This window comes from Lacimicrobium sp. SS2-24, from assembly GCF_002201535.1.
In the GTDB taxonomy this organism is placed as follows: Bacteria; Pseudomonadota; Gammaproteobacteria; order Enterobacterales; family Alteromonadaceae; genus Lacimicrobium.
On the sequence record NZ_NIWW01000004.1, the window covers coordinates 230,686 to 288,356 of the forward strand.

A 57,671-nucleotide genomic window follows, 5' to 3' on the forward strand; every position below is an offset into this window, starting at 1 on the left:
CAATAGAGAAGCTCGGTGCCCGATAACCAATAATTTCTTCACCTAACAAGTCCTGGAGATGATCTTTGGAGCGACGCACATCGGCAATAAATTCCTGCTCATTTTGCTCGCTGGCGCGACGATGAGCATAGCCATGGCTTGCCACTTCATGTCCCTGCCGGTGTATTTCTTTAATCAACTCCGGGTAACGCTCCGCCACCCAACCCAGTACAAAAAAGGTCGACTTCACATTGTGTTTGGCAAAAATATCCAGTAATCGCCGTGTGTTGTTGTCGACTCTCGGCTGATATTGATCCCAGTCTTCGGGCTTAATAATACTGTCGAAGGCGGACACATGAAAAAAGTCTTCCACATCCACGGTCATCGCATTCAGACATGTTTTGATATCTTGCATCTCAGCGCCCTTTACCAAACAAAATCACCTCTACTGTGCGTATCAGGATCAGAATGTCTAATAACAGGCTCTGATGCTTAACGTAATACAGATCAAATTTAAGCTTTTCCATTGAATCTTCAACGCTGGCGCCATAGGGATAATTCAGCTGAGCCCAGCCTGCCAGTCCCGGCTTTACATTGTGCCGCTGGTTATAATACGGAATTTGCTGAATTAGCTGCTCGACAAATTCCGGGCGCTCAGGGCGCGGTCCGATAAAGCTCATCTCACCACGAAACACGTTGAGCAATTGTGGCAGTTCATCTATCCGGTATTTGCGGATAAAGCCGCCCATTTTTGTCACCCGGCTATCACCTTTGGTGGCCCACTGTGCACCACCGGATTCGGCATCAGGACGCATACTGCGAAATTTAATGATATTAAACAGCTGCCCGTTCAGGCCGACCCGCTCTTGCTTATAAAAGACTGAGGCCCCGGTTTTACGGCCATCTTCAAGATAAATCAAAATGGCAGTCATCAGCATAAAGGGCCAGGTAATCAGCAACACCAGCAATGCCAAAAAGGCATTAATGCCATAATCCACCAGATCGCGCAGATAGTTTTGGCTGGAGAAACCGTTTGAATAAATGACCCAGCTTGGATAAATCAGGTTAACCACAATCTGTCCCGTTTCCCGCTCCATAAAATCGAGAATGTCCACCACTTCAATACCACGGATGCGACAATCAAATAAGATTTCTATGGGCAGGGTGCCACGGCGCTGATCACAGGCGATCACCACTTCTTCGATTTCATTCTCTATCAGAAAGTCGCGAAATCCCTCATCAACCTTCACATGCACCAATTTCTCTGCTTGGATACCGCTTTCCCGGTCATCGCCCGGGATAGGGATAAAGCCCACCAAATCAAAGCCAATACGATCCACTTCTCTGCGCATTCTTTTTTCAATAATGGATGCGCGCTGGCCGGCCCCTAACACCACCAGCCTTACCTTACCCAGGCCAAGCAGGCCGAGGCGATTAGAGAAATAACGGAACAACACCAGCACAATAATAATCAGCGCGGAGGCCGTGGGCAGGTAATAAGGATGCATTTCCAGACTCTGGAACACCGTATTGGTGAGCAACTCCATCACGAAATAGGCTAATGCGACGCTGACAAATATACGCCGGATAATGCCCCGAAACGTCTCACGGAGTTTTAGTTCATATAAGCCAACAGACAACGCAGATATCAGCACCAGCATTGTTAACAATGCCATATTGATAAACAGCTTATCTTCCAGTGGGGCACTTTGTTCTGTCAGTTGCATGACCAGGGGATGGGCCACATATGCCAGATAGGCTATGAGCGTGCCTTCCAGCAATACCAAGATGTTCGAACGCTTGGATTGTCGTCTATTGGCTGAATTCACAAATACATCCTATATTTCGACCAATTTTCAGGGCGAGTTAAAAACAAAAATAAGTAATTGAGATAGACTAACTTTTTTTGACGTTGCATTATAGTGCTAAATATACCCAAATGACCTTAAAAACAAAGATCTCAGCGGAGACGAAAAGCACTCTGGGCGCGGCTGATAATAGAATGACAAAAAGGTTCACTCATCACTTATCACGATACCTGATGTACTTTGCGCTCCTGTCGAAAGGCGACTCTAACGCATCGACTGCTATGTTACACCGGCTGAAGAAGTTGACAACATTCTCTCGCACCGGTGCATTACCAGTAAAAACGTGAAGTCATAAGGGTACTCGCATTTTGAGGTTACTTGGGTATAGTAAGGCGATAACAGATGGTTTTGCCAAACTAGGTTCTTGGATTAAGCAAAGGAAGTTACTGACATGAAAATACTGAGAAAAACACACTTACTGATGATGTGCCTGTTTGCGGCACTGGTGGCTGGCTGCAGCAGCTCCGGAAGTTTACCTCCCGCTACCACTCACGCTTCTTTGACTTCATCTATTGATAACTACAACTATCTTATTGGTCCCGGTGACAACCTCAACATTTTTGTCTGGCGCAACCCGGAGATTTCAGGTTCCTTTATCGTGCGACCTGACGGCAAAATCACGACTTCGCTGGTTGAGGATGTCGCGGTTTCAGGCAAAACCCCCACCCAGCTTGCCCGGGATCTGGAGCAGGAACTGTCCAAGTATATCCGTGACCCCATTGTCACGGTCAGTGTTACCGGATTTTCTGGTCCTTTCAGTGAGCAGGTTCGGGTCATTGGTGAAGCCACTAATCCCCGGGCGGTTAATTATCAGGAAAACATGACCTTGCTAGATCTGATGATCGCTGTCGGTGGTCTCACCGAGTTCGCGGCAGGTGACAAGGCGAAACTAATCCGTGTTGTGGATGGAACGCAACGTGAGTACGCTGTACGCGTAGATGCTTTGGTCAGGGATGGGGAGATCAGTAACAACGTCGATATACTGCCCGGAGATATTCTGATCATTCCAGAAACCTGGTTCTAAGCCTGAAGAGCAGCAGTAAACCTATGATCGGATTCCAGCAAGTTTTAGAGCAAATCCAGACCTACATAAAAGGGGTCTGGATTAAGAAACGCTACATTTTAATTTCATCCTGGTTAATTTGTCCTATTGGATGGCTGTATGTGGTGTCATTACCCGACACCTATGAGTCCTCTGCCAGGGTGTATGTAGATACCACCAGCCTTTTGCGCCCTCTCTTAAGGGGTCTGGCGGTATACAACAACCCCGAGCAGCAAGTCAGCTTAGTGGCAAGAACACTGCTCAGCCGGCCTAATCTTGAAAAGATTGCCCGCGAAGCGGATTTGGATATTACCGCCAGGACCAGTGCCGAGTTCGATGCTGTTATTGATGGACTGAGAAAAAACATCAAGCTGACCAGCACCCGCGATGCCAACATCTATACCATTGCTTACACGGCTAATAACCCGGCAATGGCGCAACGCATTGTGCAAATAACCCTCAATGAATTCATTGAGTCTAATCTGGGTAACAGCAGGCAGAGTAGCGACTCCGCAGAGGAGTTTCTGGATCAGCAAATTGCTGAATATGAAGAACGGCTGGAAAAAGCTGAGCAACGTCTGGCCGATTTCAAACGCAACAGACAAAATGTGCTGCCCGGTGGAAGTGGAGACTATTACAGCGAACTGCAAAGTCAGCGCAATAGCCTTGAACAGGCAAAACTGCGCTTACGGGAGCTGGAATCTCAACTGGCTTCTGCCAGAGCCCAGCTCAGCGGTGAGGAGCCGGTCTTCGGTCTTGCCAACCCTGAGCTAAGCGGCAATCAGGGTGTCAGTACACAGTATGACAGTCGCATTGCCAGCCTCGAGTCCCGATTAGATGAGTTGCTGATTCGCTACACGAATCAGCACCCTGATGTGGTGAAGACCCAGAGCCTGTTAAATCAGTTGAAGGAAGAACGTCGGCAACAGCTGGCCAGCATGAGTCAGGCCGCAGAATCTTCTGGCTCCTATAGCCGCTTTGGAAACCTGGGGCAAAACCCGGTTTACCAGCAGATGAAAATTACGGTGGCGAACCTTGAGAGTGAAATCGCCTCGGTAAAAGTACGCGTGAACAATTACCAGAACAATGTTCAGGAGTTGGAGCAGAAAATTAATCTGATACCAGAGCTTGAAGCAGAGCTCACTGGGCTGAACCGGGACTATGGCATTACCAAGTCAAAATACGAAGAATTGCTACAACGCAGGGAGTCAGCCCAATTGTCGAGAAAGGCTGAGGCCACCTCTGACGATGTCCAATTCAGAGTCATTGATCCACCTATCCTGCCAAACAGGCCGTCCGGTCCAATGCGAGTGGTGCTATATACTGCCGTTCTCATTCTCGGCTTTGGTTCAGGCTTAGGCATTGCCTTTTTGGTGAGCCAGATCAATCCTGTTGTAGTCAGTTATCAGCAGTTAGTGGAGAACTTTAATATCCCGGTCTTAGGCTCTGTTTCCCATAAAGAAGCCGATCAGATGACCAGGATGAACCGCAGGCGCATCTGGATCTTTGCCACATCGTCAATGATGCTGGTGTGTGGTTACGCCTTGTTAACCGGCGTTGAGTTAGTCTATGGCGGTGTGCCCAGGCATTTGCTGGGAGGATGGTTATGAGTACGATAGAAAAAGCCTTACAGCGAAAAAAAGAAGCGGCTGAAAAAGCGCGTCTTGAAGCCGAAGCCCACGCCAAGGAACAAGCTGAAAAGCAGGCGACGAGCGAAAACGATGACATGTCCACGCCTGAAGCCGCTATGGCTAAGGCCAAATCAGCCCGTCAATCGCCAAAAGAGTCCGCCAGCACTGAGTCTTCAGCACCTGCGCCAAAGCGTGCTAAGAAAGAAATGGCTGAGCGTGAAAAAAGCGTACCTGCTAAAGCGCCGTCAGCACAACCTGTGGATGACGATCGCGGCCTGGTGCTGGAATTGCATCTGAATGAGGAAGATTTTGTTACGCCATCCTCTAATCGTTCCAGAGTCAGTGAAGAGTTCAGGGCCATTAAACGTAAGGTGCTTAATAACGCCTTCGGCCCCCTATCCAAGACATTGAATAACCCCAATATCATTATGGTCACCAGCTCCAACCCTGGAGAGGGGAAAACCTATACGGCGGTTAACCTGGCACTGAGTATTGCGCTGGAGCAGGATAAGACCGTGTTATTGGTAGATGCCGACGTTCTGCGCCCCAATGTCATGCGAACCTTGGGTATCGACGCTGCCCCGAACGGCCTGATGGAATATCTGCTGGGTGAAACCGAGGATGTCTCCGAGGTCATGTACCACACCAACGTGGAAAAGCTGCGCGTGATACCAGCCGGGAAGTCTCACCATTTATCCACGGAGCTCCTGGCCAGTGAAAAAATGGAGGAAACGGTACAGGAATTTGCCAGCCGTTACCCCGACCGGGTGGTGATTGTCGACACCCCCCCACTGCTGGGCATCAACGAAACCACCGTTTTGGCAAATCTTGCTGGTCAAGCGTTAATCGTTGTTGAAGAAAGTAAAACCAAACTGGCAGATCTTAGTTCTGCCGTTGAGACCCTCGACCCGGATATGGCAAAAGGATTTGTAGTGAATAAATCCCTGCGCCTTCGTAGTGATGAACATGGGTACGGTTATTATTATGCAGGGAGGCGCTAGTGGCTTGGAAAACAGGTAAGCCCGCACTGCACAAAGCAATGTTGCTTTGCGGTGGAAGTATGTTTGTGGCAACGACAGCAAACGCTGCAGAGGTCACGTTTAAACCGGTCATTGAAGCGACGGCTACCTACTACGATACGCAGTCTGACAGTGAGGGTGACTTAGAAAATCAGGCCCTGCTGCTAAATCCAAGTTTGTTAACCCAATACAACAGCCGGCTGTTAAATGTGGCGCTCAATGTCTCTCACACCAAAGTTATGCAAGATAAACAAAGTGATGAACTGGACAAAAGTTTCACTGATTATCAGCTTAACTCAAGGTTGGCCCTGTTAGACCAACGTCTGCAACTACAGCTCAACACGGCACAGCGGCACCGCGCATTGACTATCGGCAATGTACTTATCAGCGATCCGATACTGAATGCCGACGAACTGGTCAGTACCCGCACAGATACCGCAAATGTCGCCTTTTCCAGTCGCAACCCTGCTTATTTGGGGGTTGATGTGGTGGCCTCAGGGAGTCAGACCCGCGCCGATCAGGACGCACTGAATCAAAGTCGCAGCTTTAACAATGACAACATTAACCTGACAGGCCGCCTGTATCAGGGGCGAGAATTCGATCGGGTTTTCTGGGATATTACCAGCCAATATTCAGAAACTACCCGCAGAGCAGCTGGAGATTTTAAATCTAATGCAGTGAGCGGCAGGGTCGGTGTCGGATTGTATGATGATCTTCACTTTATTGTCCGCGGTAGTGATGAGTCTAATCGCATCGAAGGTGCCGATTTCCTGACCGATGATTTGAGTTCTACCAGCTATGGCGCAGGCCTGGAGTGGCGTGAGTCGGCAGATCGTTTTATCGCGGTGACGTACAACCGCTTCGAGCGACGTGATCAGGAAGAAGAGTATGTGGGCTTCGAGCTGGATTGGGCTTTCAGCAGACTAACTTCAGTCCAGGCAAGCTATGATAAGAGCTATTTTGGCGACAACTACCGCTTTGCGCTCACCCACAACAATCGGGCCTGGAGAAGCCGTATAGGTTACTCAGAAGGCCTCACTACCTATGACCGATTGCAACTCAACACCGAGTCATTGGGCGTGTTTGTGTGTCCATTGGGCAGCCCTTCGCTGGAAGATTGCTTTCAACCTGACAGTCCAAATTATGAACCCGGTGTCGACGAACAGTTTTTCAACCTCTTTGACCAAACGGCTGAGATCACTGACGAGGTTGTTCTACGCAAATCGGGCTTTGTTAATCTGGGCTACCAGTTGCGCAAACTCACCCTGTCTGCAAACTACACCTATGGTTACCTGGATTATCTTGAGACCTCACGGGAGCAGCGCAATCGGGCTGTGCGTCTGTCGGCAGGCTATCGCCTCGGTCCACGCACACAGCTAAGTCTGCAGGCAAGTCGTTCTCAATTGGATGGCATCACAGGGGGCGTGAATCAGGAAGTAGAGAGGTACAGCCTGACACTGAACCGGGAAATGAGTCCGGATCTGGAGTTAAGCTGTGGTGTGAGGTATTTGGACAGCGAGTCTGAAAATGCTGCGAGAACCATTGAAGATACCCGCTTTTCAGTGACCCTTAAATACCGCCTCTGATCAGTTAATTAACGTCACCAAAGCCAGGGCAATAATGCCCACCATCAAGATTTCTCGATGGTATTTACCATGGTAATACGCCTGGCGGCGGTGTCGTATTCTTACCTCATTGGTCGAGGTATTCAGACTCATTTTACTCATCAAGTTTCCCCAAAAAGTTGATGAAAAGCGCGACGCTCTGTAATGCTCTACGGCTTATCTGAGCAAGCAGATCTTTTTGTTATTTTATTTATCTCACCTTCACGTGGTGATTATTTGCTCACCATAGCAGTTTGAGCAGGTTCTTGCCTAGTAGTTCACTTATATTTTTATCGACAAGCAACTGAAATTCCTGAATATTCCTCAATTTCTCTGTTGCGATGGTAATTTGTGGCCGAAATGGCTATATAAATTGATAATTCAGCTTTTCCTGCCTATGTTCAATAAGAGCCTAAATTCAAAGGTTTATATTAATAACCGTTTCCTGTGAACAACTAAGTAGGTACAACCATGAAGAAACTCGCTTATATTCTTGCTTCCGCATCTTTGCTAAGCATTTCCGCTAATGCCGCAACCGTAAGTATACGGGCCGATGAGTGGTTCCCCATGAACGGCGAACCTGGCGCAGCAAAGCCTGGTTTTATGATTGAGCTGGCAGAGCGCGTATTCGGAGATGCAGGTCACACGGTAGATTACAAGCTGATGCCATGGGAGCGAGCGCTGGACTCAGTAAGAAAAGGCGACTTTGACTGCGTTGTGGGTGCTTATAAAGAGGATGCGCCTGACTTTGTCTTTCCTGATGAACACTGGGGCCTCGACAGTACCGCCTTTTATGTGAAAGAAGGCAGTGACTGGACATTCAATGGTTATGACTCGCTGCTGACTCAGAAAGTGGCTGTAATAAACGGCTATGCCTATGGTGAAGAGTTCGATAAGTTGGTAGCTGAAAACCCACAGGTTTTTCAGGGTATTGGCGGTAATGATGCGCTGGAAAAGAACATTAAAAAGCTCGAGGCGGGACGCGTTGATGTACTGGTAGAGTCGCCCAGTGTTTTGGCGGCCAAAATGAAAGACATGGGTGTCAGTGGCTTTAAACGTGCCGGCGATATGGGCGAACCCTCTAAAATGTACATTGCCTGCAGTCCGGCCAAAGACAGCTCAAAAGATTATGTGAAATTAGTCGATGAGGGCACCGCTAAACTCAGAGCCTCGGGTGAACTGGATAAAATCATGTCCAATTATGGTATGAGCGACTGGAAGTAACCCAGCATTGATGAAAAAGCGCGCCCCGACGCGATAGAGGTGTCGGGGCGTTTTTTATTTAGTGGGAGTGATCGCAACCCTGATCGCCATGCACATGGCCATGAGCCAGTTCTTCTTCCGTGGCATCACGCACATCCAACACTTCCACATCAAAGCTCAGTGTGACACCGGACAAAGGATGGTTACCATCTATCACCACACCGTCGTCATTGACATCCACCACCACGACCGATTGCTCACCGTCATCCGTGGTTGCACGAAATTGCATACCAACGTCCACGTCCATCCCCTCGAACATCGACTTGGGCACCACCTGGATCAGCTCCTCATGGCGTTCACCGTAAGCCAGTTCCGGCGCCACCTGTACTTCAAAGGCATCCCCAGCAACTTTGTCCTCAAGTGCATCTTCCAGTCCCTGTATCAAAAAATTATGACCGTGGATAAAACGCATGGGCTCGCCATCTCGTGATGAATCGATTTGCACGCCATCAGAGGAGCTGACGGTGTAATGCATGGTTACCACAGCATTAGGGGCTATTTTCATGGGGGATTTCTCCAATTGATAAATGTCTGACCCAGTTGTAGCGTTTACCTGCCCTAACACTTCTGAACTTTACTGTGTAAGGAAAGTACGTTGAGTGGCGGCAAATAACGCATCTCATACTGAGTCCTGAAAGGGTTATTTTGACAGTTTTTGGCCACAGATGAAATGCCACTGCCGCAAGGGGGACCAGTCACTGGTGTATTCAACCCCCTGCGGGTCTGTTCATTTCCCTCTGAGCCGGTGAGTCCGGCACTGAAAGCACCTTATGATTCCGACGCCTGACATGGAAATGCCGGTAACGTTAATCTACCTGCAACCAACAATTTTTTTTGCTTGCGCGACAAAGACTTAACCCAATACTCCGCACGACTCGCCTGACTGCGACTCCCCACCGGAACCTGAAAAATCAGTGATAACGGTCCCTTGCCCTTCAGCGCTTTGGCTGCTTTAGGACCACCAGACTGATGTTCGGCAAAGCGTCTTGTCGGATCCGTACTGATTCCCGTATACCAATGCCCCAAGCGGGTTTCAACAATGTATAAAGACCAATCAGACAAGCTATTCTACCTGCATAAAAAAGAACAATGCTTTTTGAGTGTACAGATGTACGCTGAAAACTTATACTACGGCGATAATCTAACCTGTAATTATCCCGGACGCTACCGTATCGAACAACGAGAATGTGTCCGGTAGCATCTGCAAATAATAACCCCATGGAGGTGAACAGTGTCCAGTCCGTCCCGCCCATACAGCGTTGCTGAAGAGTGGTTAAATGCCCTCAGCCATGGATTGGGTTTTGTGATTGCCATTGCTGGTCTGGTCTTTTTGCTCTTGCGCAGTGAGGACAGTCTGAGCATTACTGCCTCCGCCATTTATGGCAGTTCGTTGCTGCTCATGTTCCTTAGCTCAACCCTTTACCACAGTGTCACCGGTCATCCGCTCAAAGGTTGGCTGAAACTCTTCGATCATAGTGCCATTTATTTACTTATAGCTGGTACTTACACGCCATTTATGTTGGTCAGCGTTGGGGGTTGGGTTGGCACCCTGGGGACCGTATTAATTTGGAGCATTGCGCTGGCTGGGGTTATTTTTAAATGGTTTGCACGACACCGTTTCCCACGCCTGTCTGTCTCTTTGTATCTGATCATGGGGTGGCTCGCCATTGCCTTTATCTACCCCTTGTACCAGGCGCTGCCCAGCAGTGGGTTGTGGCTTTTGCTGGCAGGAGGATTGTGCTTTACCCTGGGGGTGGTGTTTTATATGGCGAAAAAAATCCAGTACACCCATGCCATCTGGCACCTGTTTGTCGTGGGTGGCTGTACTTGCCACTACCTGGCTATCTATTACTACGTCCTCTGACGAGTATTAATTTAACGGTAAACAGCGTTAATATTTCGCGTCTATCTGTTTTAGTTTCTTTTCAAACTGTTCCAGATGCTCTGCTTTTTCATATTCAAAGTGATACTGATTGTGAAAGCCAAAACGCAGCTGTACCTGGGCATCTTCAATAAAAACCGTGTAACCATCAAAGTCAGTCCAGGCTTTTACCCCATCAAGACGATAAGATTCATCCTGTTGCTTTCCATGCTCGCGTATCTTTTCAAAAACGGATAGAACAAAGCGGCTGTCCAGTTCATTTTTCATCGTACTCTCCCAGTCTGTGTTTTGACCAACATAGTTGATCCCCTTACCCACTACAACCGAATAAAGCTGTAACGGCACCTATATACCTCATTTATGTCAAAACTATTATTACTGCTGGGCGATCAGCTGGATCAACACCAGCAGGCAATTCGCGAGCTGGACAAGCAACAAGACCATATCCTGATGGCCGAGCTCACCGATGAAGCCGGATATGTACCGCATAACAGGCGCAAAATCGCCCTGATTTTCTCGGCCATGCGCCATATGGCAAAAGGCCTCAGAGACAGTGGCTACCGGGTCACCTATTTCACTTACCAACAATCGGTTGAAGCTGGCCTGAACAGCATCAGCGAGCTGGTATGCCACCAGCTAAAACAACATGCCTATCAGGCCTTTGCTTATGTCGAAGCGGGTGAATACCGACTCGATCAGGAGTTAGATACCTTAACAAAGCGGCTGGACGTGCCGACCGAGAAGTTCGATTGCAGTAATTTTATTTTCAGCCGCAAGACGATGCTGGGGTGGTTTGAGGGTAAGAAATCGCCTCGTATGGAGCACTACTATCGCTGGGCACGTCAGCAAACGGGCTGGTTGATGGACAACAATAAGCCGCTGGGCGGGCAATATAACTACGACAAACAAAATCGTCAGCCTTGGGATCCCTCTGTTGTGCCCCCTCCTGCGCTGCAATTTGAGCCAGATACCATCACACAGGACGTGATTGCTCTGGTCAACGAGACGTTTGCCCACCACCCCGGAACACTACATGACTTCGCCATGGCGGTCACCACGCAACAAGCTGAACAGGCTCTGGATGACTTTATTCAGCTACGTCTGCCGAGCTTTGGCGACTATCAGGATGCGCTGGCTGACAATCAAAGCACAGTGTTTCACAGCCTATTATCAGCATACATCAACATTGGTCTGCTGAGCCCGGTAAAGGTATGTGAAGCCGTTGTAAAGGCGTATGAGGATGGTCGGGCACCGCTTAATGCGGTAGAGGGCTTCATACGGCAAATTCTGGGATGGAGGGAGTATGTGCGAGGACTTTACTGGCACTGCGGGCCCGATTATCAGCATCGCAATGCACTCAATTCCACCACTCCTTTGCCGGATTGGTTCTGGACCGGCGATACACGCATGCGTTGTGTCAGTCAGGCAATCAGCAGCTCATTAAACCAGGCCTATGCCCATCATATTCAGCGGCTGATGGTAATCGGTAATTTTGCCTTACTGACCGGTCTGGACGTAAAAGCGGTGTGTCGCTGGTATCTGGCGGTCTACATTGACGCCTTCGAGTGGGTCGAATTGCCTAACACGCTGGGGATGGCCCTGTATGCCGACGATGGCTTTGTGGCCAGTAAGCCCTATGCAGCAAGCGGCCGCTATATCAATAAAATGGGCAATCACTGCAAAAACTGCGCTTACAACATTAATCAGACGACCGGCAATAAAGCCTGCCCGTTCAATGCCCTGTACTGGCAGTTCATTCATCGCCACCAAAGTAAATTCAAAGATAATCCCAGAATGGCACTGATGCTCAGTCAGTGGCAAAAAAAGTCACATGACGACCAACAAGCGCTGCTGGACTGGAGTGAACACTTACTTGAGCGCCTCGATTCACTATGATTAACCTGGTGTGGCTGAAACGAGACCTGCGGCTGGTGGACCATGCCCCTCTGTATCAGGCGACCCAGGGTACACGTCCTGTCATCCTGCTCTATGTCCATGAGCCCCAGTACTGGCAACTAAAAGATACCAGTGCCAGACACTGGCAATTTATCCGTGAAAGCCTGTGCGACCTGAATCAGGATCTCGCTCAGCAAAAGACCGGACTGTGGATAGCCGAAGGTGAAGTGCAGGCCTGTCTGCAACAGCTGCACCAGCAATTTGGTATTCACACCCTGTTTAGCCATGAGGAAACGGGTAATCAGTGGACCTATATCCGTGACCAGCAGGTACAACGCTGGTGCGCAACGAATCATGTACGATGGCAACAATCACGCCAGTTTGCCGTCAAACGAGGCCCTGTAAACCGGGACCACTGGGATCACATCTGGCAGCAACAGATGCGCGCGGCCGTGGTGGCTGATGCGAACTTGTCCAAACTCATACCACCACCTGCAGCCTACCAGGATTTGCCCTCTTCCTATCCCGGTAACGACCGCCTGTTTTGTCTGTCCGGGCAAATCGGCGGGTGCAAAGCAGGTAAAAAACTACTGACGAGTTTCCTCTGTCATCGTCAGCAGCGCTATTTGCACAGTGTCTCCAGCCCGGTCAGTGGGCCACAGTTCAGCTCCCGTCTCAGCCCCTATCTGGCCTATGGCTGTCTGAGCATGAAAGAAGTTGTTCAAAATACTGTGGCGACGCTGGAAAAATCGCAGCACTCACGGGCGCTGCGAGCCTTTAAATCGCGCCTGCACTGGCACTGCCACTTCATTCAGAAACTGGAAACAGAGCCCGAATATGAGTTGCATGCCGTTCATAGGGATCTCAGACCTCTGCGTTCTGAAAGCTTTGATCCCTCGCTATTTGAGGCGTGGTGTGAAGCCCGAACAGGCATTCCGTTTGTGGATGCCTGCATGATGATGTTGCGACACACAGGCTGGCTGCCTTTTCGCATGCGAGCCATGCTGATGGCTTTTTCCAGTTACCATTTGTGGCTTCCGTGGCAGAAACCTGCGGCGTTTCTCGCGCAACTCTTTACAGATTACGAGCCCGGGATTCATTACCCGCAGGTGCAGATGCAGTCCGGCACCACCGGTATCAATCCCTTTCGCATCTACAATCCCATCAAACAGGGCATGCGTTTTGACCCAGACGGTCAGTTTATCCGGCGCTGGTTAACACCACTGCGTCCACTGCACAGTGCTTATATTCATCAGCCCTGGCGAAGCCCTGATTTTGCCTCCCTGGATTACCCCGAGCCGGTAATTGACCCGGAGCTTAGCGCAAGACAAGCCAGAGAGACCCTGTTTGCCTTTTATCGGGAGCATGTCAATCAATCGGAAACCCGCAGGGTGGTCAGTCAACACGCCAGTCGTCGGTACCACAAGAAACCATCAAGGCGTTCACAAAAATCCACACCAGCCACCCAACAACTGAGTTTGTTCTGATGCCCTCTGATATTGCGGTAATGCTCTTTAGCGACGATTTACGTGTTGATGATAATCCGGCTCTGCTGGCCGCCAGTCAACATTCACAACTGCTGTGTGTATACGTATTCGACGAAGTACAAGGTCGTCATGAAGGACACTGGCCTGCCACCGGTCCCTTACGCGCCCGGTTTATCTGGCAATCATTGATGGAACTTGAGCTGCGCCTGAACAGCCTGGGGCAGCGCTTGTTGATCACTCAGGGCCCGCTTCATCAGGTAATGGCCAGACTCACCGCCGAGCTTGGATCGCTCTGTATCTATTGCCAACAGCCTGACAGCTGGTATGAGACACAGCAGATGGCGCACCTGGCAGAGCAATATCATGTCAGGTTCAGAGGTGCTCCTACCTTACTGAGTCAGAATCAGCTTCCTTTTGTGCTTAACCAGATGCCTGAAAGCTTTACGCCTTTTCGCAAGAAAGTGGAGGCCAACTGGCCCCGTATTCAACCCCTGTCGCCCCCTACCCGCCTGCCCTCTGCGCCAGACATCACAATGAACACGCTGGGCTCAAGTCCTATTTTGACTGAATGTAACGTATCCGATAAAGCCGTGCTCAATTTTCATGGGGGTGAGCAATCGGCATGGAAAAGACTGAAGGATTACATTTGGGAGCAACGTGCAGTGGGTCATTACAAACAAAGCCGCAATGGGCTTTTAGGGGCTGATTATTCCAGTAAGTTTTCTCCCTGGCTTGCACAAGGTTGTCTGTCACCGCGGCGCATATACCAGCAAGTTAAATGCTATGAGTCACGCTTTGGGGCCAGCGATTCAACATACTGGATGATATTCGAACTGTTATGGCGGGACTTTTTTCATCTGCAAGCGCGCAGGATGGAAGCCGACTTCTTTTATTCTCCCCCCGCGGCTCAGAGGTCCTTTAGAGACGACCCACAGGCGTTAAAAAGATGGTGTGAAGGACGTACCGGCCAGGAGTTTGTGGATGCCAATATGCGTGAATTATTGCAAACTGGTTTTATGAGTAACCGGGGCAGGCAGAATGTGGCATCCTACTTCATCTATGAGCTGCAACTGGATTGGCGCATCGGCGCAGCATGGTTTGAACACCAGTTAATCGACTATGATGCGCCGAGTAATTATGGCAACTGGAGTTACATAGCAGGACAGGCCCATGACCCTCGTCACGGGCGTCAGTTTGATATTGATGCCCAGGCCCAACGATATGATCCTGAGCATCAATACAGAGCCTATTGGTTGAGCTAGAAGTTATACCTTACGCCGAGTTGTACCAGGTTGACCTGTAAATCGTCTTCGCCGCGAATATGCTGAGCCTCGAGGCGCACATCCACAGTTTGAGTCAGCACAAAATCGAAGCCCAGTCCAACAACGCCAGCAATAGCAGTATCGTCCACGGCGCAGCGGGTCGCATTCAGGCTATCACTAACAACCACGGTGCTGGCTGTCCCGGCAGCACAGTCTCTGCCCTCAGCCAGGTAGCTATCAGCCTGCCATTTAATGCTCATCACACCTAAGCGATAAAACAACGTCCCGGCCTGTGACCTCGCTTTACCAAGAACCGCAGCATAGATGGCATCGCCGGTGGCGCTATTGCTATCTTCAGTACCAAGGTTATCAGCAGTCAGCCTATCGGCGTCTTCATCGATCAATTGCTGATAGCCAAGTTCTACAAACCACTGACGATGAAATTCGTAGCCCATAGCAAAACTGTAACCCGGCCCCTTCGCACTGATTTGCTCCTGATCTGCCTCGGCATAGTTCAGTCCGAGCAAGCCGTACATATTACTCTGTGCATACGCCGTGCTTGTGCACAGTGCGCTGATCCCAATTAGTGTGCTAAGTAGTGATTTTTTCATATTTTTCTCGGTTCTCATCGTCCAGAGTTGTAGTCTAGCCCTGATCAGCCCATTGCGACCAGTGATTTGCCCGCAGATGGCTATTTTTTAACGTTTTTCTCGCCCTGAACACCCTTTTGTTGCTCTGGTGAGGCGGCGTCATCCGCCAAACGACGCCACATTGACACAAAAGTGTCACAGGTTACAATCGGGGCCCCTGTAGCCACGAAATCCCGTATGCCCGATAAGAGCAAAAAAAAGCATAAGAAAGACAGTCAACTGCTGATTCGTATCGACAAGCAAACTAGGGATGAGTTTGTTCACCTTTGTGAACAACAAAACACCAAAGCCGCCAAAGAAATACGCCGTTTTATTCTCAGCTACATCAAACGCCATCAACCTCGCGATTGATCGCAGTCAAGTATCTCATACTGGCTGTATTGTTCTAACAGCTTATCTCCTAATACCCTCTTTAACGGCTGCAGATAGGGCTCAAAATGTCGCCACTGTTGGGCAGCCCGGGTGTTCAGTGGTTGTCGCACCTGCTCTGAGCTGGGCGTCTTGATACTGCGTTCGGTTCGATAGAATTCCAGGCACTGGGGTTCAAAAGGTAAGCCGCAGAAATCCAGCATTCGACGTATTTGCGTTTCACTGTCCAGTAACAGTTCTTCATGCTGCACTAAGAGTACCTGCCCGGGTAAAACCTGCTGCCAGTGATCCATCAATCGCACATAATCCCGGTAATAACGTGCCATGGTGTCGAGGCTATAGCTAAAATCCTGCCCCTCGCCGAAGAGTTGCTTATAACCACTGAAACAACAGGCCATAGGGTGGCGACGTGCATCGATGATTTTGGCATTGGGCAAGATCAACTTGATCAAGCCAATGTGCAGGAAGTTATTCGGCATCTTGTCGATAAAAAATGGCGCATTACCACGGTAGGCTCGGGTATTTTCAATAAACTGCTGTCCAAATGCCGCGAAATACTCATCTTTTATCTCATGGAGATTCTTAGGATAGGCCGGTTCCTGATTAACATTCCTGCCGCGAAGACGCATCGCCAGTCCCAGAATATTGTGCAGCTCCATGGTGCCGTCAACCTGGGAATGAGAGGCAAGAATCTGCTCAAGTAATGTCGAGCCCGCCCGGGGCAACCCCACAATAAAGATAGGATCGACATCCGCTGCCCCAAGATGCCCTCGCTCAGCAAATAAGGCTTTGGAACAGTGCTCAATCTGCGCATCCACCATTTGTGTGGTTTTATCCGGGTTATAACCGGATTGCCGATGTTTAAGCTGATTACCGCTAGCGTAAAAGTCAAACGCCGCGGCGAAATCCTGCTGATCCTCAAAGGCCTTACCCAGCGCAAAATACAGGTGAATTTTGTCCTCTTCTGACGTGTCATCAGAGATGGCCAGAGCTTTCATTTCTGCCACTTCCGATTTACTGAAACTATAGGTTTTGGTGTTCGCCAAACTCCAATAGGCGTCACCAAAATCAGCGCGGATCTGGTATGCCTTGCGATATGAAGCAACCGCGTCGTGAAACTGACCAATGGCCTTTTGCGCATGTCCGAGCTGCAAGTAGACATCGGCAGGCTGATTCACCTTGTTCACCACCTGCTGATACAGTGCAATGCCCTTTTCGTTCTCCCCTAAACCGGTCAGCGCACTCGCCAGACTGACCGTATAAGCAGGATGCTGTGGTGCTTGTTCCAGCAAATACTCGGCCTGCTCTCGCGCTTTGGTGTACTTGCCGGTTCTGAGCAACAATCCAAGATACTGCGCACGCGCAGTCTGATTATCCGGTTCCAGCTCAACACAACTTTCCAGTAAAAACTCGGCATCATCATATATTTTCAGTCGCTGGCCAATTTCGGCAAGCAAACACATGGCCTCGACATGGTGTTTATGCTGTTGCAGAAACTGACGACAAACCTGCTCGGCCTGCGCCAGCTTACCCTCGTACATTAAATCGTAAGCGCCGAGCAAAGGCCTGGGCAGCTTTTCCAGCTGAGCTATCTGCTTTTCTGCCACAGCCTGCGCCTGTTGCTGGTCCGCCTGTTGATAGATGGGTAACAACATCTTCCAGCTACTGAGCAGGGCCGGGTTCAGTTGTGTTGCCTGATAAAAACCTTTCGCTGCTGCCAATCCATTGCCCTGGGCCTGATAAACATAGCCTCGTTCCTGAAAGGCCCTGGCATGAGAAGGGTTGAGTTTTAGCAAGGTGTTAAGGGTCACAGCGGCAGCATCCAGCGCACCACGAAAACGCTGACTGACCGCGAGTAAATAATATAGTTCTTGCGTGATTGCTGGCGGCTGTTCGCTTACCAACAATTCATTGATCTGCGTTTCAGCCTCATCAAAGCTGCCCTGTTGAATCCGCTGCTGAATCTGGCGCAGTGTATCACCGGTTGATAACGTCAATGGCTACTCCGTAATCTTCTTTGTGGGCTCAGCGTTTTTCGCTACAGAAGCATGCAAGCCACAACGAAAAAAGGCAAGCGCAGTGCGCTTGCCTTAGGGTTTACAACACTCTTACTTGTCAGAACGCATCATAGGAGAAGCGCACACCGATAGTACGTGGACGATTGGTGACGACTTTAGGTGTAAACTGCTGCGTATCGATATACTGTGTGGCCAGTTCATCAGTGATATTGTCGATATACAGCTCCGCGGTCCAATCGTTGGCTCTGACACCAAAGGCGATATTAGCCACGGCATAGCTACCCTGAACATAACGACCACCGGCAAAGGTATTTCCGGATTCGTCAGTGTAGGTTACGCCTTCATACACGGCGGCTTCACGCTCGATTTCCAGACCACTTCCGGTGCCGTAAATAAGCTGCGTCGCATCTTCCATCACATAGGCGTCCATGGTCATACCCACCAGACTGTCTCCGGTGTAATTGATAGCACCGTTGATGTAACCTTCCCAGCCATTGTCGAGCATGTAGAAATAGTTGGCTTGCAGGTTACCGGAAAACTCAGAAGAGAAGGGTAAACGGCTACCTTTAGGTGGCGCGATGCCCTGAAGTTCACGGTTAATTTCTGTCAGCTCCGTGTCCAGCCAGCTCATGGCGCCGGTCAGCACCAGATTATCCGTGGCGTACCACTGGAAATCGGCATCCAGGCCGGTGATCTCCGCCGTACCCACGTTATCGGTAAAGACCAGGAAGCTGATATTGGTAGGATCGAATCGTGATGTCTGCAGATCCGTAATTTCTGAATAGTACCCCGTGGCGTTAACACGCAGGGTCTGTTCGAAGAAATCGGCCTTCATACCCAACTCGTAGTTTTTCAGGGTATCTGTGGTGGAATACACCGGAATCCGGAAATCGGCAAACACACCACTGCTATTGGTTGCTGCGCCACCACCGACACGGTTAGTCACCGGCGGACGGAAACCTTCAGAGTAGGTTGTAAACAACAACACATCATCGCTCACTTTCCAGTCCAGTGACGCCTTGTAAATCACATCATCCACGGTCACCGCACCATTGTCATCAACCAGGCTGATATCCAGCTGGCCGCTGTCAATGGCATCGATATAGCCTTGTGCATCGTCACCGAAGAAATCAATCAGTGCCTGGTCGCTGCCATCACCAAAGGCACGCAGACGCCCGCTCACATCCACCGTGGAGGTTGAGCCTTTGTAGGTATCTTTGATTTCGTACCAGCGCGCGCCCAACGTCAGGGTCAGCGTATCGGTCAGGTCGTACTCACCCTGACCGAAGACCGCAATTTGTTCGATGGTATGGGTAATATCGTTTACGAAACTGATCTCGGAGGGGAAAGGACCGCCGTCACTGTTGATACCCTCGTTGCCAGGCAGGGTTCTGGCCAGATTAGGGAATTTTTCGGTGCTGGCAATCTTGAAGGAGCCAATGGTGGACAGGTCCTGATCATCATAGAACACACCCGCTGTGAGCCTCCAGCGATTCTCAACCGGTGTGTTAAAGCGTAGTTCGTGCGTCACACGGCCCACATCGGTTTCTTCGGTATAAAACTTGGTGGGATCCAGGCAAGCTTCGTCTTCCGCAGGAACACTCCCGCCATAGTTACAGACATAATACGCCGAGAACAGACCGCCATTCGTGTAGCCGGTGTAGTCAATCAGCGAGTTGATCTCACGGTCCAGATAACCACCGGTATACACCACCTCCAGTTGCTTCAGACGCCCTTCCAGGGTCCAGGTCGTCAGACCAAAGTCATCGTCATTGCTCTCTGGCTGGAAGCGGTTAGTGGAGGTTTCACCTTCCAGGTTGGGATCATAAGAAAACACGCCTTCCGTATTCAGTGATTGCTGGGTATGTTGCAGCAACAGCTTCCAATCGGCGTTGATATGGTATGAGGCACTGAAACGGGCCCCGGAATAAAGTGCGTCATTAAAGTCGTCTTCGACCAAAGCATCATTCTGAGGCGCTACAATGGGTGTATTAGCGGGGTCCGACAGTACCCCACCGGAGATACGACTGATCACCTCAGCGCTGCCACGATATCCACCATTACCAGGATCGTTGAGAATATTGTCAATCCAGCCACCCTGGCGATCATTGTAAGCGGCAACACGTAACGCGAGATCATCAGTGGGAGTGATATTCAGATAGGCTTCTACCGAGTTACTCATCTCACCGCCTTTGGTGGAGCTGATACTGGTTTTAAACCCTGCCGCAAAGCCAGCATGATCCGGCTTATTGGTAATCATACGAATCGTACCGGCCTGCGAGCTGGCACCAAACAGGGTCCCTTGGGGCCCTGGTAACACCTCTACCCGTTGCATATCCGTGGCATAGATATCCAGGTTCCGGCCCTGCATGGATACCGGCTGCTCATCCAGATAAAAGGCCACTGCTGGCTGCAATGCCTGTACGGTTGATACTGAGATGTTGGTCTGGGTTGTGGCTGCGCCCCGAATGTACACTTCATTCTGGCCGGGTCCCGTCCCCTGAAACACCACATTCGGCAGGAACTCGACATATTCATTGAAGTTATCGAGACCCAGCCGCTCCAGCTGCTTACCATTCAGGGCGCTCATCGCAACCGGCACATCCTGAATAGACTCAGTACGTTTAGTAGCAGTGACCTGAATGGTTTCGATTTTCTTCTTTTCACTTTGCTCCTGCGCATATGTCATAGGGCTGACAGCAAGAGCGGAAACAACGGCAATACTCAGTTTTTTACGATTAAACATAATTAACTTTGTGTCCCTGAATGGTTGTGGTGAGTTGTTTTGCGTTTTTAATTGTACACATATTATTTCTACACTAATTAATAGTGTTAAGCGATATAGGTTGAAAATCAAGTAAAGCGACGTGATCATCAACGAAACTCTGTAAACAACACCGTTTTTCGCTGATATTCGGCTTAATTTCCATCGCCAGAATATGAATTAACGATTTCAAACCCACTTTTCTACGGAAAAGTACGCAAATGGTTCACCAATTTTAATTCGCCATCTAACTATTACTGCCGTATGGCCACAGAAAAAACGCGCTTTTATGACAGAAATTGGGATAATCGGGACTCTTTTAAGGGAGCGGTAATGCAAAAACACGATGAGTTATTGGTCGCGCTGCGCAAAGTGATCCGGGCCATTGGCCTGCATTCGAAACAACTGGAAAAGCATGTTGATCTGACGGTTCCACAGCTACTGATTATGGCGGCTATCGCAGATGACAGTGGCCCTATGGTAAAGGAGCTGGCCCAGGCCACCAACCTGAGTCCGGCCACAGTGACCAGTATCCTCGACAGACTTGAGAGCCGCGCACTGATTCTGCGAAGACGGGATGACAAGGATAAACGTAAGGTAGGGGTATTTCTCACCGATAAAGGCAAAGCGGTTTATGCACAGGCTCCGCAGCCTTTGCAGGCGAGTTTTGTTCAGCGTTTTGCACAACTCGAAGACTGGGAGCAAAACCAGCTGGTATTTGCCGTTCAGCGCCTGGCATCAATGATGGATGCCAAGGACATTGACGCTTCTCCTTTACTGGAAGTCAGCCAGATTATCCGGCAGGACTGATGCAGGCCATCCCAGGACGCTAGCGGCAACTCATTCTCATCCAAATGGATATTGTGTCCAGCCAATGATTTGCTATGCTGCCGGAGCCTAAGCTAGCGGAACACCACCATGTTGGAACTGATCAGGGAAAACCCTTTTTACGAACTGATCGCGTTGCATCTGATCAGAAAATGCGCCTGTCTAGTTTGGGTGATAGAAAAACACCAGTCAGTTCCCCTTGCGCAGTATCATGGGAACGGTAGATCTGAATCCTGATGATGAGAATGACATGCGTAGCAGTCTGAATCCACAGATTGCGCAATGTGCACGGGCTGGCAATCGCGCAACGTGCTCAGGTTAACTGAAGAAAGTGAAACGGGTGAACAGAGTGTACTCAGACTCGGCCACCATCAGGGCCGTAAACACCAGCAGGCAAAGAGGCGGAATCAGAATCGCACAGATTAATGCCATACGTTCCCACATCATGTGCATAAAAATACAGATAATCAGGCCAGCCTTAAGCAACATGAAAATCACGATCAATGACCAGCGCAACATTCCTTCAAGCTGCATATAATCGACCATGTAAGACAGTGCACTGAGTACAAATAATAACCCCCAGATTTTAAGGTAAAGACTGATGGGATGTTGCTGTCCGTCAGAATGAGATGTATTCATGACTGTCTCCTACCACAGATAAAAGAATGCAAAAATAAACACCCAGACCAGGTCCACAAAGTGCCAGTACAAACCGGTGATCTCAATAATTTCATAGCCCTTGCGTTCATAATGGCCTCTGAGGACTTTAAGTGCGACGATGGTCAGGTAAATCACGCCAATGGAAACGTGCAGACCATGGAATCCCGTCACCATGAAAAACACCGCCCCAAATTGCGCCGCTCCCCAGGGGTTCTCCCAGGGGCGCACACCATCCTCTATCAGTTTAGTCCACTCAAACGCCTGCATCCCCACAAATGTCAGGCCCAACACCGCGGTTAGCAGCATCAGCAAGGCGGCTTTTTTGCGCTTTTTCTGATAACCATAATTGACCGCCATAGCCATGGTGCCGCTGCTGGTGATCAGAATGAATGTCATAATGGCAATTAACACTAAAGGAATAGAGTGACCCGCAATGGTCAGGGCGAACACTTCACTGGTAGGTGGCCAGGGTTCAACGGCTGCAATACGTACCGCCATATACCCGATCAGAAAGCAGCCGAATACAAAGGTATCACTGAGCAGAAAGATCCACATCATCGCCTTGCCCCAGGGTACCGAGAAGGCTTCCCGGTCAGCTGAGAAGTCGGCTATGAGCCCTGTCATTCCCTGGGCCTTGGAAGAAGTTTTGATTGTCATGACTATTGCCCCAGCCCACAAAATGCGGCGATCGCATCATAGGTTTCAGGTTTACTCACCAACAGTGCAAACAACACTCCCCATAACACCAACAGGTAGTGCCAGTAGGTGGCACACAACGCCACCCGTGATTGATCGGTACGCAATGAAAACAACGCCATGGTCCAGGCAATGATGCCCCCCACTAAGTGCGCGATGTGCAAACCGGTGAATAAATAGAAAAAACTCAGAGCCGGACTGTGATTAACAAAAAAACCTTGCTCCTGAAGCTGTTGCCAGAAGATCAGTTGCCCGCCAATAAAGGCCGCTGCAAACAAACCGCCGACAAGAATGCCGACCTGACTCGCCTTAAGGCTGTTTCGTTTAACGGCGACACTGGCCCAATGAAAACAGAAACTGCTTAACACCAGATACAGCGTGTTAAGCCATAATTGGCCCTGGTAGTAAAGTGGCTGACCCGGCTCTTCGGCCAAAGGACGCCAGTCCGGATACTGCGAACGCATCAGAAAGGCCACAAAAAACAACAGGAACAATACCGAAATCACTGATAGCAGCACTTTTAGCGCCGAACGCCTGACTCGCTCGGGACTTTTCTGCTCAGGCAGGACAACATTACCCTGCAGCCAGGGCTTTTCCGTCAGGCTATGGAAAAGGCTCATGCGTTGGCCTCCCCGGGTTGATTCTGAGGCAGATAGTCCTGTTCGTATCCCGGCACACTGTAATCATAGGCCCAGCGATGACATTCAGGAATGGACTCTCCCCAGTTACCATGCCCCGGGGGGGTTGTCTCGGTTTGCCATTCCAGTGTCGTAGCCTGCCAGGGATTCGACCCGGCTGCTCTGCCCTTGAAGTAACTCCAGGCCAGGTTAAACAGAAACACCAGCTGAGCCAGTGCCACAAAAATTGCAGCAATGGTGATAAAAGCATTCAGGTCTTTGGCGGATTCGGGGATAAAATCATAGTTTTCATAGGCATAGTAACGCCTCGGCACACCGAGCACACCTAAGTAATGCATGGGGAAGAAAATCGTATAGGTACCGATAAACGTTGTCCAGAAATGAAATTTACCCAGCCCGTCGTGCAACATCTTCCCGGTCATTTTCGGATACCAATGATAGATAGCCCCAAATATGACCAGCACCGGTGAAACGCCCATGACCATATGAAAATGGGCAACCACAAAGTACGTATCTGAGAGCGGTAGATCCACCACCACATTACCCAGAAATAACCCGGTAAGCCCCCCTATGGTAAAAGTAGACACGAAGCCCAGTGCGAAGAGCATGGGCACGGTCATGCGGATGTTACCCTGCCATAAGGTCAGTACCCAGTTATACACTTTGATCGCTGTGGGTACGGCGATTATCAGGGTGGTGGTCGCAAAGAAATAGCCAAAATACGGGTTCATGCCGCTGACATACATATGGTGGGCCCAAACGACAAAGCTCAGTACGCCGATAACCACAATCGCCCATACCATCATGCGGTAGCCAAAAATGTTTTTGCGGGCATGTACACTGATCAGATCGGAAACAATACCAAAGGCCGGTAACGCAACGATATAAACTTCAGGGTGACCAAAGAACCAGAACAGATGCTGAAACAGAATCGGGCTGCCACCTTCATGCCCCAGCTGCTCTCCCATTGAAAGTATCGCGGGCATAAAGAAACTGGTGCTCAACAACTTATCAAACAACATCATAATGGCACTGACAAACAGCGCGGGAAACGCGAGCAGGGCCAGAATCGTCGCCATAAAGATGCCCCAAATAGTCAATGGCATCCGCATCAGCGTCATACCGCGGGTACGGGCCTGCAACACTGTGGTCACGTAATTAAGCCCTCCCATAGTCGCCGCAATAATAAAGATACCGAGCGAGATCAGCATCAGAATGATGCCCCCGTCCGAACCTGGCGTACCCGGTAAAATCGCCTGAGGCGGGTAAAGCGTCCAGCCTGCTCCTGTTGGCCCACCGGTGACAAAAAAGCTGGCCAGTAATACCACCACAGCCAGCAGATAGAACCAGTAACTGAGCATATTAACAAAAGGGAAGACCATATCTCTGGCCCCTACCATCAGCGGTATCAGATAGTTGCCGAACCCGCCAAGAAAGATTGCGGTAAGCAGGTAAACCACCATGATCATCCCATGCATGGTCACATACTGGTAATACGCGCTGGCATCAATAAAATCGAAGCTACCAGGAAAACCCAGTTGCAGCCGCATCAGGGTAGACAGCACCAGTGCAATCAGGCCAACAAAGATTGCCGTCAGTGAATACTGGATGGCGATCACCTTATGATCCTGACTCCAGATATACTTGGTCCAGAAGCTCTGAGGGCTATGGTGTTCCTGTGCTGTCATGACTGTCCACTCCTGTTTGCTGGTATCGCCATTACAAGGTCTTGATATATTCGATGAGCGCATCAGCCTGTGCTGAACTCAACTGAGAAGGAGGCATCACCGGAGGGTAACCTGCGACCACCTTTGCGTTGGGCTTGAACAGAGACTCCTTCAGATAGGCGTCGTCTGCCAGCACCGTTTCACCACTGGCTAAGCTTCGCTCACTGTTGTAGAGCCCCTGCCAGCTGGGTCCAACAAGCCGGCTACCATCAACGCTATGACATGCGGTACACCCTTTACTTTGCGCCAGTTCAGCACCGCTTTTACTTTGTTCTGCCGGATTCTTTTGCATCGTTTGCGCACCAGCATCACTGTCGCGATTGCCTCTCTCTTTGATAAAGGCAATCACAGCATCAACTTCCAGTTCACTAAGCTCGAGTTTAGGCATAATCGGCGCATACCCTTTTACGATAGTTGCGCCCGGCTCAACGATGGCTTCACGCAGGTAGTCGTCATCTGCAATGAGCTCGGTGCTGTCTTTGAATGTGCGATTCGCACCATACAACCCCAACCATGACGGACCGGCGGGACTCTCTTCAAATCCATGACAGGCCATGCATCCTTTTTTCTGTGCGACCTCCTGTCCCTGTTTCGCCTTGACACTGAGCGCTTCAGACGCCTCGCTCATCAGACTCTGAGCAAAGGTCGGTAAGTCCGCCAGCCACTGCTCATATTCCTGCTGTTCCACCACCTTGATATACCCGCGCATGTTGAAGTGACCAATACCACAATACTCCGCACAGAGAATCTCAAAGTCGCCAGTTCGGGTTGGTGTAAACCATTGATAAGACACCTGCCCTGGCACCGAGTCCATTTTCACTCTGAAGTTTGGAACATAGAAATTATGTAATACATCTTTCGAACGCAGGGAGAGTTTGACCGGACGGTTAACGGGCAATATCAGCGTGTTGCTGGTAAGCAGTCTGTCATCCTGCCCCGCCTCATCCAGTGGATCTACGCCAAAGCTGTTATCGGTGCTGATGTGTTCAATCGCACTTTTGCCCAGTTGCCCGTCCTGCCCCGGAAAACGAAAGCTCCATGACCACTGCTGCCCAACCACTTCAATCTGATGGGCATCATCCGGAACATTGACGAAATCCGCATAGACAATGAGCCCGGGCGCCAGCATCGCAATAATGCCGACACTGGTGCCCAGTGTCAGCCACCACTCCAGTTTCTTGTTTTCAGGTTCATACTCGGCTTTTCGTTCAGGGGTATGGCGAAATTTGATAACTGCATAGGCAATAAAGAAGTTGACGGCAATAAACACCACCGCAGTGATCACCAGTGTGATCAGCATGGTCACATCTATGCTGCCCCAATTTGAGGCCAGTGGAGTCATATTCCATGGGGACAGAAAGTGGAACAACACCGAACCCAACACCAGGATGACCAGAACGACAGCGAACGCCATATCCTCAACCCTTTTATTCTATTCAGTCTTGATGAAGGCAAGCCTGTGTTACCGCTCAGGCGAACACCCTTCCGTGGCGATTAAAAAACCATTAAACTGATTGTTTTTTAAACATTTGTGACAAGTGTAGGCGCCCTTTGGAGTTTTCGCGAATGCAAATATTCTGATTATGTGGCCTTAGGAATAAATGACTCAGGCAGAATGTTAGTACTCACTTACACCAATCTCTTTGCCTTGTTTTTGTTATCATCATCTCAGCCGAATAGTCAGAAGAACGTGCGAGTTTTTGCCGTCCTGCCAACAAAACTGAATTACCTCTATGACCCTTGATGAACCAATCTTAAGCTTTCAGTCCCGTGGCGAAAATTGCCAACAACCTTGCCCTCTTTTCTCACCGTGTTTTTAATGTAACACTCAGGCTCCTGATGGATCTTTGTAGGCAACGGCATGCATTCCGAACACTTTACCAACCGGCAACTCACTACGCTCCCTGATATTGATGCCTTAACATTCAGCCCCTTGTCACCCTGGTATGCGAAACTGAACTTATTACTCAATCTGAGTTTATTCCTCTTCTTGCTGCTGATAACGCTGGTTTTGACCTGGCAGCAATGGTTCAGTCTTCCCACCCTGATTACGTCCAACCTCGACAACGCGCGGTTTTTTCTGACCCTGACCGCCGCAGTACTACCGCCATACTGGTACGCAGCGGACAAACGTAAAGGCTATGCGCTGCGAGAACATGATCTGAGCTATCGCAGTGGACTGCTCTTTATCAGTACCGTCACTCAGCCGGTATTGCGCATTCAGCATGTGGAGCTCAAAAGAGGTCCCATCGAACGCCGCGCAGGCCTTGCCAGTCTGCAGGTGTTCAGCGCAGGAGGCGCAATGCATACCTTCGCCATTCCCGGCCTGCCACTGGCCACCGCCAAGGGCATACGGCGCTTTATTCTTGAGCACAAAGATATCGTCGAAAATGACTGACAACTCCGCAGTACATTCACCAAATTCAGCACTGCATGCCTGGCAGAAGCTGCCCTGGATAGCCATCGTCTATTTTAGTTTTCATCTGCTGCGCCAGATCTTTGGTCAGTTGATTTATCTCATACCCGCGCTGCTGATTGGCTATTCCCGCCTGATGGAAAACCTGCCGCTGACAGCCGCCGCAGGAGGCGTTCTGTTATTGGTGGTTGTGTTTATCAGCTGGCTTAAATTTCACTTTTACCGCTATCGGTTCAGTGATGACCACCTACAAATTCGCTCGGGTGTGATCAGTAAAACACATCTGGATCTGCCTTTTCACCGAATCCATAACGTCAAACTGGAACAACCCCTGTTCTACCGCCCCGGCAATCACACGTGCGTGCTGCTGGATACCGCAGGCTCCAGTAAGGATGAAGCGAAAATCTTTGCACTGCCCATGCAACAGGCGTTGTCCTTAAAAAGCGCCATACTGCAACAAGCCACAACACCGACAGTTGAGATAAGTGCGGACAACCATCAACCTGGCAATCCAAGTGATACTGATGAAGAAGTGGAGTTAAATCGTCGCAGCATCGGGGATTTAATTATCCATGGTGTGACCAGCAACCGAATCTGGATCTTTCTCGGTGGGCTGGCGCCTTTTTTCGACAACTTGTTTGACTGGTTCGCCGATACTCTGAGCACGTCCGGGTTTGATATACAGGCTTTACTGGATCCGTCCCATCAGCCTCTCTGGCGAGTGACCCTGACCCTTCTAACCTTAGTTGTCACCTTTGTATTGCTGCTGACACTGTTTTCCGTGCTGGGAGCCATCATCAGCTTCTATGGTTACCGGCTCAGTCGCCTGCATGATCGTTATATTTGCCGCAGTGGTCTGTTCACGCGCCACGAAGTGTCGATGAAACGCTCCCGGCTGCAAATGATTGTACGCAGACAGGATTGGCTGGACCGCCTGATTGGCCGCATTAATCTCAAACTCGAACAGTTTAATGGCAACATTGAGCAAGGCCAGGCAACGGTGATGAACAACAAAATCATCGTACCGTCGATTACGCATGGCGAATGTGAGGCATTGCTCAAAGATATTTATGCCGACAATCAGTTGAATCACATCCACTATCAGGCCATCGACCGTCGGTTTTTGTTGCGTAATATGATGTATGTGGGGGTACTCCATAGCGCAGTGGCGATATTGGTATCCCCCCAGATCACAGCCATGCTGCTTACCCTGTTGAGTCTGCTGGTATCGTGCTCGCTAATCTATCTGCGCTGGAAACGCTGGGGCTTTGCCCTGGATGATCACTATGTGTATATCAGAAAAGGATTATTCGGTGTGGACTATTACAGCTTCGCGCTGAGCAAAATCCAGCAAAGCAAATTCAGGCAAAGCCTGTGGATGAAACCTTATCACCTTTGCTCTGTGACACTGGTTCTTGCCTGCGGCGGTCAGTCGATTCCCTATATCAACAGCCACCACGGACGACAGCTGATTAATCAGGGATTGTTCGAAGTAGAAGCCGCTAAGGCCTCCTGGATGTAAGCAGCAGTTCTGCGTCACCTAATCGCGCTGAGGATACACACTGACGCCGCCAACGATAGTATGGCGTACTTTCACTTCATCCATGTCTTGCGGCGCAATACGGAACAGGTTTTTATCCAGCACAGTAATATCTGCCAGCTTACCCGGCGTCAAAGAGCCTTTTATGTCTTCCTCTGCGGAGGCATACGCAGCATCGATGGTATAGGCTGAAAGGGCATGCTCAAGAGATATTTTCTGCTCGGGCACCCAACCGTCCAGATGCTGACCGTCCAGCGTGCGACGGGTCAGCGCAGCGTAGATGCCCATGATGGGCGACACCGGAGCCACAAACCAGTCACTGCCAAATGCCAGGCGTGCTTTTTCCTGTAATAAGTCGTTGAAGGCATAAGTGGTCCGGGCCCGCTTAGAGCCGATCACCCGTTCTGCCCAGCGACCATCATCTATCGCATGATAAGGCTGCATGCTGGCAATGACGTTCAGACTGGCAAAGCGCTCAAGATCATCGGGATGGATATGCTGAGCATGTTCAATACGCCAACGTCGATCTGCTGGCCCCTGCTCACTCTGAATCGCCGCGTAGATGTCCAGCAGCGAGCCAATGGCACGGTCGCCAATGGCATGCACCATCAGTTGCAATCCCGCCTGATTAGCAGAACGGATCCAGCTTTGCATTTGCGCGGGCGAATTAATAAAAAACCCGCGGTCGTCCGGCGTATCCGTATAGGGTTGGTAAAATGCCGCCGTGTGCGACCCCAGCGAACCATCCATAAAGCCTTTCACGCCACCCACCTTGAGCCAGTGATCACCACGACCGTGCTCAGCCACATAGTCAGCCACTTTTCGCCAGGTTTGCAGAGGTTCCACGGCATAGATCCGGGTTTTTAGTTCGCCTTTTTTATGAGCCCGCTGATACGTGCGCAGGCTGCGCATGCTCTGCCAGTCGCCCATGTCATGGACACTGGTAATACCAAAACTGGCCACATGCTTACTGGCGGCCTGCAACGCCGCATCCAGCTGTGCTTCATCAGGCTCAGGGATAACGGCCTGAACCAGGTTCATGGCGTTGTCTTTGAGCACCCCTGTGGGACGGCCCTGTTCATCACGCACGATTTCACCGCCCGTAACCGCCGGTGTGTCACGTTTAACCCCCGCCATCTCTAAGGCCAGCGAATTAGCCAGTGCCATATGTCCGTCCAATCGCATAACAAACACAGGGTGATCAGGGGTGACAGCATCAATCCACTGTCGGCTGGGCAATTCACCGCCCCAGTTCTCGTGATCCCACTCCCCGTTTAAGATCCATTGCCCTTTGGGTTGCGCGGAAGCAAACTCGCCGATGCGCTGACGGAATTCTTCGGGTGTCTGAGCGCTGCGCAGTTGTACTGACGACAAGCCCATACCGCCGATAAGAAAATGCACATGGCTGTCGATAAAACCGGGTAACACCGTGGCCCCATTGGCATCAATAACACGAGTACGATCACCGATATAAGCCGCAATACGCTTTTCACTGCCTACCGCCAGAATATGCTCGCCACGGACGGCCAGGGCCGCCGCCCTTGGCATATCAGCATCGGCGGTCCAGATATCGGCGCCGGTAATGACCATATCCGCCTCAGTCAGTGAGGACGAAGCGGCAACACTGGCGGTAAAAAGCAGCGCCACCAGCGCTGATACTATGCGTCCGCAGCTTGTCTTGCCCGTTTCGATGACGCGGTTGAGCCGTTGTTGTGTCTTCACGTTAAAACTCCTTTGCACTGCTGACAGGCAAAGCGAGATACCACATCATTCCCGTTTTGTTATCTCAGCACATGTAAAAAATGCATATGTTTATGATAGTGATCGATAATGTCGCCGATCACAGCTTCTCTGGACCAGCCCATCACATCATAGTCCTGGCCGCCTTCACCCAGATGCACTTCAGCGCGAAAATACAACTTATCTTCCGACATCTTATCCGGGTCTGCCTCTGATTCAGGCGTCAAAAATGCAGGTCGCACATGGGGCCTCAGTACCACCTCATAGAGAAAATCGATTTCCTCACCATGAACCACCTTGAAACTCACCCTATCAGGGTTATTTTTTGTCACCTCGACCTGATAGCCCTTATCTGCCATTTCACTGGCCATTTCTTCGAAGGCGGGGGTTGCTACCTTCTGAATAAAGCGCCGTCCCAATTCTTTACTGGGATAGTCGATGATGGTCTGCAGGCGTTCACGCCAGTTACCGCTTCCCATACTTGCCGCGGTCAAATAATTATTCTGCAGCGCCTCTCGTTTATACACATCAATGCGCAAAGCCTTAATAAGACCAAAGGTAGCGAACAACAACACCACAGCAAAAGGCAAGGCGGTGGCAATGGTCATGGTCTGCAATGCTCCCAGTCCTCCAGCCAGCAAGAGGATAATGGCCACAACGCCCTCGGCACTGGCCCAAAATACCCGCTGCCACAAGGGCGTATCATCACGGCCATCTGAACACAACATGTCCACAACCATGGAGCCGGAGTCTGAAGAAGTCACAAAAAAGACAATAACCATCACCGTTGCCAGCACAGACAGCACTGAAGAAAACGGAAACTGCTCTAAAAAGGCGAACAGCGCCACGGAAACATCCTTTTGCACCATATCACCAAGCATGCTGGCGCCGTGATTGAGAATAAAGTCTATGGCGGTATTGCCAAAAAACGTCATCCACATCAGCGTGAATCCGGTGGGCACCATCAGCACCCCCAGAACAAACTGTCGAATGGTTCTGCCCCGTGAGACGCGTGCAATAAAGAGCCCCACAAAAGGCGCCCAGGATAACCACCAGCCCCAATAAAAAACGGTCCAACCGCCAATCCAGTCGGTTCGTTCATAAGCAAACAGGTTAAAGGTTTTACCAACCAAATCAGACAGGTATGCTCCGGTATTCTGCACAAAGGCCTGCAACAAAAACACCGTGGGCCCAAGCAACAACACAAAACCCAATAACCCTACGGCCAGGGCCATATTCAACTCTGATAAACGCCGTATGCCCTTATCCAGTCCTGTGGCCACTGAGATTACCGCCAGTAAGGTAATACCAATGATCAGGAATATTTGCATGCCAATACCAACGGGCATATCAAACAGATGATGCAGCCCGGCATTGACCTGCGACACCCCTAAACCCAATGATGTCGCTACCCCAAACACGGTACCAATGACGGCGAAAACATCGACAGCGTGACCAATGGGACCGTAAATACGCTCACCAATCAGCGGATACAGTGCCGACCGCAACGTCAGTGGAAGTCCGTGACGATAGGCAAAAAAAGCGAGAATAAGCGCAACGATGGCGTAGATGGCCCAGGCATGCAGGCCCCAGTGAAAGAAAGTGATCTTCATCGCCTCACGGGCGGCCTCTACCGTTCCGGCATCACCGGTGGGCGGGGCCAGAAAGTGCATCACCGGCTCTGCCACCCCGAAGAACATCAGCCCAATTCCCATACCTGCGGAGAACAGCATGGAGAACCAGGTGATCATGCTGTAATCGGGCTCAGAATGGTCAGGCCCGAGCTTGATGCTGCCATAGCGGGAAAAGCCCAGGTACAGTACCGTCACCAGAATAAAAGCCACCGCCAATACATAGAACCAACTGGTGTTGGTGATGATCATAGACTGGACACTTTTGAAAGTCGCATCGGCAGTATCCGGGGCGACGACCGAAAACAACAGAATCAGTAATACCAGTCCGGTTGCCGGATAAAACACCTTGGGATTCAGCTTCCCCTGAGGACTGTCGGCCATGCTCAGAACTCCTTATTGATTCAGGTAACCGTGAAAACCTCTTTACACCTTGCCTTTATCAGCCACGAAAAACAAGGGAGCGTGCAGTAATGACAGGGATCGGGCCTGTCAGCGTATTATTATGCACACCAAAGCATCATGATGTGTTCTATGCTGAAGCAGGAGTATGTGGTCTTTTGTTGGGAAATCGCCGTATCCCTCTAAAGATTCTCTACCAGAAACCGAGGTGAATATGTTTGGCTGGCTCAAATCTGATCCGACAAAGAAGTTACGTAAGCAATACGATGCAAAGCTCGAGCAGGCGATGCTGGCACAGCGACGTGGGGATATTAAAACCTATTCAATGCTGACCAGCGAAGCAGAAAAGCTCTGGGCACAATTGGAGCAACAGCAGCAACAATGAAGACAAGCGCCTCGTCACAACACAGTCTGATTCGCCAGAGTCTGATGCTGATATTCATTCTGGCCGTCACCTATGCGGTAGCGACCATCGGCAGTATCGCCTCAATTAACGCGCCGGATTTTTATCAACAACTGAATCAGCCAGACTGGAGCCCCCCTGCCTGGCTGTTTGGTCCGGTGTGGACACTGCTCTACACACTAATGGCAATTGCAGCCTGGCTGGTGTGGCGAACATCTCACCCCGCCCGCAACGGCGCGTTAGGTCTGTATGCACTGCAACTGGGGCTAAACGGCCTGTGGAGCTGGCTATTCTTCAGCTGGTCTCTGGGTGCATTGGCGTTTGTGGAAATTATACTGCTATGGTTTGCCATTGCTATGACGTTGCAGGCCTTCTGGAAGATTCAAAAGGCAGCGGCCTTATTGCTCCTGCCTTACCTGCTGTGGGTCAGTTTCGCGGCGCTGCTGAACTGGAACCTGTGGCAAAACAATCCGGCCTTGTTATAACGCGACAACACTCAGGGCTCGCCGAGGCGCCGCTTCCAGTTCCCTTTGTGCTCACGAACACAGGCCTGTTCTGAATCCAACGTAATATGACGTGAGGGTACAAGCAGGTCTAAATCATAGTTATGTAGTGCGGCAACAATGTCTTCTTTTAGTGCAATGTCCTGGTCGGTATTTAACAGTTCCTGCACCTGTTCATCGGTTTCAAAAACACAGGTAATGATGAGTGATGATGGAAAATGCGGGTAGCGCACCTGATGCGTCAGCCAGCTGAACCCCCGATACCTGAACTTGGCCTCTTCGCACACCTCCGTCAGGGCCCTGACCAGGTACGACTCCGTTTTTTTATGGCTTTTATGCATCGCTATTTTCTGTCATGCGCTTGAAGGCCTGCACAAACCGCATGGCGGCATCATCATCCATATTGAAGTACAGTGATGGTTCGATCAGTTCCAGTTCCATCACCACATAATCCTGCTGATAGCGGATAAAATCCAGCCGTGCATATAACAGGCGCCTGGGAATGGCCTTCAGGGTTTTCTCTGCCAGCTCCAGCACCCGGGATTCGGGGTTGATGGAGTAAAGCGCACCACCGTGTTCTTCCTGCACCCGAAAGTCGCCGTGCTTAGGGACTTTGCGAATCGCATGGCTAAATGCCCCGTCGAAGTAAAAGAGTGAGAGTTCGCCCTCTTCTGTCACATTTTCAATAAAGGGTTGTAGCATTAAGGGGCGTGTTGAGAAAACCGGTGCAATGTCACGCAGACAAGCATCTATCTGCTGCTCATGCAGTCGATAGGTATGCTCTGCACTGGCGCTAATCAGAGGTTTGACAATCAGCTCTGGCGTATTGAAATGGCTCATGGCCTGCTGCACAACCCCGGCATTGAGATGCGAAGGCCAATATGTCGGCACAATGGGGATGCCGGCGGATTCAATATCCCGTAAATAGGATTTGGTGATATTCCAGCGCACGGTGTCCAGATCATTAAACACCCGGGTATGTCTGGCAATCTCTTGCAGGCGCGCCATAAACGCCGCGGGATCCTGCTGATAATCCCAGCAGCTGCGCAGAATAACCGCATCAAATCGTCGCCAATCTGTGTGCTCAGTACGCCAGGACACCGTTTCCACCTGCCATCCCTGGCTGGCCATGGGCTCTATCAGCAGTTCATCGTAGACATAATAGTCGCCGATATCGTCCATCGATAAAAACGCGCAGCGCTTCATCTCGTTTCTCATGTTCCCTACTGACACCCTGCCGTCACTGGCGCATTGCCTTTAAGGCCGCGGCCCAGCGATGCAGCTCTTTGAGCATATCGGTAGCGGACGATTCATGCGGCGCTTCCGCTTTAAAGTGGCTGTCATCATCGAGCTTATTCCAGGGCATTTGCACGAGTACTCCCTCTGGAATCGGCATCATTTTCAGCGCAGTGACAAGTTGTTTAGCCAATTGAGCAGAACGCAATCCACCAGACACCCCGCCGTAACTGACAAACCCACAGGGCTTATAATTCCACTCGTTGTAAATAAAGTTCAGGGCATTAAAAAAGGCCGGTGGCGGACAGAAGTTATATTCAGGCAGCACAAACACGTAAGCATCACCCTGATCAATTTTTTCCGACCACTTGCGGGTATGCTCATGCTGATAATCTTGCTGGCGTGGATGATTCGGCTCGTCATACACGGGTAAATGGTAGTCAGCGATATCCACCAATTCGGCCGTGAAGCCGGACTGCTGCAAAGCAAACTCATTGAACCACTTGCCTATTTGGGGTCCGATCCGTCCGGGACGGGTACTGCAAACGATGGTTTGAAGCTTCATCATACTCTCCTGTTATGTCAGTGGGGCATCAGTGAAAGACCGGCATCGCTTAACGGGACACCGCTGCCGCTTTCAGTCGACAGCCTCCGGTCCATGCAGATTAACATGTTCAATCAGCTCCGGGAAAAATTGCGCAAAGCAGGCCTCAAACGCCGGATAATGGACTTCAATTTCCTCTACACTGCCGTCAAAGTCATTGGCAAAGCGGATACGCTCGCTGATGCGATCCAATGCATAGCCCACCCCTTCGAGACTCTGATACTGCAGCAACCAGTTTTGCTCGATCATGCCCTTAATCACCCGTTGCATAGGTTGTGGCATGTCGGGTAGCCCTCGCTGCAAATGCCCATAACTGTGGCTTAAAAAGTCCGATATTGGCTGGTGACTAAACTGTTGCCACTGACGCAATAAAAAGTGGTCAAACAACACATCCAGGGCAATGCCGGCGAAGCGACGCCGTTTGTCACTAAAACGGCGCTTCGCCTCTTTTACCAGGGCATGGTTATCGGTAAAGCGGTCGACAAGACGATGATTGTAGAGTCCCGCCTGCACCGCTCGGGAATAGGTGGCGGGGTTCACGCCCTTACAAAAATCACCCAGCAAATTGCCCATTCGCGAAGCAGGATTGGGCTGAGCAAGAAACAAGTGGGCCAGATAGTTCATCCCAGGCCTATATCCGATTCGGCTGACTACGCAGTGTGGCTGTCTTTCATCAGCCAGGCATAAGCGGTATTGAATGCGGTTTCCTGGAACTGTTTCAGTCCGGTCTCGGCAAAGGGCACGGTCAGTGGATTACGCCGAAGCGACTCCTTGATATCCGTTGGACTGAAGATCACCACGTCCAGGCCTTCAATCAGCTCAATGGCGGCTTCAAGCTTGAATCCCACGGCACCGCCAGCAAACTTTCCCTTTGCGGGACGCTGACGAATAATCACCTTATCAATTTTGTAGTCCGCCACCAGTTTGGCGAACGTGCTCTGAAAATGTTTGAGCCCTTTACCACTGGTATCGGCCAGCGTTAACTTTCGACTGCGACAGTCAGGTACATGAAACAGACCGTCTATCAACGACAACAAACAAATATTCGCTTCGTTGCCCTTTAAATCCACACCACAGGCTTTCATAACGTCTCCTAAGCATCATTGGCCGGCAGTATGATAGCAATTCACACAACGAATTGGACTAAATATCTGCCGGCACAGACTCGCGCCATGGATTTCCGGACACCCTTAAAGTGTTTTAACAGGCTGCCTGAAAAAGCGTGTAAACTTACCAACCACGGCTTTTCTGGCATCCACCATCGCCACGCCCATCATCAACGCCGTGAGCCAAAATGCCACTTCGGTGATAACGGCAACCGTAGCGACCACTGCCAGCGTGATATCTTTATCCGTTAGCATGAATAAGGCAGCGGCCATCCCCAGCCAGGCGAGCGCAACAACAGACCAAATCATGCTCAGGGTGCGTTTCTTATTCAGTTGACGTAATGATTTCAGGGTAAACATAATGCGTGCTCCATTTATTAATTTCCCCACAGTGGGGCTCACTCCTTGCAGTCGGCTTACTATCAAAAATCTTACAAATTTATTTTTTGTAAGCTTTTGGATGTTGTTACGACTGAAGGATGACAGACATTTGAGGCTGAGGATTTTGGAGTGATGACTCTTGGCAGATAACAACAGGGACAGCACAAGCGACCAGGGCGAGCAGATAGTCCAGCAGTACTGGTCAAAGATTCTGAGAGCCGCGTCCGGCTATGAGGCTCGTCCAGCTATGCGTGATGAACTGGCACAGGATATGGCACTGGCAGTCTGGCGTTCTGTGTCAGGCTTTAATGGTCAGTGTTCACTGAATACTTATATTTACCGTGTGATCCACAATGTTGCGGTGGACCACATTCGTCGCCACAGCCGGACTAACGAACAAGAGCTGGTAGACGAGATAGAAGACGACAATATCAGTCCCGAATCCGATTTAATCCATAGCCGTCGCCAGCAAAAGCTGATCATCGCAATTAACCGACTGCCATTGAGTCTGCGCCAGGTGATACTGCTGAAGCTGGAAGATTTGAATAACACAGAAATTGGCGAGGTCATGGGCCTCAGTGACAGCAATGTTGCTGTGAGGCTCAACAGGGCAAAGCACAAACTGTCAGAATTACTGGAAGGAGCAGAGGAATGAAAAAAGATGAATTATCCGAGTTGTCTGAACTTTGGCAATCAGCCCCTGAAAAACCGGTTATTGCGCTGGAAAAACTAAAGCACCGGCACAAAAAACAGTCCTGGACCATGGCGTTTAACGTCATTGTCGAGACCATGCTGGTGATAGCCGTTGGCTATCTGTTTATTGCAGAGCTCAGAACCGATGCGAATCTGATGCAGTCAATATGGCTGGGGTTTGCCTTTATCTGGGGCAGCGTGACTTACCTGTTGATAAACCTCAGTCGGTTGCGAAGTTTCCGTTTGCTCAGGAACAAAACGCTGACGGAATCAATTCCTGAACAGATCAGTCTGACTAAACAGGAAGTGCTGCGCTGGCACTTAAGCTGGACCAGCACGGGGATCTTCACCCTGGTGTTGATGCTTATCGTCACAGTCGATTACCTGACCACAGGCGCCATGACTATCGATATATCGCGTTTGATATTGGCTCTGCTGGTTCTCTTATTGGCACTGTTATTCTTTCGTCATAAAAAGCGCGGCGCAGAAATCATACTCAAACGACTCTCAGAATAACGCAGCCTGACCAGACACTTACAGGCGTCCAGGGATGGAGATGCCTGTCTCTCAGACAATGATTTTGCAAACCATTGCACTTTTTTCTGTTAACAGCCAATCAGGTTGTAAGGGTTCTTCGCCTGCCACGACTAATGATCCTGAAATCAACTAATCAGGACATGCAATATGTATCGAATTACACTTCTTCTCACACTGATTCTGGCACTTATCTGGCCCGCCTTGTCAGTCGCCGCCACAACTTCGACACTCTATATCAATGCCACCCTTATTCATCCAAAAGACAACAAGATCGTCAATAATGGCTATCTGCTGGTCAGAGATGGCCGCTTTGTCTCAGTAGGTCAGAACAAACCAACACTCAACGGTCAACATCAGATTGTGGATCTGCAAGGGAAATATGTCACCGCAGGATTTATCGATACCCATGCACATATCAGTCTGGGTGAGGTCAGCTATCAGGTAGAGGGACAAAAAGTTACCTTTGATGCCGCCAACAACCTGGAAACCGGCCGCTGGAATGGCGAGAGATTGCTTGAACATGGTATCACCACGATTCGCAATCCTGGTGGCGATACCGAGGCTAACCTGGCCTACAAAAAAGCGCAGCAACGTGGTGAAGTCAAAGGCCCGAAAGCCTTTGTGGCCGGTGCGATTATTAACACTCAACCCTTTGATGGACTGGTAAAAGAAGTCACCACCGATGAAACGATTCATCACGTTATCCGCGAGCAGGCTGAACTTGGCGTAGACTATATCAAACTCTACACCGGCCTGAGCCAGGAACAGATCGCTGTTGCAGTAGACAGTGCCGAGACATTTCAGTTGCCGGTTATTGCACATCTTGAGGATATCAGCTGGACAACAGGGGCAGAGCTAGGCATTGATCATCTGGTACATGCCATGCCGGTGTCGCCAGATTTGCTGGAGCACAATCAACGGCAACATTATCTGCAAAATCGTCGTCCAGGCAGTTTTAGTTGGTTTGAGTGGTATCAGCAGGTGTCACTGGACAGTCAACAAATAAGTCAACTTGCGCAGACACTGACGGCCACCGACACCGCAGTGGATCCCACTCTGATTGTATTTTACAACACGTTTTTTGCTGATCAGCCAAAAGTCACCGCACATAAAGAACTCGAATTAGTTCATCCTGACTTGCTGAACAACTGGCGCACCTTTTATCATTTCAATATTGGTTGGCAGGCTGAAGATTATCAGCAAGCACAGCAGGTCTGGCCCAAAGTACTGGCCTTTGTAAAACTTCTGCATGATCGTGGAGTCACCCTTAGTATCGGCACCGACCTTGGCAATCCCTGGGTGATCCCCGGGTTGAGTTACCATCAGGAAATGGCGCTGCTGGCCGATGCCGGACTGACGCCGATGCAGATTCTGGCCATGGCCACCCACAAGGGTGCCGAAGTGCTTGGTCAGTCACATCAGCTCGGGCGCCTGGCTCCGGGGCTGGTTGCCGACTTTGTGGTGTTTGGCTCCGATCCCAGCCTGTCAGTTGAAAACACCCGCGACATTGCCATGGTGATACAGGCAGGAAAACCTGTCTGGCAACAGCAAAAGTAACTCTGACAAGAGGGATCCCCCCCAAGCTCAATCATGTCTTTAGTTCAATCAACAGGCGCCACCATAAAAGGAAAATTGGCATTGGCCACTTTACCGGTGCCGTTTTCGATGCTCACAAATAAGCGGTAGGCACCCGGCTTTTGTGGCGCCAGAAACTGCATCTGTCCCTGTTGATTGTCAACCATCAGCTTTAGCGGCACCGGCTGTGGGCGGGCCTCTGGATCACCACCAGATTTTATATCGGTGCTTTCCGGCAACACTTCCCAGTGAATATCGATATGACTGTCGCTGCCCGATTGATAGTCAAGCTCCACCGCCACAACCTGTTCTGGCAGTAGGTATAGACTGTCTGTGGCCGGTTGACCCTGTAATGTAAAAGACACAATAGAGGGTGCCTGTGCAACAGGCCACTCACCCATCCACAGATAATGCAGACTATCTACCACTTCTGTGGGTTGACCTGCTTCGGTAAATACGCCGTACCAGGTGGGGGTAGTTTCCTGTTTCTGGCCCCATAAAAACGCATAGGATCCCAGCGCCTTGCCCGGCGCACCAGCGATTCCCTGCTCATAACGATGCCGGTAAATCGCCGCCTTTTCGGTACTGGTTTGCTCTATGGGCACCCCCCAGGCTGTTTTCTCCACTTCCCAATGGCCCGTTGGGCCCCATTCGGTCACCACATAAGGGCCCGTGTAGCCGATGTCTTCGAGGGTGGTTGGCAAGGTTTCCAGACCGCCATAAATATTAATACTCAGGTAATCAATACTTGGCACTCGCCGCGCAATCAATGCGGCTTTCTCTTCGTTGATGCCAGCGGTAACGGTAGTGACTAAGTGATGAGGGTCAAGCTGCTTGATCATCGCGGCAATATCCTCAACGGCATACCACATATCGGTATTGGTGTAGAACAGATCCAACTCGTTACCAATGCCCCACACCAGCAGTGCCGAGTGATCCTTGTACTTGAGAACCGTTTCACGAATACGGGCTTTTTGACGTGCCACCGCTGCCTTGTCATGGTAATCGAAGCCATGACGCTCTTTGCCCATACGCAGACCGAGCATGACGGTCAGCCCCACCTTATGAGCCTCATCCAATATTCGCTGAGCATCCTTAGTGCTCCAGGTACGAACGGAGTTGCCACCGCTTTGAGCAAGATATTCAAGATGATCCCGTCCTCCGGCGCCCTTTATAAAATAGGGCTGACCCTGACGCTGGATAAACCACTGGCCTTGCTGCTCTACCAGCTGCACCGGTATGACGGTGGGTTTGCCCTGACCGGATCCAGTAATCCCACCGGCACAGGCGCTCAGCACAATACACAGCAGAACGGGAATGAGCAGTTTGCAGCAAGGGGCATGTAGCATAGACGGGGACTCCAACGAAGTAATAGCGCTCACAAAGCCTAATACCGAATCGTAGCTGCTGGCAAATGGATTGTCTCTTTTGGTCTGAAAAGCAAAAAGCCGGCTAAGAAATAGCCGGCTTGGAAGGTAGTAACATTGAGTAAGGCGTTAGCGCTGGGATAGCCTTATTCCCCTGCACCTTTATAATCACCACCACTGTGCAGCCAGTCGGCATGCTTGGGGGCTTGCTTGGTACGTGCCCACTCATCCAGCATCTCTGGCGCGACACGTTTCAGCTCACCGAGCATACCAGGCTTCGCTGTATTGGCGGCCAGCTCGATACGATGGCCATTCGGGTCAAAGAAGTAGATGGACTTAAAGATAGTGTGGTCCGTCGGCCCCAGTACGTCGACGCCATTGGCTTCCAGTTTCTCTTTCGCCGCCAGCAGCTCATCCATACTCTCTACTTCAAAGGCAATGTGCTGTACCCAGGCCGGCGTATTCTCATCACGACCCATTTCTGGTGAGTTGGGGATTTCAAAAAACGCCAGCACATTACCCATGCCTGCATCCAGAAACACGTGCATGTAGGGATCTGGCTCTTTGGTCGAAGGCACTTCGTTTTCAGCAATGGCTAACTGGAAATCCATGCCCAGCAAGTCACGGTAAAACTCTACCGTCTGCTTGGCATCCTTGCAGCGATACGCCACATGGTGGATACGTTTAATGGCCATTATGCTGTCTCCTCTTCATTTTTCTTGATCGCACCACGGTTCACCTGGTCACGCTCAATCGATTCAAACAGGGCTTTAAAGTTACCTTCTCCAAAGCCTTCGTCCTGCTTGCGCTGAATAAATTCAAAGAAAACGGGACCTAACATGGTTTCAGAGAAAATTTGCAGCAACAAACGTGGCTGACCACCTTCGGTGGTGCCATCGAGCAGGATACCGCGAGACTGAAGCTCGTCCACAGGCTCACCATGACCGGGCAAACGCTCTTCCAGCATTTGGTAGTAGGTCTCTGGTGGTGCGGTCATAAACTTGGTGCCCTGAGCCTTCAGGCGATCCCAACAAGCCAGCAGATCATCACAGGCAAAGGCAATATGCTGAATCCCTTCACCGTTGTATTGCATCAGGAACTCTTCAATCTGGCCGCCACCGCCAGCGGCTTCTTCGTTCAGCGGAATACGGATCTTCCCATCCGGTGCGGTCATGGCCTTGGACAACAAGCCCGTGTATTCACCTTTAATATCGAAATAACGGATTTCACGGAAATTAAACAGCTTAGTGTAATAATCAGCCCAGTAATCCATACGACCACGATAAACATTATGCGTCAGGTGGTCGAGGGTGTGAAAACCACAGCCTTCAGGGTGACGATCGACGCCTTCAATCCAGTTGAAATCAATATCGTAAATGGTTTCGCCTTCTTTATAGCGATCGATCAGGTACAGATTCGCCCCACCAATGCCTTTAATGGCTGGCAAGCGCAGCTCCATGGGGCCGGTAGGAATATCCACTGGCTGTGCGCCTTTTTTGATCGCTTCTTTGTAGGCAAACTGGGCATTTTTAACCCGAAAAGCCATACCACAGGCTGAGGGCCCATGTTCTTCTGCGTAGTAGGAAGCATAGCTTTTAGGCTCGTAGTTGGTGATAAAGTTAATATCACCCTGACGCCATAACTCCACGTCTTTCGACTTATGGATTGCGACTTTAGTAAAGCCCATGGATGCAAATACGGTTTCCAGCACCCCTTTCTTCGGTGCGGTGAATTCCACAAATTCAAAACCGTCTAATCCCATTGGATTTTCAAATAAATCAGCCATTTACATTACTCCTGCTACTGGTTCATCTCATGTACGGCCAGATTTTTGAGTTATTGTTTCAATCTGTCGCTTGCGCACGGCCCTACACGGGTGCATTAATGCCTGCCAATTTAGTTGCAGCTACAACTATTGTCAATCTGGCCCAATCCGGGGATGATACAGTGGAAACAAAAGAGGACAGCAAATGGCAAATAAACAGGACAACCCCTTACTGATTCTGGAACGATTTTTTCCGTATCGTTTGTCAATCCTGTCAAACAAGGTCAGCGGCATTATTGCCGACACCTACAAAGATAAATTCGCCATTTCAATTACAGAGTGGCGCATTATGGCAGTGTTGGGAGAATGCCCGGATATCTCTGCCGATGAAATCTCAGCTAAAACGCAAATTGAGAAGTCGATTATCAGCCGTTCGGTGAGTAAGCTGCTCAGGCGACATCTGATTGAGCGGGATATGGCTGAAGATGATCGGCGTCGCTCAATGATTCGGCTCTCACCAACAGGGAAATCCGTGTATGAAGAAATTGTTCCGCTCTCTTACCAATACGAACAAGCCCTACTAAGCTGTTTCAGTGAAGCAGAACAAGCCCAGTTCAGCCAGTTAATTGATCGTCTTTTCCAGCATGCTGATACACTTTAGTATTCAATAACTGGTTCGAAATGTTATCTTTAGGCAATGCGTGCTCTATTCAAGGGGGGTGACCTTCGGGCATGTATGAGCCCAACTCAGCAAAGGGAATGCAGCGATCTATGACAGTCCGTTTGTGTGTTTATTTCACAACACTTTTATGTCTTTTCAGTGGTGGGGTGCTTGCAGAACAGTCCGGTTACACTATAGCTGTTGTCGGCAAAACCAAAAACGATTCCTTTTATGAGCAATCTCATCAGGGGTGCCTGGCTTACGCCAAAGGGCACAAAGAAGTTCGCTGTGTGTATGATGGATCCCTGGACTACCAGGATGTGCGTACTCAGGTTCTGGTTATCAATGAACTGCTCGAAGAGGGGTTCGACGGACTCCTGGTTTCTACCACCGATTCCAACTATCTTGTTGAGGGCTCCTTAAAGGCACTGGCAGAAAAAAACATTCCGGTTATCACCTTTGATTCGGATCTTTTACCCGAGCACCAGGCTTACCGGCTTGCCTATGTAGGCACAAACAATCTGGATTTTGGCAAAGCTCTGGGCAACGCTGCCAAGCCCTATAAAACCTTGCACCCGCAGCCCATTTGTATTCAGTCAGGCCACCGTACCACACCCAACCTTAATGCACGCATCGCTGGTGTACGTCTGGCACTGTCGGGGCAAAGTGAGACAAGACTGGATGGCCGTAGCGGCTGGATCGAACATGCCCGATGCCCCGTTTACAACATGGGTAAGCGTTATGATGCAGTGGATCAACTGATCACGATTTTGGGCAATGAGCCGCCACCTATTTTTATTGCTGTTGCCGGTTTTGCACAGTTTCACCCCCGCTACATTGAGACCATGTCGGTGTTCCGGCCACTGATTAAACGCCAGAAGGTAGTGATCATTTCCGCCGATACCGAATCTATCCAGCTCAGGGCTTTAAATCGTGGTCTGTCCACCGTCAATATCGGCCAGCGGCCCTATGAAATGGGTCGTCAGGCGACCGCGTTAATGCACCGGTACCTCACAACAGGAAAAAAACCTGAGCAGTCCCATTATTACCTTGATTACCACTATTGCACGGAAGAAAATGCCCAGACCTGTACTACGTCTCGTTGACCTGGGCCTCCTGCCTAACGGCCAGATGCGCCTCCCGGCTTATACTGTGATGGACAATATCCCCTTGTTACGCCTGTGGGCCTGAGCTTGCCATGTTTGGTCTTGCGCCCACTGACCCGGGCGCGCCAGTTTTTAAACGCTTTTGCTTTGAGTGTCTGTCGCATTAATCGAATCACTGCCGCTTCATTGAGGCCATACAGTGTTTCTATGGCCTCAAACGGAGTGCGATCCTCCCAGGCCATTTCAATAATACGGGAGAGATTCTCGTCTTCTCGATGCATAACCAACACTCTGTAACATTCATACTCTGGTGTTACGTAAGAGCGCAAAAAAACGTTCAGTCGTCGGCTTTACTGACGGTAAAGACACACGCTTTGCCACTCGCAACAATGAATCTTCTCCATAGCCCATAGAGCCTTCATCACTAGAACGTCGTTCTGTCTACAAAAGGCTTTGAGGGCTTATCTTTTGCCAGACCGTTTTGCATGGCAATGCGCTGATTTTTACGCCCCAGAATGCGCAACTGAATCAGCCGCTCCCAGAGCAGTGCTCCGCGGGTGTCTTTCTTCCAGGTCTTTTTAAACAGGGCTTTGGCTGCCGCCACCGCATCGGGGCTTTTTTCGCACAGAGTTTCAGCCAGTTCTTGTGCCGCCTGCAGAGGTTTGGGGCTGAGTTTACTGATAAGACCGTACTCAGCGCCTTCAGTGCCGCTGAATATGCGCCCGGTCATGGTGAGCTCTTGTGCGATATCCACACGGGTCAGGCGAGAGAGTGTCACCGTTCCGCTCATATCCGGAATCAGGCCCCATTTGCTTTCCATAATGGAGAGCCTGGCGTCGGCCGCGGCAATACGGTAGTCACAGCCAAGGATAATCTGCATACCGGCACCGAAACAGTTACCTTCCACCGCCGCAATCACCGGCATAGGTAAATCGCGCCAGACATGGGCAACGCGCTGAAAGCGGTTATCTTTGCTCCAGGGCCATTTAAGGAAAAACTTGACCGCCATTGAAGGTTTCCTGGCAACGGCAGCAAAATCAAGGCCCGCACAAAATGAGGGCCCGGCACCTGTCAGAATCACGCAGCGGATGGTACGATCTTTCTTGATGGTGTTGGCGGCATCGAGCAGCCCATTAAACATGGCCTCATTCAGACCATTGTGTTTGTCGGGGCGATTGAGGGTAACGGTGGCAATGGCACCCTGTTTTTGCAGCTCTACCGTACTGTTCATGTTTTACTCACTAAAAAGAGGTCTGACCACAGTCTAGCAAGATCACAAACGCTTTTCACAGCCCCATGCATTTTGTAATTCGTATGTCGGTCAATGCTCCCTGCAATCCCGGCATACCGTCCATCCCTGAACATCGCCGGGAAATGCTCCCTGCAATCCCGGCATACCGTCCATCCCTGGACATAACAAAGCGACAGCCTGACTCAGCGCTGTCGCTTATTCATGTTTTTTAACCTAACGGTCGAGGTTCATGACTTTGGTCCAGGCTTTGACAAAATCCTGCACAAATTTTTCTTTCGAGGTGTCATAGGCATACACTTCAGCAATAGCACGCAGCTCAGAATTTGAACCAAAGATCAGATCAACCGGAGTAGCAGTCCATTTCGCCTCACCAGTTTTTCGATCCACGCCCTGATAGACGCCCTCGGTGTCCGTTTTCTTCCACACCGTAGCCATGTCCAGCAGGTTGACAAAAAAGTCATTGCTGAGCGTGCCGGGCCGATCGGTAAAGACACCATGCTCCATGCCTTTGTAGTTAGCATCCAGGGCTCGCATCCCCCCCAACAATACCGTCATTTCGGGAACCGAAAGATTCAGCTGATCGGCTTTGTCTACCAGGGTCACAGTCGGCGACTCATAGCTCCTGTCGGCATCATAATAGTTGCGGAAACCATCTGCCGTTAACTCCAGAAAACTGAAAGAGTTGATATCGGTCTGTGCCTGTGTGGCATCACCCCGACCGGGCTTAAAGGGCATGGATACGCTAAATCCTGCCTCTTTGGCAGCCTTTTCAATGGCCGCAGCGCCACCCAATACAATCATATCTGCAAGCGACACCTTGCGCGGCTTGAGAAACCCGTTGTTGGCACTTTTCTGAATGTTTTGCAGCACCTGAACCACTTTTTCGACTTCTGCAGGGTTATTCACCGCCCAGTCTTTTTGTGGCGACAACGCAACACGGGCGCCATTCGCCCCACCGCGCATATCAGAATCCCGGTAACTGGCTGCAGACGCCCAGGCAACACGCACCAACTCAGACACGCTCAGGTCAGTATCCAGAATCCGTTGCTTGAGCTTGACCACATCAGCCTGATTAATGGTGGACGCACTCTGCTCAGAAATCGGATCCTGCCAGATATGAATCTCATCAGGCACTTCACTGCCAAGGAAGTTACGTGGTGGCCCCATATCGCGGTGCGTCAGCTTATACCAGGCTCTGGCAAAGGCTTGCTGATAAACCTTAGGATCGGCCAGAAAGCGCTCAGCAATTGCCCGATATTTAGGATCGGCCTTCAGTGCCAGATCGGCAGTGGTCATTACCGGTGGGTTATATTTGCCCTGTACATGGGCATCAGGTACGACGCTGTGCAACGACTCATCCGTGGGGATCCACTGAATGGCACCGGCAGGGCTACGCGTTTGTTTCCATTCAAACCCAAGCAGGTTACTTAAATACAAAGAAGTCCAGCGTGTCGGCTGCTGGGTCCAGGCGCCTTCAAGACCACTGGTTACTGTGTCTTCAGAATGGCCCTTGCCACACTTGTTTTTCCAGCCCAGTCCCTGCTCTTCTATGGCCGCTGCGCCGGGCTCTTTCCCCACACAATCACCGGGTTTGTGAGCACCGTGCATCTTACCAAAGGTATGGCCGCCGGCTATCAGGGCTACCGTCTCTTCATCATTCATGGCCATGCGTCCAAACGCCACACGAATGTTCTTTGCCGAGCCCATAGGATCAGGTTTACCCTTGGGCCCTTCCGGATTCACATAAATCAGGCCCATATGGGTGGCGCCCAATGGACGCTGCAGTTTTCCGTCGCGATCTTCACGATCACTGGCGAGCATTTCCACTTCCGGGCCCCAGTACACCATGTCCGGCTCCCAGTCATCGGCTCGTCCACCGGCAAAGCCGTAGGTATCAAAACCCATATTTTCCAGTGCCACATTACCGGCCAGTACCATCAAATCGGCCCAGGACAGCATCTCACCGTACTTTTGTTTAACCGGCCACAGCAAACGCCTGGCCTTATCCAGATTGCCGTTATCGGGCCAGCTGTTTAAGGGATCGAAGCGCTGCTGACCACCATCAGCACCGCCACGGCCGTCCAGTGTCCGGTACGTTCCGGCACTGTGCCAGGTCATGCGAATAAAGAAGGGACCATAGTTGCCAAAATCAGCTGGCCACCAGTCCTGCGAAGTGGTTAGCAGTGCATCAATGTCTTTCTTGGCCGCTTCCAGGTCGAGTTTGCCAAAGGCTTGCGCATAATCGAAATCAGCCCCATACGGATTTGAGCGGCTGTCGTGATCACGCAGGGCCGACAAATCCAGTTGTTCAGGCCACCAGAATTGGTTGGTCTTAACCTGACCGGCCTTGGCACTGCCTGAACCGGTCGCGCCTTTGGGTTTTGTCATTTCTGCCGTTTCCGCCAGTACCGGGCCTGACAATAAAGCCAGGCTGACCAGACTGGCCAGCGTGGAGCGTAACAACTTAGCTTGTTTTTTCATGTTGTCTTTCCCTAATTCATCATTTTCTGTGATCTGTTAGCGCAACCGCTTTCTTACCGCAGGGTATGAGGCAAAGCCCCATGCCCGATACAAGGTCCACAGACAGACCCCAAGCAGGTGCACGGGTATTAGCAGCAAAAGCATAGACCCAAACAGGTTAATGGAGTGTTAAATAAAAGCGATTAACGTAATCGGGAAAGGATATAAGAGCGGAGGCAAAACACTTGAAATAACAACGCTGTGGCAGCGGTATCAGAGTAAAATCAGTCACTGATCCGCCGCGCTGTATTCGCAACAGCCCGTGTAAAAGCCAGGCCCATAATTGGTTTATCGTGCCGGCGTCAGTATTTTGCCTGAACCACGCCGAGTGAACTGACCGTCATGCAGGGTGACCTCACCATTGACCAGCACGTAACGAAAGCCCATTGCCAGCTGATGCGGATCAAGATAATTGGCGAGGGCGCGAACCTCGGTGGGTTCAAACAACAGCAGATCGGCGGCCATTCCCGGCTTTAGCAGGCCCCGGTCGGTTAACCCCAGTATTGAGGCGGGTAAGCCTGTGACTTTATAAATTGCCTCTGGCAGAGAAAACAGACCCTTTTCAAGCGTCAGGATCTCAATCAGTTTGGCAAAACTGCCATACCCTCGGGGATGATAGCTACCGGGACTCCCATCAGAACTGATGGCCACGCCTTCTCCTTGTATCAGCCGATACTGTAGTGCCTCATCCATGACAAAATAGGCACCGGCAGCCCCTTGGGGACCAATCACATCGATCAGCACATCGGCAAAATGCCGATTGTGCTCTAGAGCTAACTTCTCCAGGGTTTTTCCTTTAAATTCCCCCGTACCCAATAGCGTTGCATCAGGTCCATTGCGGCTGTTGACCTTACGGGTGAGATAATCCCGCAATTCAGCACGACGATGTTCACGTGCATGGGCGAAATCTGCGGTGGTTTTTGCCCAATCCGGGAACAGGATTGCAATACCGGTATAACTGGCCATATAAGGATACACATCTGCCGTCACCCGAATGCCTGCTTCACGAGCCTGGTAGAGTTTGCTCAGCAATTGCTGCGCCCGCTCGTTGCCCTTGCCATACACCGACTTCAAATGAGAAATATGCACCGGAGCAAATCGTCCCTGCGCAAGCAATTCATCGATAGACGCATCGAGTGCCTCATCGTCTTCATTACGCAGATGACTGGCAATCATGCCTTGGTGATCCCCCACCACCTTGGCTAGCCGCTCAAGTTCCTCCGCCTGCGCAAATAAACCGGGAACATACTCAAGCCCAGTACTCATCCCGAAGCAAAAGGCCAGATGATGTTGCAACAAGGCTTCCATCGCCTGCATTTGCTCAGCCGATGGAGCGTCTTTTTCAATGCCAAGGTGCGCCCGCATTGAACCATGTCCCACAAACATAGCCACATTTGGCCACAGGCCTCTGCCCAGAATATCGTCTCGCCAGGCGGCAAAGTCATCAATGATAGGACTGGCACCATCCTGTCCCAGCACCAGTGTGGTTACCCCCATAGCCAGAACATTTTTAAATTGTACCTCGCGCTGCAAATTGCCATGGGCATGTAGGTCGATAAAACCGGGCGTGGCTAACATGCCGGTGGCATCAATGGTATGGGTTGACTGCCACTGACGTGAAAGCTCAGAACCGATCGCCACAATGCTGCCCTGGTTAATCACAATGTCGGCGAGACGCGCGGGCTGACCGGTTCCATCTATGACGCTGGCCTGTCTAATCACCAGATCGGCTGTGGGTAAGGCCAGTGCCGTTTGCATCCAGGCCGTACAAAGCAGTAAACCAAATACCCTTCTCATTACTGGTTCCTCTTCAGTCACATTAAGCGAAGCGCTATCTTATCTGTAAAAACAACCAGTTAGCCAGTGGTTCAGGCGTCGCACCCTGCTTTATCAGTTCGCCATATCAACAGATCCAAATCTGTAGTATCGCGTATTCATTACACCGAAAACCTGAATGACATACTATGAAACCCACGCTTACGCCCCTACTGGTGACCTGTCTCTTGCTGCTGTCTGCCTGCGCCAGTCACTATCCCAATCAGGAGGTGGCAAACCAGATGTTCCCCAGGGTCAGCGGAGAAACCCTGAGCCAGGAGCCTGTGCAACTTCCCGATCATTTCAAAGGTCAGCACACGGTGGTGCTGATCGGTTATGTGCAAAATTCCCAGTTTGATATCGACCGTTGGCTAATAGGGCTGGATATGACCGGTACCCGGGCGCCCGTCTACGAATTGCCCACTATCGCCGGCCTGTTTCCGCAGTTCTTTGAAACCCAAATCAATGACGGTATGCGCAAAGGCATTCCCAAGCCCCTATGGAAAGGCGTCATCACCATTTTCGACGACGGTGAACGTGTACAGGCCTTCACCGGCAACACCAATCCGAACAACGCCCGTGCCATGGTATTGGACGAAAGCGGTCAGATTCTGTTTTTTCATGATCAGGGATTTTCCGTTGATGCCCTGAATCGCCTGCGCGGCGTATTGCCCGATGAGATGAAAAGTGAATGACGCGCATCCTCCCAGTCTTTTGCTTGTGGGTGTTACTGACGATGACTTCAGGCACAGCAGCCATGAATAAAGACCGCACACCTGGCCAATCGCTGGTACTGAGCGAAGGATGGATGCGCGTCAATGACAGCGTGATGGGAGGGATATCCACCAGCCGGGCTTATATGGAAGATGACGTTCTGCATTTTGAAGGTCAGTTGTCACTGGCCAATAACGGTGGTTTTGTCAGCCTGCAACGCCCTGTTCCCGAAGAGGTGTTTTCGGGCTCTACAGACCTGTGTCTGAACTTCAAACTGGAACCAGGCCGTCAGCTGCAGGTGCGTCTGCGGGATGGCCGGGGGAGCGATGGCGTTGCTTATCGTCAGAGCATTACGGCAAGTGGTGACTGGCAAAGAGTACAGCTGGACATTGGCGATTTTATACCGGTATTTCGTGGCCGGGTTCTGACTGGCTACCCCGGAGTTGAGCAAACCATAGCGCCCCGGAATATCCGCCAGGTGGGGCTGCTGATAAGCGATAAAAACACAACCCCCTTTCATTTACTGGTAAATGAAATGAGCGCCTGCACCATTCACTGATTTCAGCAAACAGCCTACCCTCAGGTCCAAATCAGTTTCGACAGTATTTACCTGCGGCACAACTCAAAGCATTAAATAATCAACCAAACCTGTTAATAGGTTTAAGCTTCACATACTCGAGAAATCGAGGTTCCGTATGGCTATGCGACGATTTTGCGCCTCAATCAACCCTTTCTGAGTAAGCTTTTTCATTAACCGACTGAGGGTTTCTACCGCAATCCCTAAATAGTTCGCGATATCGACCCGAGACATACACAGCTCAAAGGAGCCTTTGGACGGTGTGGAAGCTGACCACACCTGCTGATCCTGCAAAAAACGGATTAAACGAGATTCGGCCTCAAGTAAGGTATTACTGGAGTGGTTACGCTGACGCCTCACCAGATTCTCGCTCAGCAAGCTGATCATGCCATTCGCCAGTGCTGAGGACTCTGCCAGGGCGTTTTCAAAGGTCGCTCTTTCAATTTTGAATACCCGACTGTAAGAGAGTATCTCAACACTTTCCTGATAACTCTCATTACCAAAAGCACATAATCCGATCATGTCTCCGGGATGATAAAACTGAACAATTTTTTCCATACTTGTGCCATCTGAGAGAGTCGCTTTGGCGCTCCCCTGACACAGCACATAAAGCGCGGTAAAAGCTTCTTCACTCTTAAACAGATGATCGCCTTTTTCAGGACATACAATGGTTTTAGGCAGCTTGCTGAGAACGCCGTTATGCACCTTACAACTGTGTGTATAAGGACAGTGCTTACAAATATCGATAGGCTTATCGCTGTTCATGAACTCACCTTCCTTTTTAAGGTTCTATACACGCTTTAGATTGGTACAGTGACCATGAACAAAATTAGTCGATCCGCTTACACGTAGGTATTGTGATCAATATCACTTATACTACGTAAAAACCGCAATTGTCTTGCCATTTAGGAAACATTGTCGTCGTATGGAAAGATCGAAGAGTGTGTTGGATAAAGGTGCTGAAGATTGGGATCAGGTTGTACACGTCATTGATGACGATGCTTTACTCTTAGACACCATAGGAATGATTCTGGACAGTGTGGACATCAAGCACAAAGATTATTCCAGTGCCGAATTGTTCTTACAAAGTCATCATAAAGAAGCATTTAAAGAGATGGCTGGTTGTCTGGTTTGCGATATCCGAATGCCGGCTATTAGTGGCATGCAATGTCAGAAAATCCTCAACGACAATCACTCCGTGTTACCCATTATTTTTTTAACCGGCTACGCCGATGTGAGAATGGCCGTTGAAGCCATGCAAAATGGCGCCTTTGACTTTGTGGAAAAACCCTACAGAGAGCAGGATTTACTGGATGCAGTGCAACGGGCGCTTGCTCAAAATGCGGCTATTCTGGATAAAAAGCGTGCCTCAGAAAAAGCACAGGACGCCATGGCGAGCTTGACCCCTAAGGAGTCGGCGGTACTTGAGCTGATGCTCGATGGTATGCCCAATAAAAAAGTGGCTTCAACGCTCAATATCAGCTTGCGCACGGCTGAGGTACACCGTTCTCATATTATGGATAAGATGGCGGTTAACAATGTGGCAGAGCTGGTCAAAGTGGTGTTGATGGCAAAGTCTGAACATAACCACTCCTAACCCAAGCCCGTGTCTAAAGACGAGTTCCGCTGCCCGTTTTCTTGAGATAATCAAACACATTTTCAGCGATATCCTTGATATCACAGACACATACCGCGGCACCCAGCTTTATGGCTTCGCCCGGCATGCCAAAAACCACACAGGATGCTTCATCCTGAGCGATGGTATAACCACCACTCTGGCGAATATCATAAAGCCCCGCCGCGCCATCTTTGCCCATTCCGGTCATCAGGATCCCTATCGCATTTTGTCCTGCGCTTTGACTCACACTGCGAAACAGCACATCAACAGAGGGTTTGTGACCACTCACTCTCTCAGAGTCAATCAAGATGGTTCGGTAGTCGGCTCCACTTCTTTCTATGCCTAAATGAATGTCACCAGGCGCAATATACACATAGCCCGCCAATAGTCGCTCGCCGCCTTTGGCCTCCGTCACTTTTACCTTACACAAAGTATTCAACCGGTTGGCAAAGGTGGTGGTAAAACCCGGGGGCATATGCTGAGTAATCACCACCGCAGGTGCATTAGCCGGTAAGCTTATTAAAAAGGTCTTGATGGTCTCGGTGCCACCAGTTGAGGCGCCCACAGCAATAATTTTCTCAGTCCCACCAATAATGCTTTGTTCCTTGATGGGCGCCGAGGCGGTTCGTGTTGGTTTAACTTTGGTTGAGGCGGCCAGGCGGACTTTCTCAATAATTAACTGTCGATAGTCCTCAATGCCTTCAGCAACGCCCACCTTGGGTTTAGGAATATAGTCAATCGCCCCAAGCTCAAGGCATTTTAATGTAGCCTCTGCCCCCTTCTCGGTTAATGTCGAGATCATTAAAACCGGGGTCGGACGGGCCTTCATCAATTTTGCCAGAAAGGTGATGCCATCCATCTTTGGCATCTCAATGTCGAGTGTAATCACGTCCGGAGAGAACTTGTTCACCATGTTTCTCGCCGCATAGGCATCAGGCGCTGTCCCTACCACCATCATATCTGGCTCTTTGCTCAGCAATTCTTTGAGCAAACTTCTGATTAATGCCGAGTCATCAACAATCAATACCTTGATCATGTTCACTCCTAAAACAGGTCCACGTTTTTATCTAACGACTTGTACTTGAGACGTAAACGGTACTCGCTCTCCCTATCCAAAATGGTGCTGTTATGCAAAGAGCGTATCTTTTTAATGTGAACCGTGCCCTCACCCGGTAGAAAATATACCTTGCGGGGATAATCGGAGAGCACATCACTGGCAATCACCGGAATGTTCTCTCTTTTGAGGTAGTCAAACGTAAAATCGACATTGCGCTCTCCCACATTGCTGAGCATAAAACCTCTCATCACATTACCGCCCCCAAACACCTTGGCGACCAGATTGTGCCGCTTGGCCCCGAGCTTCAGCATCTGGTTGATCAGAATTTCCATGGCGTAGCCCCCATAGCGGGCCGACTCAGATAAAATAGAAGGCTTAGGTCCCTGGTCACTGGGCAGCAAGTAATGGTTCATGCCGCGAATACCATTTGAGGGATCATGCAAACACACTGACACACAAGACCCTAACACGGTGACGATCATCGTATCGTCAAAGGTGGCGTAAAACTCACCGGGTAAGATTTTTACCGCGTTGTGCTTAAAGTGGCTGTCGAAGTAACGATTAGCGTAAAGCTGGGGTTCCGCACACTCTGTCATGGGGAGGGGGTCCTTACTTTGCGGTATACCGTTTTCCCAATAGGTTTAATCAGCGCCGAGGCATTCAGAAAACTCTCAGAGTGCCCGGCGAAATACAAACCATCATCTTTGAGTAACGCCGCCAGCCGGTTAAGTACCCGAAGTTGTGTTGGTTTATCGAAATAAATCATAACGTTCCGACAGAAAACCACATCGAACGGGCCCTCTATGCCTTGCCAGGCACCTTCTGTAAGGTTGAGACGCTGAAAGCGGATGAGGTCGCGAAGCTCGCTAACCACTTTTACCTTACCCTCATTGGCACCTTTACCTTTGAAAAAGAAGCGTTTTACTCTGCCGGGTGATATATCGGCAATTCTGGCCTGTAAATAGACACCTGCCATTGCTGTACGCAGGACATTGCTATCAATGTCTGTGGCCAGAATCTCAACAGGGGGCGTCAGACTTCGATAGGCTTCTGCTGCACACATGGCAATAGAATATGCCTCCTCCCCGGTACTGCTGGCCGTGCACCATATTCGTTGCCGGCCATGGGCCTGCTGGAAGTAGCGATACAAAGCCTCGAAATGATGATGCTCCCGGAAAAAAGAGGTCAGATTCGTTGTCAGGCCATTAACAAAGTGTTCGACCTCCTGCTGGTTCTCAGCAAGGAACTGAAGATAATCCGCAAAACTCGGTATCTTCAGTACCCGTAAACGCCTCGCCAGGCGGCTATAAACCATCGAATCTTTGCTATCTGCCAGCTTAATGCCGGCAGCGTTGTACAGCACTTCTCTGACCCGGTTAAAATCACGCTGGTCAAACTCAAACTCTCTTACTTCGCTTTGCATGACCTGCACACCTTTTCAACGGTTCGAATTAGAAAGACTCCCATTCATCTTCTTCCGGTGAGGCAGCTTTGATATGGCGATTATCCTGCTGTACCTTCGCTTTATTAGCCGCAACAGGTGCAAGCTTACGCACATTGTCACCGGCCGTTGATTGGCTTGAGTTTGGCGTATTAAAGCGCTCACTTAATTTAAACATTGAGATTTGCTTAGCCATGCTCTCGGCCTGCGCCTGCAAGCTTTCTGCGGCAGCCGCAGCCTCTTCAACCAAGGCCGCATTTTGCTGTGTGACTTCATCCATCTGGGATACCGCTTTACCCACCTCGTCGATACCAGATGCCTGCTCTGCTGAGGCGGCCGCGATTTCAGCCATAATGTCGTTCACACGCTTAATAGACGTCACTACCTCTTCCATGGTTTTTCCCGATTGGGTGACAAGCTCATTACCGCTTTCAATCTTACCCACTGAGTCAGAGATTAATGACTTAATGTCTTTGGCGGCGTCAGCTGAGCGCTGGGCCAGTGAACGCACTTCTGATGCGACGACCGCAAAGCCGCGCCCCTGCTCTCCAGCCCGTGCCGCCTCAACGGCCGCATTTAACGCCAGGATGTTAGTCTGAAAGGCAATACCATCAATCACACCGATGATGTCTGATATTTTCTGTGCCGACTCGTTGATAGAGCCCATGGTGACCACCACCTTCTCTATCAGTTCGCCGCCATCGGTCGCTATGGTAGATGCCTGCGAAGCCAGGCTATTGGCCTGATTCGCATTCTCGGAGTTCAGCTTCACCGTGCCGGTCAGCTCTTCCATACTGGAAGCCGTCTCTTCGAGGCTTGAGGCCTGCTCTTCTGTGCGACTGGATAAGTCAGCGTTCCCTTGGGCAATCTCCGATGACGCGGTGTTGATTAAATCTGCCGCACTACGGATTTCTGAAATCATGCCGGACAGGTCATCAACAAAGGAAGAGAGGGCGTCACTAATTTGTTTAAATTCACCCTCAAATTCCATCGCCACATTGGTGCTCAAATCCCCCTTGGACAGACTCAACAGGACACGCTTTATCTCATTGATCGCAGCTTTTCTGCCGGTGATGTCCGTGGCGTACTTAACCACCTTGAAGGGCTTACCATTAAGATCCAGAATCGGGTTGTAGGTTGCCTGAATCCAGACTTCCCGACCTCCTTTGCCGACTCTTTTAAATTCATCATTAGAGTAAATACCCGCGTTAAGCTGATTCCAGAACTCCTGGTATTCCTGACTTCTGCGGTAATCCGGCTCAACGAAGATACTATGATGCTTGCCTTTTATTTCATCCAGGGTATAGCCCACAGTATTAAGAAAGTTTTCATTTGCCGTAATAATAGTGCCGTCCATATTAAACTCTATGACGGCTTGCGATTTACCGATGGCCTCAATCTGACCTTCATAATCCGCATTCTGATTTTTTTGCGCTGTGATCTCAGTGGCGTATTTGACCACCCCTGTTACTTTTCCGGAGGGGCTTAGAATCGGATTGTAAGAGGCCTGGATCCAGACTTCCTTGCCACTTTTAGTTATACGTTTATACTCTCCGGCCTGGTACTGCCCCTCTCGCAGACTTTTCCACATATTTGCATAGTCACTGCCCTGGTGCTCTTTTTCTTCGACAAAGATGCGGTGATGCTTACCGACAATGTCCTCGATCCGATACCCCATGGTACTCAGGAAGTTCTCATTGGCAGTGATAATATTACCTTCAGGGGTAA

The 57,671-nt window shown here is 50.3% G+C and carries 57 protein-coding genes (2 of these 57 only partly in view); 23 read left to right on the plus strand and 34 right to left on the minus strand.

From position 1 onward, the window contains the following. Positions 1–394, minus strand: the 5' portion of a protein-coding gene (locus tag CCY32_RS09320; protein WP_088330338.1) for an XrtA system polysaccharide deacetylase. 452 nt of this gene lie to the left of the window's left edge; 394 of the gene's 846 nt are visible here — the first part of the coding sequence; its start codon is at positions 392–394; its stop codon lies off the left edge, out of view. 1 nt (position 395) lies between these two features. Further along, complete coding sequence (locus tag CCY32_RS09325) at positions 396–1,808, minus strand: TIGR03013 family XrtA/PEP-CTERM system glycosyltransferase (RefSeq protein ID WP_088330339.1); 1,413 nt, start codon at positions 1,806–1,808, stop codon at positions 396–398. 430 nt (positions 1,809–2,238) lie between these two features. Between CCY32_RS09325 and CCY32_RS09330 the strand changes: the two genes are divergently transcribed. The 4 genes from CCY32_RS09330 to CCY32_RS09345 are packed head-to-tail and all read left to right on the plus strand — an operon-like array spanning position 2,239 to position 7,125. Continuing rightward, complete coding sequence (locus CCY32_RS09330) at positions 2,239–2,871, plus strand: XrtA/PEP-CTERM system exopolysaccharide export protein (protein ID WP_088330340.1); 633 nt, start codon at positions 2,239–2,241, stop codon at positions 2,869–2,871. Between the two features lie 23 nt (positions 2,872–2,894). Continuing rightward, entirely contained in the window at positions 2,895–4,499 is a 1,605-nt protein-coding gene (locus CCY32_RS09335) for an XrtA system polysaccharide chain length determinant (RefSeq protein ID WP_088330341.1), read from the plus strand. Continuing rightward, a complete protein-coding gene (locus tag CCY32_RS09340) occupies positions 4,496–5,521 on the plus strand; it encodes an XrtA-associated tyrosine autokinase (RefSeq protein WP_210401720.1) in 1,026 nt (341 codons plus the stop codon). The genes CCY32_RS09335 and CCY32_RS09340 overlap by 4 nt, the downstream gene beginning before the upstream one ends. Beyond that, positions 5,521–7,125, plus strand: coding sequence for a TIGR03016 family PEP-CTERM system-associated outer membrane protein (locus tag CCY32_RS09345; protein ID WP_088330342.1), 1,605 nt, complete (start codon positions 5,521–5,523; stop codon positions 7,123–7,125). Before CCY32_RS09340 ends, CCY32_RS09345 begins: the two co-directional genes overlap by 1 nt. Here the strand turns inward: CCY32_RS09345 and CCY32_RS17205 are convergent, their stop codons facing one another. Further along, positions 7,126–7,266, minus strand: coding sequence for a hypothetical protein (locus CCY32_RS17205; RefSeq protein WP_168171470.1), 141 nt, complete (start codon positions 7,264–7,266; stop codon positions 7,126–7,128). Positions 7,267–7,614: 348 nt separating this feature from the next. Between CCY32_RS17205 and CCY32_RS09350 the strand changes: the two genes are divergently transcribed. Further along, entirely contained in the window at positions 7,615–8,367 is a 753-nt protein-coding gene (locus CCY32_RS09350) for a transporter substrate-binding domain-containing protein (protein ID WP_088330343.1), read from the plus strand. Between the two features lie 58 nt (positions 8,368–8,425). On the opposite strand, the gene CCY32_RS09355 is transcribed toward CCY32_RS09350, so the two are convergent. Beyond that, positions 8,426–8,911: a peptidylprolyl isomerase gene (locus tag CCY32_RS09355; RefSeq protein ID WP_088330344.1), complete on the minus strand. Its 486-nt coding sequence runs from the start codon at positions 8,909–8,911 to the stop codon at positions 8,426–8,428. 263 nt (positions 8,912–9,174) lie between these two features. After that, positions 9,175–9,468: a GIY-YIG nuclease family protein gene (locus tag CCY32_RS09360; RefSeq protein ID WP_088330345.1), complete on the minus strand. Its 294-nt coding sequence runs from the start codon at positions 9,466–9,468 to the stop codon at positions 9,175–9,177. A 169-nt stretch (positions 9,469–9,637) separates the two neighbouring features. Here CCY32_RS09360 and CCY32_RS09365 point away from each other — a divergent pair, with 169 nt between their 5' ends. Further along, a complete protein-coding gene (locus CCY32_RS09365) occupies positions 9,638–10,270 on the plus strand; it encodes a hemolysin III family protein (protein WP_088330346.1) in 633 nt (210 codons plus the stop codon). A gap of 27 nt (positions 10,271–10,297) precedes the next feature. On the opposite strand, the gene CCY32_RS09370 is transcribed toward CCY32_RS09365, so the two are convergent. Beyond that, the gene (locus tag CCY32_RS09370) at positions 10,298–10,555 is read right to left on the minus strand and encodes a DUF3081 domain-containing protein (RefSeq protein WP_088330445.1); all 258 of its coding nucleotides are present in this window, start codon (positions 10,553–10,555) and stop codon (positions 10,298–10,300) included. 93 nt (positions 10,556–10,648) lie between these two features. On the opposite strand from CCY32_RS09370, the gene CCY32_RS09375 reads away from it, so the two are divergent. Genes CCY32_RS09375 through CCY32_RS09385 form a run of 3 tightly spaced genes read left to right on the plus strand, consistent with a single transcriptional unit; the run spans position 10,649 to position 14,933 of the window. Continuing rightward, positions 10,649–12,184 carry a cryptochrome/photolyase family protein gene (locus CCY32_RS09375; protein WP_088330347.1) on the plus strand — a complete coding sequence of 512 codons (1,536 nt, stop codon included), beginning with the start codon at positions 10,649–10,651 and terminating at the stop codon, positions 12,182–12,184. Further along, positions 12,181–13,671 (plus strand): FAD-binding domain-containing protein, encoded by a 1,491-nt coding sequence (locus tag CCY32_RS09380; RefSeq protein WP_088330348.1) that lies wholly within the window; start codon positions 12,181–12,183, stop codon positions 13,669–13,671. Before CCY32_RS09375 ends, CCY32_RS09380 begins: the two co-directional genes overlap by 4 nt. Next, positions 13,671–14,933: a DASH family cryptochrome gene (locus CCY32_RS09385; protein ID WP_088330349.1), complete on the plus strand. Its 1,263-nt coding sequence runs from the start codon at positions 13,671–13,673 to the stop codon at positions 14,931–14,933. Before CCY32_RS09380 ends, CCY32_RS09385 begins: the two co-directional genes overlap by 1 nt. Here CCY32_RS09385 and CCY32_RS09390 read toward each other — a convergent pair. Next, positions 14,930–15,544: an outer membrane beta-barrel protein gene (locus CCY32_RS09390; protein WP_168171471.1), complete on the minus strand. Its 615-nt coding sequence runs from the start codon at positions 15,542–15,544 to the stop codon at positions 14,930–14,932. The two genes, CCY32_RS09385 and CCY32_RS09390, sit on opposite strands and share 4 nt — an antisense overlap. A 216-nt stretch (positions 15,545–15,760) precedes the next feature. Between CCY32_RS09390 and CCY32_RS17210 the strand changes: the two genes are divergently transcribed. Beyond that, positions 15,761–15,934, plus strand: a complete 174-nt coding sequence (locus CCY32_RS17210) for a hypothetical protein (RefSeq protein ID WP_168171472.1) — start codon at positions 15,761–15,763, stop codon at positions 15,932–15,934. Here CCY32_RS17210 and CCY32_RS09395 read toward each other — a convergent pair. Together CCY32_RS09395 and CCY32_RS09400 are read right to left on the minus strand one after the other, a co-directional pair. Further along, complete coding sequence (locus CCY32_RS09395; RefSeq protein ID WP_088330351.1) at positions 15,919–17,949, minus strand: sulfotransferase; 2,031 nt, start codon at positions 17,947–17,949, stop codon at positions 15,919–15,921. The two genes, CCY32_RS17210 and CCY32_RS09395, sit on opposite strands and share 16 nt — an antisense overlap. A gap of 118 nt (positions 17,950–18,067) precedes the next feature. After that, entirely contained in the window at positions 18,068–20,716 is a 2,649-nt protein-coding gene (locus CCY32_RS09400) for a TonB-dependent receptor (protein ID WP_088330352.1), read from the minus strand. Between the two features lie 351 nt (positions 20,717–21,067). Between CCY32_RS09400 and CCY32_RS09405 the strand changes: the two genes are divergently transcribed. Next, entirely contained in the window at positions 21,068–21,544 is a 477-nt protein-coding gene (locus tag CCY32_RS09405) for a MarR family transcriptional regulator (RefSeq protein WP_088330446.1), read from the plus strand. Positions 21,545–21,880: 336 nt separating this feature from the next. On the opposite strand, the gene CCY32_RS09410 is transcribed toward CCY32_RS09405, so the two are convergent. The 5 genes from CCY32_RS09410 to coxB are packed head-to-tail and all read right to left on the minus strand — an operon-like array spanning position 21,881 to position 26,697. Then, positions 21,881–22,201: a cytochrome C oxidase subunit IV family protein gene (locus CCY32_RS09410; protein ID WP_088330353.1), complete on the minus strand. Its 321-nt coding sequence runs from the start codon at positions 22,199–22,201 to the stop codon at positions 21,881–21,883. Positions 22,202–22,210: 9 nt separating this feature from the next. Next, positions 22,211–22,879 carry a heme-copper oxidase subunit III family protein gene (locus CCY32_RS09415; RefSeq protein ID WP_088330354.1) on the minus strand — a complete coding sequence of 223 codons (669 nt, stop codon included), beginning with the start codon at positions 22,877–22,879 and terminating at the stop codon, positions 22,211–22,213. A gap of 2 nt (positions 22,880–22,881) precedes the next feature. Beyond that, positions 22,882–23,538, minus strand: a complete 657-nt coding sequence (locus CCY32_RS09420; RefSeq protein ID WP_088330355.1) for a cytochrome c oxidase subunit 3 — start codon at positions 23,536–23,538, stop codon at positions 22,882–22,884. Next, on the minus strand, positions 23,535–25,244 hold the full coding sequence (gene ctaD / locus CCY32_RS09425) for a cytochrome c oxidase subunit I (protein ID WP_088330356.1): 1,710 nt from the start codon (positions 25,242–25,244) through the stop codon (positions 23,535–23,537). Before ctaD ends, CCY32_RS09420 begins: the two co-directional genes overlap by 4 nt. Positions 25,245–25,275: 31 nt before the next feature. Continuing rightward, positions 25,276–26,697 (minus strand): cytochrome c oxidase subunit II, encoded by a 1,422-nt coding sequence (gene coxB, locus CCY32_RS09430; protein ID WP_088330357.1) that lies wholly within the window; start codon positions 26,695–26,697, stop codon positions 25,276–25,278. 447 nt (positions 26,698–27,144) lie between these two features. Here coxB and CCY32_RS09435 point away from each other — a divergent pair, with 447 nt between their 5' ends. Both CCY32_RS09435 and CCY32_RS09440 read left to right on the plus strand, forming a co-directional pair. Continuing rightward, positions 27,145–27,681, plus strand: a complete 537-nt coding sequence (locus tag CCY32_RS09435) for a PH domain-containing protein (protein ID WP_088330358.1) — start codon at positions 27,145–27,147, stop codon at positions 27,679–27,681. Continuing rightward, positions 27,674–29,221, plus strand: coding sequence for a PH domain-containing protein (locus tag CCY32_RS09440; RefSeq protein WP_088330359.1), 1,548 nt, complete (start codon positions 27,674–27,676; stop codon positions 29,219–29,221). Before CCY32_RS09435 ends, CCY32_RS09440 begins: the two co-directional genes overlap by 8 nt. An 18-nt stretch (positions 29,222–29,239) precedes the next feature. Here CCY32_RS09440 and CCY32_RS09445 read toward each other — a convergent pair whose 3' ends face one another. Both CCY32_RS09445 and betT read right to left on the minus strand, forming a co-directional pair. Then, the gene (locus tag CCY32_RS09445; protein WP_210401721.1) at positions 29,240–30,961 is read right to left on the minus strand and encodes an amidohydrolase; all 1,722 of its coding nucleotides are present in this window, start codon (positions 30,959–30,961) and stop codon (positions 29,240–29,242) included. Positions 30,962–31,020: 59 nt separating this feature from the next. After that, entirely contained in the window at positions 31,021–32,994 is a 1,974-nt protein-coding gene (betT, locus tag CCY32_RS09450; RefSeq protein ID WP_088330360.1) for a choline BCCT transporter BetT, read from the minus strand. Between the two features lie 232 nt (positions 32,995–33,226). On the opposite strand from betT, the gene CCY32_RS09455 reads away from it, so the two are divergent. Both CCY32_RS09455 and CCY32_RS09460 read left to right on the plus strand, forming a co-directional pair. Continuing rightward, positions 33,227–33,397: a DUF6435 family protein gene (locus CCY32_RS09455; RefSeq protein ID WP_141096214.1), complete on the plus strand. Its 171-nt coding sequence runs from the start codon at positions 33,227–33,229 to the stop codon at positions 33,395–33,397. Further along, positions 33,394–33,900 (plus strand): TspO/MBR family protein, encoded by a 507-nt coding sequence (locus CCY32_RS09460; protein ID WP_088330362.1) that lies wholly within the window; start codon positions 33,394–33,396, stop codon positions 33,898–33,900. The genes CCY32_RS09455 and CCY32_RS09460 overlap by 4 nt, the downstream gene beginning before the upstream one ends. Positions 33,901–33,911: 11 nt before the next feature. Here the strand turns inward: CCY32_RS09460 and CCY32_RS09465 are convergent, their stop codons facing one another. From CCY32_RS09465 to CCY32_RS09490, 6 genes are all read right to left on the minus strand, one after another. Further along, positions 33,912–34,259, minus strand: coding sequence for a Fis family transcriptional regulator (locus tag CCY32_RS09465; RefSeq protein ID WP_088330363.1), 348 nt, complete (start codon positions 34,257–34,259; stop codon positions 33,912–33,914). Continuing rightward, a complete protein-coding gene (locus tag CCY32_RS09470; protein WP_348638941.1) occupies positions 34,252–35,136 on the minus strand; it encodes a hypothetical protein in 885 nt (294 codons plus the stop codon). The genes CCY32_RS09465 and CCY32_RS09470 overlap by 8 nt, the downstream gene beginning before the upstream one ends. Positions 35,137–35,158: 22 nt before the next feature. Next, positions 35,159–35,722, minus strand: coding sequence for an NAD(P)H-dependent oxidoreductase (locus CCY32_RS09475; protein WP_246840576.1), 564 nt, complete (start codon positions 35,720–35,722; stop codon positions 35,159–35,161). 69 nt (positions 35,723–35,791) lie between these two features. Then, positions 35,792–36,382 (minus strand): ACP phosphodiesterase, encoded by a 591-nt coding sequence (locus CCY32_RS09480; protein WP_088330366.1) that lies wholly within the window; start codon positions 36,380–36,382, stop codon positions 35,792–35,794. Positions 36,383–36,408: 26 nt separating this feature from the next. Continuing rightward, positions 36,409–36,843, minus strand: coding sequence for a DUF3010 family protein (locus tag CCY32_RS09485; protein WP_088330367.1), 435 nt, complete (start codon positions 36,841–36,843; stop codon positions 36,409–36,411). Positions 36,844–36,948: 105 nt separating this feature from the next. Continuing rightward, complete coding sequence (locus CCY32_RS09490; RefSeq protein WP_088330368.1) at positions 36,949–37,224, minus strand: hypothetical protein; 276 nt, start codon at positions 37,222–37,224, stop codon at positions 36,949–36,951. Between the two features lie 160 nt (positions 37,225–37,384). Between CCY32_RS09490 and CCY32_RS09495 the strand changes: the two genes are divergently transcribed. The 3 genes from CCY32_RS09495 (at position 37,385) to CCY32_RS09505 (ending at position 40,032) form a co-directional block, all read left to right on the plus strand. Further along, on the plus strand, positions 37,385–37,900 hold the full coding sequence (locus CCY32_RS09495; protein ID WP_088330369.1) for a sigma-70 family RNA polymerase sigma factor: 516 nt from the start codon (positions 37,385–37,387) through the stop codon (positions 37,898–37,900). Further along, positions 37,897–38,454, plus strand: coding sequence for a hypothetical protein (locus CCY32_RS09500; RefSeq protein WP_088330370.1), 558 nt, complete (start codon positions 37,897–37,899; stop codon positions 38,452–38,454). Before CCY32_RS09495 ends, CCY32_RS09500 begins: the two co-directional genes overlap by 4 nt. Positions 38,455–38,622: 168 nt before the next feature. Further along, positions 38,623–40,032 carry an amidohydrolase family protein gene (locus CCY32_RS09505; RefSeq protein WP_088330371.1) on the plus strand — a complete coding sequence of 470 codons (1,410 nt, stop codon included), beginning with the start codon at positions 38,623–38,625 and terminating at the stop codon, positions 40,030–40,032. Positions 40,033–40,076: 44 nt separating this feature from the next. On the opposite strand, the gene CCY32_RS09510 is transcribed toward CCY32_RS09505, so the two are convergent. From CCY32_RS09510 to hppD, 3 genes are all read right to left on the minus strand, one after another. Further along, a complete protein-coding gene (locus CCY32_RS09510; RefSeq protein WP_088330372.1) occupies positions 40,077–41,399 on the minus strand; it encodes a glycoside hydrolase family 2 TIM barrel-domain containing protein in 1,323 nt (440 codons plus the stop codon). A 164-nt stretch (positions 41,400–41,563) separates the two neighbouring features. Next, entirely contained in the window at positions 41,564–42,112 is a 549-nt protein-coding gene (locus CCY32_RS09515) for a VOC family protein (protein ID WP_088330373.1), read from the minus strand. Then, positions 42,112–43,203 carry a 4-hydroxyphenylpyruvate dioxygenase gene (gene hppD / locus CCY32_RS09520; protein WP_088330374.1) on the minus strand — a complete coding sequence of 364 codons (1,092 nt, stop codon included), beginning with the start codon at positions 43,201–43,203 and terminating at the stop codon, positions 42,112–42,114. Before hppD ends, CCY32_RS09515 begins: the two co-directional genes overlap by 1 nt. Positions 43,204–43,387: 184 nt before the next feature. On the opposite strand from hppD, the gene CCY32_RS09525 reads away from it, so the two are divergent. Then, the gene (locus CCY32_RS09525) at positions 43,388–43,843 is read left to right on the plus strand and encodes a MarR family winged helix-turn-helix transcriptional regulator (RefSeq protein WP_088330375.1); all 456 of its coding nucleotides are present in this window, start codon (positions 43,388–43,390) and stop codon (positions 43,841–43,843) included. A 167-nt stretch (positions 43,844–44,010) separates the two neighbouring features. Then, entirely contained in the window at positions 44,011–44,949 is a 939-nt protein-coding gene (locus CCY32_RS09530) for a substrate-binding domain-containing protein (protein ID WP_246840577.1), read from the plus strand. A gap of 14 nt (positions 44,950–44,963) precedes the next feature. On the opposite strand, the gene CCY32_RS09535 is transcribed toward CCY32_RS09530, so the two are convergent. From CCY32_RS09535 to CCY32_RS09550, 4 genes are all read right to left on the minus strand, one after another. Continuing rightward, positions 44,964–45,230, minus strand: coding sequence for a TIGR03643 family protein (locus CCY32_RS09535; protein WP_088330376.1), 267 nt, complete (start codon positions 45,228–45,230; stop codon positions 44,964–44,966). A gap of 143 nt (positions 45,231–45,373) precedes the next feature. Continuing rightward, the gene (locus CCY32_RS09540) at positions 45,374–46,180 is read right to left on the minus strand and encodes a crotonase/enoyl-CoA hydratase family protein (protein ID WP_088330377.1); all 807 of its coding nucleotides are present in this window, start codon (positions 46,178–46,180) and stop codon (positions 45,374–45,376) included. 234 nt (positions 46,181–46,414) lie between these two features. Further along, positions 46,415–48,682 (minus strand): catalase/peroxidase HPI, encoded by a 2,268-nt coding sequence (katG, locus tag CCY32_RS09545; protein ID WP_088330378.1) that lies wholly within the window; start codon positions 48,680–48,682, stop codon positions 46,415–46,417. Positions 48,683–49,009: 327 nt separating this feature from the next. Further along, complete coding sequence (locus CCY32_RS09550; RefSeq protein ID WP_088330379.1) at positions 49,010–50,518, minus strand: amidohydrolase family protein; 1,509 nt, start codon at positions 50,516–50,518, stop codon at positions 49,010–49,012. 167 nt (positions 50,519–50,685) lie between these two features. On the opposite strand from CCY32_RS09550, the gene CCY32_RS09555 reads away from it, so the two are divergent. Both CCY32_RS09555 and CCY32_RS09560 read left to right on the plus strand, forming a co-directional pair. After that, positions 50,686–51,231: a hypothetical protein gene (locus CCY32_RS09555; RefSeq protein ID WP_088330380.1), complete on the plus strand. Its 546-nt coding sequence runs from the start codon at positions 50,686–50,688 to the stop codon at positions 51,229–51,231. Between the two features lie 41 nt (positions 51,232–51,272). Further along, complete coding sequence (locus tag CCY32_RS09560; protein ID WP_168171473.1) at positions 51,273–51,809, plus strand: CIA30 family protein; 537 nt, start codon at positions 51,273–51,275, stop codon at positions 51,807–51,809. A gap of 108 nt (positions 51,810–51,917) precedes the next feature. On the opposite strand, the gene CCY32_RS09565 is transcribed toward CCY32_RS09560, so the two are convergent. Then, positions 51,918–52,592, minus strand: coding sequence for a Crp/Fnr family transcriptional regulator (locus CCY32_RS09565; RefSeq protein WP_088330382.1), 675 nt, complete (start codon positions 52,590–52,592; stop codon positions 51,918–51,920). Positions 52,593–52,752: 160 nt separating this feature from the next. Between CCY32_RS09565 and CCY32_RS09570 the strand changes: the two genes are divergently transcribed. Then, entirely contained in the window at positions 52,753–53,424 is a 672-nt protein-coding gene (locus tag CCY32_RS09570) for a response regulator (protein ID WP_088330383.1), read from the plus strand. 13 nt (positions 53,425–53,437) lie between these two features. Here the strand turns inward: CCY32_RS09570 and CCY32_RS09575 are convergent, their stop codons facing one another. The 4 genes in view from CCY32_RS09575 to CCY32_RS09590 are tightly spaced (at most 28 nt apart) and all read right to left on the minus strand, a layout consistent with a single transcriptional unit that may run on beyond the window. Continuing rightward, positions 53,438–54,481 carry a chemotaxis response regulator protein-glutamate methylesterase gene (locus tag CCY32_RS09575; protein ID WP_088330384.1) on the minus strand — a complete coding sequence of 348 codons (1,044 nt, stop codon included), beginning with the start codon at positions 54,479–54,481 and terminating at the stop codon, positions 53,438–53,440. Between the two features lie 8 nt (positions 54,482–54,489). After that, on the minus strand, positions 54,490–55,098 hold the full coding sequence (cheD, locus tag CCY32_RS09580) for a chemoreceptor glutamine deamidase CheD (RefSeq protein ID WP_088330385.1): 609 nt from the start codon (positions 55,096–55,098) through the stop codon (positions 54,490–54,492). Next, on the minus strand, positions 55,095–55,925 hold the full coding sequence (locus CCY32_RS09585) for a CheR family methyltransferase (protein WP_088330386.1): 831 nt from the start codon (positions 55,923–55,925) through the stop codon (positions 55,095–55,097). The genes cheD and CCY32_RS09585 overlap by 4 nt, the downstream gene beginning before the upstream one ends. Positions 55,926–55,953: 28 nt before the next feature. Further along, on the minus strand, positions 55,954–57,671 hold the 3' portion of the coding sequence (locus CCY32_RS09590; protein WP_088330387.1) for a methyl-accepting chemotaxis protein. The gene runs 457 nt beyond the window's last position; 1,718 of the gene's 2,175 nt are visible here — the last part of the coding sequence; the start codon falls outside the window, past its right edge; it ends in the stop codon at positions 55,954–55,956.

Bases quoted from the DNA above. Each gene is read 5' to 3' on its own strand.
- CCY32_RS09370 (WP_088330445.1), bottom strand. From the start codon at position 10,555: ATGAAAAATGAACTGGACAGCCGCTTTGTTCTATCCGTTTTTGAAAAG.
- CCY32_RS09490 (WP_088330368.1), bottom strand. From the start codon at position 37,224: ATGTTTACCCTGAAATCATTACGTCAACTGAATAAGAAACGCACCCTG.
- CCY32_RS09440 (WP_088330359.1), top strand. From the start codon at position 27,674: ATGACTGACAACTCCGCAGTACATTCACCAAATTCAGCACTGCATGCC.
- CCY32_RS09435 (WP_088330358.1), top strand. From the start codon at position 27,145: ATGCATTCCGAACACTTTACCAACCGGCAACTCACTACGCTCCCTGAT.
- CCY32_RS09465 (WP_088330363.1), bottom strand. From the start codon at position 34,259: ATGCATAAAAGCCATAAAAAAACGGAGTCGTACCTGGTCAGGGCCCTG.
- CCY32_RS09420 (WP_088330355.1), bottom strand. From the start codon at position 23,538: ATGAGCCTTTTCCATAGCCTGACGGAAAAGCCCTGGCTGCAGGGTAAT.
- coxB (WP_088330357.1), bottom strand. From the start codon at position 26,697: ATGGCGTTCGCTGTCGTTCTGGTCATCCTGGTGTTGGGTTCGGTGTTG.
- CCY32_RS09330 (WP_088330340.1), top strand. From the start codon at position 2,239: ATGAAAATACTGAGAAAAACACACTTACTGATGATGTGCCTGTTTGCG.
- CCY32_RS09380 (WP_088330348.1), top strand. From the start codon at position 12,181: ATGATTAACCTGGTGTGGCTGAAACGAGACCTGCGGCTGGTGGACCAT.
- CCY32_RS09335 (WP_088330341.1), top strand. From the start codon at position 2,895: ATGATCGGATTCCAGCAAGTTTTAGAGCAAATCCAGACCTACATAAAA.
- CCY32_RS09500 (WP_088330370.1), top strand. From the start codon at position 37,897: ATGAAAAAAGATGAATTATCCGAGTTGTCTGAACTTTGGCAATCAGCC.
- hppD (WP_088330374.1), bottom strand. From the start codon at position 43,203: ATGGCTGATTTATTTGAAAATCCAATGGGATTAGACGGTTTTGAATTT.
- CCY32_RS09550 (WP_088330379.1), bottom strand. From the start codon at position 50,518: ATGAGAAGGGTATTTGGTTTACTGCTTTGTACGGCCTGGATGCAAACG.
- ctaD (WP_088330356.1), bottom strand. From the start codon at position 25,244: ATGACAGCACAGGAACACCATAGCCCTCAGAGCTTCTGGACCAAGTAT.
- CCY32_RS09410 (WP_088330353.1), bottom strand. From the start codon at position 22,201: ATGAATACATCTCATTCTGACGGACAGCAACATCCCATCAGTCTTTAC.
- betT (WP_088330360.1), bottom strand. From the start codon at position 32,994: ATGGCCGACAGTCCTCAGGGGAAGCTGAATCCCAAGGTGTTTTATCCG.
- CCY32_RS09460 (WP_088330362.1), top strand. From the start codon at position 33,394: ATGAAGACAAGCGCCTCGTCACAACACAGTCTGATTCGCCAGAGTCTG.
- CCY32_RS09340 (WP_210401720.1), top strand. From the start codon at position 4,496: ATGAGTACGATAGAAAAAGCCTTACAGCGAAAAAAAGAAGCGGCTGAA.
- CCY32_RS17210 (WP_168171472.1), top strand. From the start codon at position 15,761: ATGCCCGATAAGAGCAAAAAAAAGCATAAGAAAGACAGTCAACTGCTG.
- CCY32_RS09405 (WP_088330446.1), top strand. From the start codon at position 21,068: ATGCAAAAACACGATGAGTTATTGGTCGCGCTGCGCAAAGTGATCCGG.
- CCY32_RS09390 (WP_168171471.1), bottom strand. From the start codon at position 15,544: ATGAAAAAATCACTACTTAGCACACTAATTGGGATCAGCGCACTGTGC.
- CCY32_RS09385 (WP_088330349.1), top strand. From the start codon at position 13,671: ATGCCCTCTGATATTGCGGTAATGCTCTTTAGCGACGATTTACGTGTT.
- CCY32_RS09375 (WP_088330347.1), top strand. From the start codon at position 10,649: ATGTCAAAACTATTATTACTGCTGGGCGATCAGCTGGATCAACACCAG.
- CCY32_RS09560 (WP_168171473.1), top strand. From the start codon at position 51,273: ATGACTTCAGGCACAGCAGCCATGAATAAAGACCGCACACCTGGCCAA.
- CCY32_RS09540 (WP_088330377.1), bottom strand. From the start codon at position 46,180: ATGAACAGTACGGTAGAGCTGCAAAAACAGGGTGCCATTGCCACCGTT.
- cheD (WP_088330385.1), bottom strand. From the start codon at position 55,098: ATGACAGAGTGTGCGGAACCCCAGCTTTACGCTAATCGTTACTTCGAC.
- CCY32_RS09505 (WP_088330371.1), top strand. From the start codon at position 38,623: ATGTATCGAATTACACTTCTTCTCACACTGATTCTGGCACTTATCTGG.
- CCY32_RS09475 (WP_246840576.1), bottom strand. From the start codon at position 35,722: ATGATGAAGCTTCAAACCATCGTTTGCAGTACCCGTCCCGGACGGATC.
- CCY32_RS09355 (WP_088330344.1), bottom strand. From the start codon at position 8,911: ATGAAAATAGCCCCTAATGCTGTGGTAACCATGCATTACACCGTCAGC.
- CCY32_RS09570 (WP_088330383.1), top strand. From the start codon at position 52,753: ATGGAAAGATCGAAGAGTGTGTTGGATAAAGGTGCTGAAGATTGGGAT.
- CCY32_RS09525 (WP_088330375.1), top strand. From the start codon at position 43,388: ATGGCAAATAAACAGGACAACCCCTTACTGATTCTGGAACGATTTTTT.
- CCY32_RS09350 (WP_088330343.1), top strand. From the start codon at position 7,615: ATGAAGAAACTCGCTTATATTCTTGCTTCCGCATCTTTGCTAAGCATT.
- CCY32_RS09470 (WP_348638941.1), bottom strand. From the start codon at position 35,136: ATGAGAAACGAGATGAAGCGCTGCGCGTTTTTATCGATGGACGATATC.
- CCY32_RS09400 (WP_088330352.1), bottom strand. From the start codon at position 20,716: ATGTTTAATCGTAAAAAACTGAGTATTGCCGTTGTTTCCGCTCTTGCT.
- CCY32_RS09575 (WP_088330384.1), bottom strand. From the start codon at position 54,481: ATGATCAAGGTATTGATTGTTGATGACTCGGCATTAATCAGAAGTTTG.
- CCY32_RS09565 (WP_088330382.1), bottom strand. From the start codon at position 52,592: ATGAACAGCGATAAGCCTATCGATATTTGTAAGCACTGTCCTTATACA.
- CCY32_RS09535 (WP_088330376.1), bottom strand. From the start codon at position 45,230: ATGCATCGAGAAGACGAGAATCTCTCCCGTATTATTGAAATGGCCTGG.
- CCY32_RS09415 (WP_088330354.1), bottom strand. From the start codon at position 22,879: ATGACAATCAAAACTTCTTCCAAGGCCCAGGGAATGACAGGGCTCATA.
- CCY32_RS09480 (WP_088330366.1), bottom strand. From the start codon at position 36,382: ATGAACTATCTGGCCCACTTGTTTCTTGCTCAGCCCAATCCTGCTTCG.
- CCY32_RS09585 (WP_088330386.1), bottom strand. From the start codon at position 55,925: ATGCAAAGCGAAGTAAGAGAGTTTGAGTTTGACCAGCGTGATTTTAAC.
- CCY32_RS09485 (WP_088330367.1), bottom strand. From the start codon at position 36,843: ATGAAAGCCTGTGGTGTGGATTTAAAGGGCAACGAAGCGAATATTTGT.
- CCY32_RS09515 (WP_088330373.1), bottom strand. From the start codon at position 42,112: ATGGCCATTAAACGTATCCACCATGTGGCGTATCGCTGCAAGGATGCC.
- CCY32_RS09555 (WP_088330380.1), top strand. From the start codon at position 50,686: ATGAAACCCACGCTTACGCCCCTACTGGTGACCTGTCTCTTGCTGCTG.
- CCY32_RS17205 (WP_168171470.1), bottom strand. From the start codon at position 7,266: ATGAGTAAAATGAGTCTGAATACCTCGACCAATGAGGTAAGAATACGA.
- CCY32_RS09510 (WP_088330372.1), bottom strand. From the start codon at position 41,399: ATGCTACATGCCCCTTGCTGCAAACTGCTCATTCCCGTTCTGCTGTGT.
- CCY32_RS09455 (WP_141096214.1), top strand. From the start codon at position 33,227: ATGTTTGGCTGGCTCAAATCTGATCCGACAAAGAAGTTACGTAAGCAA.
- katG (WP_088330378.1), bottom strand. From the start codon at position 48,682: ATGAAAAAACAAGCTAAGTTGTTACGCTCCACGCTGGCCAGTCTGGTC.